Source organism: Bacillus spongiae (genome assembly GCF_037120725.1).
Taxonomy (GTDB): domain Bacteria; phylum Bacillota; class Bacilli; order Bacillales; family Bacillaceae_K; genus Bacillus_CI; species Bacillus_CI spongiae.
On sequence record NZ_JBBAXC010000001.1, the window covers coordinates 403,701 to 448,775 of the forward strand.

At 37.5% G+C, this 45,075-nt stretch carries 39 protein-coding genes, 1 tRNA gene and 1 pseudogene (1 of these 41 cut by a window edge); 33 read left to right on the plus strand and 8 right to left on the minus strand.

Going from position 1 to position 45,075, the window contains the following annotated elements; genetic code table 11:
- The 12 genes from WAK64_RS01955 to phoU all read left to right on the plus strand — a co-directional run.
- Window positions 1-1,583: the 3' portion of a Na/Pi cotransporter family protein gene (locus tag WAK64_RS01955; RefSeq protein WP_419465880.1), read on the plus strand. The gene continues 28 nt to the left of window position 1, outside the view; the window shows 1,583 of its 1,611 coding nt (coding positions 29-1,611); its start codon lies off the left edge, out of view; the stop codon is at window positions 1,581-1,583.
- A gap of 118 nt (window positions 1,584-1,701) precedes the next feature.
- Window positions 1,702-2,184: a DUF456 domain-containing protein gene (locus tag WAK64_RS01960; protein ID WP_336585234.1), complete on the plus strand. Its 483-nt coding sequence runs from the start codon at window positions 1,702-1,704 to the stop codon at window positions 2,182-2,184.
- Between the two features lie 136 nt (window positions 2,185-2,320).
- Window positions 2,321-2,929, plus strand: coding sequence for a superoxide dismutase (locus WAK64_RS01965; protein ID WP_336585235.1), 609 nt, complete (start codon window positions 2,321-2,323; stop codon window positions 2,927-2,929).
- 145 nt (window positions 2,930-3,074) lie between these two features.
- Window positions 3,075-4,286 carry an MFS transporter gene (locus tag WAK64_RS01970; protein ID WP_336585236.1) on the plus strand — a complete coding sequence of 404 codons (1,212 nt, stop codon included), beginning with the start codon at window positions 3,075-3,077 and terminating at the stop codon, window positions 4,284-4,286.
- Window positions 4,287-4,369: 83 nt separating this feature from the next.
- A complete protein-coding gene (locus tag WAK64_RS01975; RefSeq protein WP_336585237.1) occupies window positions 4,370-6,511 on the plus strand; it encodes a peptidoglycan D,D-transpeptidase FtsI family protein in 2,142 nt (713 codons plus the stop codon).
- A gap of 190 nt (window positions 6,512-6,701) precedes the next feature.
- Window positions 6,702-8,825, plus strand: a complete 2,124-nt coding sequence (locus tag WAK64_RS01980) for a penicillin-binding transpeptidase domain-containing protein (RefSeq protein ID WP_336585238.1) — start codon at window positions 6,702-6,704, stop codon at window positions 8,823-8,825.
- Window positions 8,826-9,061: 236 nt separating this feature from the next.
- Window positions 9,062-11,251, plus strand: coding sequence for a peptidoglycan D,D-transpeptidase FtsI family protein (locus WAK64_RS01985; RefSeq protein ID WP_336585239.1), 2,190 nt, complete (start codon window positions 9,062-9,064; stop codon window positions 11,249-11,251).
- A gap of 280 nt (window positions 11,252-11,531) precedes the next feature.
- A complete protein-coding gene (locus WAK64_RS01990; protein WP_336585240.1) occupies window positions 11,532-12,485 on the plus strand; it encodes a PstS family phosphate ABC transporter substrate-binding protein in 954 nt (317 codons plus the stop codon).
- Window positions 12,486-12,565: 80 nt separating this feature from the next.
- Window positions 12,566-13,507 carry a phosphate ABC transporter permease subunit PstC gene (gene pstC, locus WAK64_RS01995; RefSeq protein WP_336585241.1) on the plus strand — a complete coding sequence of 314 codons (942 nt, stop codon included), beginning with the start codon at window positions 12,566-12,568 and terminating at the stop codon, window positions 13,505-13,507.
- Window positions 13,507-14,385 carry a phosphate ABC transporter permease PstA gene (gene pstA, locus WAK64_RS02000; RefSeq protein ID WP_336585242.1) on the plus strand — a complete coding sequence of 293 codons (879 nt, stop codon included), beginning with the start codon at window positions 13,507-13,509 and terminating at the stop codon, window positions 14,383-14,385. Before pstC ends, pstA begins: the two co-directional genes overlap by 1 nt.
- 41 nt (window positions 14,386-14,426) lie before the next feature.
- On the plus strand, window positions 14,427-15,239 hold the full coding sequence (gene pstB / locus WAK64_RS02005; protein WP_336585243.1) for a phosphate ABC transporter ATP-binding protein PstB: 813 nt from the start codon (window positions 14,427-14,429) through the stop codon (window positions 15,237-15,239).
- A gap of 105 nt (window positions 15,240-15,344) precedes the next feature.
- On the plus strand, window positions 15,345-16,004 hold the full coding sequence (gene phoU, locus WAK64_RS02010) for a phosphate signaling complex protein PhoU (protein ID WP_336585244.1): 660 nt from the start codon (window positions 15,345-15,347) through the stop codon (window positions 16,002-16,004).
- Window positions 16,005-16,230: 226 nt separating this feature from the next.
- Here phoU and WAK64_RS02015 read toward each other — a convergent pair whose 3' ends face one another.
- Complete coding sequence (locus WAK64_RS02015) at window positions 16,231-16,806, minus strand: hypothetical protein (RefSeq protein ID WP_336585245.1); 576 nt, start codon at window positions 16,804-16,806, stop codon at window positions 16,231-16,233.
- An 11-nt stretch (window positions 16,807-16,817) separates the two neighbouring features.
- Entirely contained in the window at window positions 16,818-17,171 is a 354-nt protein-coding gene (locus tag WAK64_RS02020; RefSeq protein WP_336585246.1) for a hypothetical protein, read from the minus strand.
- 283 nt (window positions 17,172-17,454) lie between these two features.
- Here WAK64_RS02020 and WAK64_RS02025 point away from each other — a divergent pair, with 283 nt between their 5' ends.
- The 9 genes from WAK64_RS02025 (at window position 17,455) to WAK64_RS02065 (ending at window position 26,378) form a co-directional block, all read left to right on the plus strand.
- Window positions 17,455-18,144, plus strand: a complete 690-nt coding sequence (locus WAK64_RS02025) for a DUF4912 domain-containing protein (RefSeq protein ID WP_336585247.1) — start codon at window positions 17,455-17,457, stop codon at window positions 18,142-18,144.
- Window positions 18,137-20,455 (plus strand): glycosyltransferase, encoded by a 2,319-nt coding sequence (locus tag WAK64_RS02030; RefSeq protein ID WP_336585248.1) that lies wholly within the window; start codon window positions 18,137-18,139, stop codon window positions 20,453-20,455. The genes WAK64_RS02025 and WAK64_RS02030 overlap by 8 nt, the downstream gene beginning before the upstream one ends.
- Complete coding sequence (locus WAK64_RS02035; RefSeq protein WP_336585249.1) at window positions 20,452-21,462, plus strand: nucleotidyltransferase family protein; 1,011 nt, start codon at window positions 20,452-20,454, stop codon at window positions 21,460-21,462. The genes WAK64_RS02030 and WAK64_RS02035 overlap by 4 nt, the downstream gene beginning before the upstream one ends.
- 205 nt (window positions 21,463-21,667) lie before the next feature.
- A complete protein-coding gene (gene rpmG / locus WAK64_RS02040; RefSeq protein WP_336585250.1) occupies window positions 21,668-21,817 on the plus strand; it encodes a 50S ribosomal protein L33 in 150 nt (49 codons plus the stop codon).
- A gap of 140 nt (window positions 21,818-21,957) precedes the next feature.
- On the plus strand, window positions 21,958-22,533 hold the full coding sequence (locus tag WAK64_RS02045) for a 5-formyltetrahydrofolate cyclo-ligase (protein ID WP_336585251.1): 576 nt from the start codon (window positions 21,958-21,960) through the stop codon (window positions 22,531-22,533).
- Window positions 22,517-23,308, plus strand: a complete 792-nt coding sequence (locus tag WAK64_RS02050; RefSeq protein WP_336585252.1) for a DUF92 domain-containing protein — start codon at window positions 22,517-22,519, stop codon at window positions 23,306-23,308. The genes WAK64_RS02045 and WAK64_RS02050 overlap by 17 nt, the downstream gene beginning before the upstream one ends.
- Window positions 23,309-23,348: 40 nt before the next feature.
- The gene (locus WAK64_RS02055) at window positions 23,349-24,308 is read left to right on the plus strand and encodes an L-lactate dehydrogenase (RefSeq protein ID WP_336585253.1); all 960 of its coding nucleotides are present in this window, start codon (window positions 23,349-23,351) and stop codon (window positions 24,306-24,308) included.
- A 560-nt stretch (window positions 24,309-24,868) separates the two neighbouring features.
- Entirely contained in the window at window positions 24,869-25,045 is a 177-nt protein-coding gene (locus tag WAK64_RS02060; RefSeq protein WP_336585254.1) for a hypothetical protein, read from the plus strand.
- 175 nt (window positions 25,046-25,220) lie between these two features.
- Window positions 25,221-26,378: a rhomboid family intramembrane serine protease gene (locus tag WAK64_RS02065; protein WP_336585255.1), complete on the plus strand. Its 1,158-nt coding sequence runs from the start codon at window positions 25,221-25,223 to the stop codon at window positions 26,376-26,378.
- Window positions 26,379-26,383: 5 nt separating this feature from the next.
- On the opposite strand, the gene WAK64_RS02070 is transcribed toward WAK64_RS02065, so the two are convergent.
- On the minus strand, window positions 26,384-27,262 hold the full coding sequence (locus tag WAK64_RS02070) for a hypothetical protein (RefSeq protein ID WP_336585256.1): 879 nt from the start codon (window positions 27,260-27,262) through the stop codon (window positions 26,384-26,386).
- A gap of 132 nt (window positions 27,263-27,394) precedes the next feature.
- On the opposite strand from WAK64_RS02070, the gene WAK64_RS02075 reads away from it, so the two are divergent.
- The 7 genes from WAK64_RS02075 to WAK64_RS02105 all read left to right on the plus strand — a co-directional run bounded on the left by WAK64_RS02075 (window position 27,395) and on the right by WAK64_RS02105 (window position 35,481).
- Window positions 27,395-28,855 (plus strand): spore germination protein, encoded by a 1,461-nt coding sequence (locus WAK64_RS02075; protein ID WP_419465877.1) that lies wholly within the window; start codon window positions 27,395-27,397, stop codon window positions 28,853-28,855.
- Between the two features lie 120 nt (window positions 28,856-28,975).
- The gene (locus WAK64_RS02080; protein WP_336585258.1) at window positions 28,976-29,179 is read left to right on the plus strand and encodes a YqgQ family protein; all 204 of its coding nucleotides are present in this window, start codon (window positions 28,976-28,978) and stop codon (window positions 29,177-29,179) included.
- A gap of 10 nt (window positions 29,180-29,189) precedes the next feature.
- On the plus strand, window positions 29,190-30,158 hold the full coding sequence (locus WAK64_RS02085) for an ROK family glucokinase (RefSeq protein ID WP_336585259.1): 969 nt from the start codon (window positions 29,190-29,192) through the stop codon (window positions 30,156-30,158).
- Window positions 30,159-30,500: 342 nt separating this feature from the next.
- Window positions 30,501-32,375: an LTA synthase family protein gene (locus tag WAK64_RS02090; protein ID WP_336585260.1), complete on the plus strand. Its 1,875-nt coding sequence runs from the start codon at window positions 30,501-30,503 to the stop codon at window positions 32,373-32,375.
- 101 nt (window positions 32,376-32,476) lie between these two features.
- Complete coding sequence (locus WAK64_RS02095) at window positions 32,477-33,664, plus strand: M14 family metallopeptidase (RefSeq protein ID WP_336585261.1); 1,188 nt, start codon at window positions 32,477-32,479, stop codon at window positions 33,662-33,664.
- Between the two features lie 375 nt (window positions 33,665-34,039).
- Window positions 34,040-35,173: a YqgU-like beta propeller domain-containing protein gene (locus WAK64_RS02100; protein WP_336585262.1), complete on the plus strand. Its 1,134-nt coding sequence runs from the start codon at window positions 34,040-34,042 to the stop codon at window positions 35,171-35,173.
- Entirely contained in the window at window positions 35,173-35,481 is a 309-nt protein-coding gene (locus WAK64_RS02105) for an MTH1187 family thiamine-binding protein (RefSeq protein WP_336585263.1), read from the plus strand. Before WAK64_RS02100 ends, WAK64_RS02105 begins: the two co-directional genes overlap by 1 nt.
- 134 nt (window positions 35,482-35,615) lie before the next feature.
- On the opposite strand, the gene WAK64_RS02110 is transcribed toward WAK64_RS02105, so the two are convergent.
- Window positions 35,616-35,792, minus strand: a complete 177-nt coding sequence (locus WAK64_RS02110) for a DUF2759 domain-containing protein (protein ID WP_336585264.1) — start codon at window positions 35,790-35,792, stop codon at window positions 35,616-35,618.
- A 197-nt stretch (window positions 35,793-35,989) separates the two neighbouring features.
- Between WAK64_RS02110 and WAK64_RS02115 the strand changes: the two genes are divergently transcribed.
- Window positions 35,990-36,625, plus strand: coding sequence for an MBL fold metallo-hydrolase (locus WAK64_RS02115; RefSeq protein ID WP_336585265.1), 636 nt, complete (start codon window positions 35,990-35,992; stop codon window positions 36,623-36,625).
- 69 nt (window positions 36,626-36,694) lie between these two features.
- Here WAK64_RS02115 and WAK64_RS02120 read toward each other — a convergent pair whose 3' ends face one another.
- From WAK64_RS02120 to WAK64_RS02130, 3 genes are all read right to left on the minus strand, one after another.
- Window positions 36,695-36,937, minus strand: a complete 243-nt coding sequence (locus tag WAK64_RS02120; RefSeq protein WP_336585266.1) for a DUF2626 domain-containing protein — start codon at window positions 36,935-36,937, stop codon at window positions 36,695-36,697.
- A 79-nt stretch (window positions 36,938-37,016) separates the two neighbouring features.
- A complete protein-coding gene (locus tag WAK64_RS02125; RefSeq protein ID WP_336585267.1) occupies window positions 37,017-37,718 on the minus strand; it encodes a helix-turn-helix transcriptional regulator in 702 nt (233 codons plus the stop codon).
- 229 nt (window positions 37,719-37,947) lie between these two features.
- Window positions 37,948-38,019: transfer RNA gene (locus tag WAK64_RS02130), tRNA-Gln, on the minus strand.
- Window positions 38,020-38,210: 191 nt separating this feature from the next.
- Between WAK64_RS02130 and WAK64_RS02135 the strand changes: the two genes are divergently transcribed.
- The 4 genes from WAK64_RS02135 to WAK64_RS02150 all read left to right on the plus strand — a co-directional run bounded on the left by WAK64_RS02135 (window position 38,211) and on the right by WAK64_RS02150 (window position 44,338).
- Entirely contained in the window at window positions 38,211-38,669 is a 459-nt protein-coding gene (locus WAK64_RS02135; RefSeq protein ID WP_336585268.1) for a GNAT family N-acetyltransferase, read from the plus strand.
- Between the two features lie 1,020 nt (window positions 38,670-39,689).
- The gene (locus WAK64_RS02140) at window positions 39,690-43,289 is read left to right on the plus strand and encodes an AAA family ATPase (RefSeq protein WP_336585269.1); all 3,600 of its coding nucleotides are present in this window, start codon (window positions 39,690-39,692) and stop codon (window positions 43,287-43,289) included.
- The gene (locus WAK64_RS02145; protein WP_336585270.1) at window positions 43,286-43,729 is read left to right on the plus strand and encodes a hypothetical protein; all 444 of its coding nucleotides are present in this window, start codon (window positions 43,286-43,288) and stop codon (window positions 43,727-43,729) included. The genes WAK64_RS02140 and WAK64_RS02145 overlap by 4 nt, the downstream gene beginning before the upstream one ends.
- A 12-nt stretch (window positions 43,730-43,741) precedes the next feature.
- Window positions 43,742-44,338: a hypothetical protein gene (locus tag WAK64_RS02150; RefSeq protein WP_336585271.1), complete on the plus strand. Its 597-nt coding sequence runs from the start codon at window positions 43,742-43,744 to the stop codon at window positions 44,336-44,338.
- Between the two features lie 118 nt (window positions 44,339-44,456).
- On the opposite strand, the pseudogene WAK64_RS02155 reads toward WAK64_RS02150, so the two are convergent.
- Window positions 44,457-45,075 (minus strand): annotated as a pseudogene (locus tag WAK64_RS02155) (transposase); the annotation flags it as partial.

A 45,075-nucleotide genomic window follows, 5' to 3' on the forward strand; every position in this document is an offset into this window, starting at 1 on the left:
GTATTTTCTTATATGGTATTAAATTTATGGGGGACGGTCTCCAAAAATCAGCTGGTGATCGCCTTAGAGATATTCTAGATCGCTTTACAACAAATCCAATTATGGGTGTACTTGCAGGGATTATTGTCACAATATTAGTGCAAAGTTCCTCTGCAACAACAGTTATTACAGTAGGTCTTGTTAGTGCAGGCTTTATGACGCTTCGTCAAGCAATCGGGGTTATCATGGGAGCAAATATCGGGACAACTGTAACGGCCTTTATTATTGGAATTGATATTGGTGAATATGCGTTACCAATTATTGCTATCGGTTCAATGCTACTATTTTTCTTTAAAAGTAAAAAGGTTCATAATGCTGGACAAATTGTCTTTGGGTTCGGTGCGTTATTCTATGGTTTAGAGCTGATGAGCGGTGGGATGAAACCACTTCGTTCACTTGAAGCCTTTAGTGACCTTACGCTTAGTATGAGTGACAATCCGATACTTGGAGTGGTAGTAGGGACGTTATTTACGGTTATAGTACAAAGTTCTAGTGCAACGATTGGAATTCTTCAAGAGTTATTTACAGAAGATCTAATCAGTTTAACAGCTGCACTTCCAGTCTTGTTTGGAGACAATATAGGAACGACGATTACAGCGGTATTAGCGGCTATTGGAACGTCAGTAGCAGCAAGAAGAGCAGCTGCAACGCACGTCCTGTTTAACATTGTTGGTACAACGCTATTTTTGATTTTATTAACGCCTTTTCAATTGTTTGTTGAGTTCTTACAAACAACATTTTCATTAAATCCAAAAATGACGATTGCTTTTGCACACGGATCGTTTAATATTACGAATACGCTCATTCAATTACCATTTGTAGGCGTGTTAGCAATGATCGTTACGAAGTTAATTCCTGGAGAAGATTCAATCATCGAGTATAAATCTAAGCATTTAGATCCAATGTTCATTGAACAATCCCCTTCGATTGCTTTAGGGCAAGCGAAAGAGGAAGTACTTCGCATGGGACAATTTGCGGTTAAAGGACTTGAAGAAACGAACGAGTTTTTACGAACTAAAACGAGTAAACACGCAGATTCAGCTTATCAAATTGAAGGTGCGATTAATAACTTAGATAAAAAAATTACCGATTATTTAATTCAGTTATCATCGTCTTCCTTATCAGAGGTAGAATCTGAACGTCATTCTATCCTTATGGATACAGTTCGCGACATTGAGCGCATTGGGGATCATTTCGAGAATATTGTTGAGCTCGTTGAGTATCAGCAAACGAATAAAGTGAAGGTTACAGATCAAGCAATGTCTGATTTAGAAGGCATGTTCAAATTAACGATCGATACTGTTCAAAAAGCCATTACTTGTCTTGATCAGAATGACCAATCGATTGCACGTGAGGTAGCTGAAAAAGAAGATTTAATTGATAAGATGGAACGTAAATTACGTAAACAACATATTTTACGTTTAAATGAAGGGTTATGTACAGGGCAAGCTGGAATTGTGTTTGTCGATATTATAAGTAATCTTGAACGAATTGGCGACCATGCAGTCAATATTGCAGAAGCCGTTTTAGGAGAAGAGGAGTAATACTTCCTATTTTATTCTAAAGCTTATACAATAAAAGCAAGGGATTCTCTCCTTGCTTTTTTTCTTGGCTTTCCATCATAGGAAAGCTTTGTATCCCAATTTAGTGGAGGTGATTTTTTTGGAATGGATCTATTGGGCAATTGTCATCATACTCATCATTATTGCGTTTGTAGGCCTCTTATACCCTATTATTCCTAGTGTATTGTTTTTAGCAGCAAGTTTTATATTATATGGTGTGTTCTTTTCTTTTGAGCCTTTTAACTGGCTATTTTGGGTCATTCAAGGTTTATTTGTCCTTTTATTGTTCGGTGCTGATTACGTAGCCAATACAATTGGATTGAAAAGATTTGGTGCTACGAAAGCTGGTATAGTAGGAAGTACGATTGGAATATTAATCGGACCATTTGTTATTCCTGTTTTAGGTATTATAGTAGGCCCTTTTCTAGGAGCAGTAATCGGAGAACTTATCGTTCATAAAACAGATATAAAACAAGCACTGAAAGTTGGCGTGGGCTCGCTTGTCGGGTTTATAAGCTCAATTTTTACAAAAGGAATCATTCAAACCATTATGGTGGTCTATTTCTTATGGATGGTTTTATAATGCATAATTTCTTAGGAAAGAGGAAAAATACGATGGTAATTTCGAGCTAATTGTTTGATACCACCGTTAAATTTTGTTAATCTAAAGCTGTGAATCCATTGTCGATTCAAAAATAATACATAGGGGGAATCCTACCATGGCATTTGAATTACCTCAATTACCTTACGCTATTGATGCGCTTGAGCCACACATTGACAAAGAAACAATGAATATTCATCACACAAAACACCATAACACATATGTGACAAAGTTAAATGATGCTTTAGCTGGTCATGATGGACTATTAAGTAAATCAATTGAAGAAGTTGTATCAAACCTTGATGCAATTCCAGAAGAAGCTCGTACTGCTGTTCGAAATAACGGTGGTGGCCATGCTAACCATAGCCTATTCTGGCAAATTTTATCACCAGCTGGTGGTGGAGAGCCTACAGGTGAATTGGCTGAAGCGATTTCTAATAAATTTGGTAGCTTTGAAAGCTTCCAAGCACAATTTGCTGCAGCTGGAGCAGGACGCTTTGGTTCAGGTTGGGCTTGGCTAGTTGTCAATAACGGTGAACTTGAAGTTACAAGCACGCCGAACCAAGACTCTCCATTGATGGAAGGAAAAACACCAATCTTAGGTTTAGACGTGTGGGAGCATGCTTATTACTTAAATTACCAAAACCGTCGTCCAGATTACATTAACGCTTTCTGGAATGTTGTAAATTGGGATGAAGTATCAAAACGCTATTCTGCAGCAAAATAATAGTATCGAATAAAACAGCCGGAGTTCCGGCTGTTTTTTTTATTCTCTCTTTTCACGGAAAGGTAGCCAGTATTTCGTGATTTTCTAGTATAACTTTACCCTCTTTTTCAAAAAATAGCAGTATGGAAAAAGGGGAGTTATGTTTATGAGTCATTTGAAGAAAGTGCTTGGTGATGTTGAATTAACAAAAGATTTAACCCTTCTATTATTAATTGGGGGAATTTACTCATTAAGTATTGCTTTGTCCAATACATTTGTAAATATTTATTTATGGAAGCAATCAGGTGAATATCTTGACTTAGGCATTTACAACTTAACGATTGTTATTTTTCAACCACTCACCTTTATTTTAGCAGGCAGATGGGCGAAGAAAATTGATCGTGTGATTGTGTTACGAATTGGTGTGATTTTTTTAGCTTTTTTCTTTATTACCGTATTGTTATTTGGAGAGTCAGCTGCCGGAAATTTAGTCGTTCTTGGCGCCTTATTAGGGATAGGGTATGGTTTTTACTGGCTTGCCTTTAATGTGTTAACATTTGAAATTACCGAGCCTGAAACAAGAGATTTTTTTAATGGGTTTTTAGGAATTTTAACTTCAGCCGGTGGGATGGTTGGTCCGATATTGGCTGGCTTTATAATCTCTAGATTTACTTCTTTTAAAGGCTATACGATTGTCTTTATCATTTCACTCGTATTATTTAGCTTGGCTGTGCTATTAAGTTTTTTTCTCAAGCGACGACCAGCTCAAGGGAAATATTGTTTTAGGCGGATTTTTCAAGAGAGGCGGCATAATGAAAATTGGCGGCTCATTACAAATGCTCATTTTTTTCAAGGACTTAGGGAAGGAACGTTTTTGTTTGTTATTTCTGTATTTGTCTTCATCACGACAGGTAGTGAATTTGCGATTGGCACGTTCGGTCTAATTAATTCCGCCATTGCTTTTGTAGCGTATTACATCGCCTCTCGTGTGATTAAAAAAAGCGAGCGGAAAAAGGCAATCTTTTTAGGGGGACTACTGTTATATGCGTCCATTTTTTTACTCGTATTTGATTTAACCTATACAAAACTTTTGATTTACGCTGCGTTAATTGCGGTCGCTTACCCTGTCATGCTCGTTCCATATGTTTCGATGACTTATGATGTAATCGGAAAAGGGTGGAAAGCTGCCGAAATGAGAATTGAATACATTGTCGTACGAGAGCTTTTTCTAAACGCTGGAAGAATCGTTTCGATCCTTTCTTTTTTAGTATCTGTCCAATTCTTTCAACAAGAAAAAAGCTTACCTATATTGTTATTGATTTTAGGAGCAGGCCATTTTTGTATTTACTTCGTTATTAGAAAAGTCCATTTAGTATAAAAGAAGCGTTCACGTAGGGATGGTTCAAATGCTTATTGCATTTGGTCAAATGATAGGAATATCAATAAGGAAGGATGTATACTTTGAATCGCCCAGCTCAAAAGCAAAAAAAGAAAGCGATAATCATTAGACAGATGAATAGATTATTTTTTGCTGTATTCTTATTATTTTCCTTACTTGTATTTCGCTTAGGCATTGTTCAAATAGTGAATGGAGAGGAATACTTACGACAAATCGAACGAACGGAAGAAGTAGTCATTAGTTTAAATGTTCCCCGTGGAAAGATGTTTGATCGTAATGGTAAGCTCCTTGTCGATAATTCGTCACGACTTGCTATTACGTTTACGAAAAGCCAATCTACGAATACAGACGATATGTTAGCGATTGCTCAGAAGCTAGCCACCTTGATAGAAAAAAATACGGACAATATAACGGAGCGAGATATAAAAGATTTTTTACTTGTAACGGAGAAAGTTTCGATAAAGGATAAAGTACCTATAGCAGAACAGAATGCTATTAGGGAAGATCAATCAATAGATTATCCCGATCAAGCTATTTATCAGTTAACACTAGAGAGAATCACAGAAGCAGAAGTGAGCTCTCTAACGGCGAATGAATTGGAACAATTGGCGATTTTCCGTGAAATGAATCGTGGTTATGCGCTAACCCCTCAAGTAATTAAAGTAGGAGATGGGGATGATAACACGACCTTTGTTACGGAGGAAGAATTTGCACTCGTTAGTGAAAACTTAGTCTCTTTACCAGGTATTAATACAATGACTGCATGGGAAAGGTCATATCCATTTGGCAATGTATTTAGGCCGATTTTTGGAAAAGTGACGACTGCACGTGAAGGGCTGCCAAATGAGAAGTTAGCTACCTATTTATCACGAGGCTATAGCCGAAATGATCGAGTCGGCAAAAGCTTTATTGAATTGCAGTATGAAGATGTGTTAAAAGGACAAAAGGAGAAAATCCTCAATATCACAGATAAAGCAGGAAATGTTTTGGAGACGAAAGTGATACAAGCAGGAAAGCGTGGCCAAGACTTAGTTTTATCAATTGATATAGAGTTACAGGAAGCCATTGATCAAATTGTAGAGAATGAATTAAGGAGAATAAAAAACGCAAATGTTCACCCGTTAATGGACCGAATTTTCTTTGTAATGATGGATCCGTTTACTGGCGAAATTCTCGCGATGTCTGGAAAACAGTGGGTAGATGGTGAAATCATTGATTATCCGATGGGAGCGTATACGTCTGCGCACGAGATTGGTTCAGCCGTGAAAGGCGCAACAGTATTGACAGGATATATGGAAGATGTGTTGAATCCAGGAGAATATTTGGTAGATGAGGCATTAAAGTTTAAAGGGACAGAGATAAAAAATTCTTGGTTTAATACATCGCTTGGAAAACGGATAACAATGACAGAAGGAAGGGCACTTGAACAGTCGTCAAATTCTTTTATGTATAAAATCGCTTTACGCCTAGCTGGTGAAACGTATCGTTATAACCGTCCTGTTGGGTTCACGCCAAATGATTTTGAAGCTTTACGAAGTAACCTTAGTCAGTTCGGTCTCGGCGTTCGCACAGGGATTGATTTACCAGGAGAGCAGCTTGGATATAAACAGGTAGACAAAGGTGCTTTAGCAGTTGAACCTGGAAAAATGCTAGACCTAGCTATTGGTCAATTTGATACGTATACGCCATTACAAATGCTTCAGTACGTTTCGACGATTGCGAATGGCGGCAATCGAATCGCTCCGAAAATTGTGAAAGACATTCGTGAGCCGTATGACAAGGCGGAAGGCTTAGGGCCATTAGCTTATGAACATTCTGCCAAAGTGCTAAATCATTTAGATGCGACGCGAACGGAGATTGAAGCTGTTCAAAAAGGGTTCTATCGAGTGTTCCACGGCCCACGTGGTACTTCAAGAGACGTTTTTGGGAACACGGACCCACACTATCAAACGGATTATGTTGCTGCGGGGAAAACGGGCACAGCTGAGGTTGTTTACTATGGTCCGAAAAGGTCTGAGTGGGGAACAAGTACTTATAATTACTCTTTAGTAGGCTATGCTCCGTATGACCGACCAGAAGTAGCGTTTTCAGTAATGACCCCTTGGGCGGATCCGAAGGTGAAAAAAATATATCATAACCCTAACGAAAGAGTTGCTTATTACGCCTTGAATAAATACTTTGAATTAAAAGAGAATCGTCAATAAAAATGCATTCCTTCCTAAACCTTATTGGATTTCACTGATAAGGTTTTTTTGTATAGCTTGGATATTATAATGTCTCGAAATTTTTCATAGACTGTACAAATGGTGAGTTTCATAAGTAAATTTTTACTAGATTATAAGTCCATAATTATATAAAATGGATATAGAATACTTAAAGGGAAGGATGTACTGATTGAACCAGCCAAAAGAAAAGAAAAAGAAAAATCACCTTTTTAATCGGATGAATTTATTGTTTTTTGTCGTATTCATGCTTTTTTCCGCACTCATTTTCAGATTAGGTATCGTCCAAATCGTGGAGGGAGAGGAATATAAACGAATAGTGGAACGAACCGAAGAAGTGATCGTCGGTACAAGTGTTCCACGGGGGAAAATGTATGACCGTAATGGTAGACTAGTTGTCGATAATAAGCCTTTAAAGGCGATTACTTATACGAAAAGCCAGGCCACAGATGCATCAGAAGTGTTAAGAGTTGCTAGAGTACTAGCGACAATTATTGAGAAAAACACAGACCGAATTACAGATCGGGACCGAGAAGATTTTTTATTACTAACTGAAAAGATTACAATTGGTGATAAAGTTCCACAAGAGGAACAGGACTCAATTATGGAAGATGAAAAAATTGAAAATCCGGATAAAGTAATCTATGATCTTGCAAGAGAACGGATGACGGAAGCGGAACTAAATTCAATTAGCACGAGCGAATTAGAGGTATTAGCGATTTTCCGTGAGATGAATAGCGGCTACGCGTTAACCCCACAAGCCATCAAGGTAGGTGAAGGGGATGATGAATCGACGTATGTTACGGACAAAGAATTTGCGGTCGTAAGTGAACATCTCTCATTACTACCTGGTGTTAACACAACGATGGACTGGGAAAGAGTGTACCCTTTTGAAGACATATTAAGCTCGATTCTAGGGAAGGTCACGACGTCTAAAGAAGGACTCCCTAGTGAAAAATTAGATTATTACACATCCCGTGGATATAGTCGAAATGACCGTGTCGGCAAAAGCTTTATTGAATTACAATACGAGGATGTGCTGTCAGGACAAAAAAAGCAGTATCGCAACATTACGGATAAAGAAGGGAATGTCCTGCGTACAGAGCCAGTTAATGAAGGGAAGCCAGGTCAAGACTTAGTTTTAACCTTCGATATGGAATTGGAAGAAGCCCTTGACAAGATGGTTGAGGATGAATTAAGAAAAATAAAAAAGGCGGGAGTACATCCGTTAACAGACCGCATTTTTCTTGCGATGATGGACCCAAATACAGGAGAAATTCTTGCGATGGTTGGGAAGCAGTGGGTTGACGGTGAAGTGATTGATTACGCAATGGGAACATTCACGTCAGCGCATGAGATTGGTTCTGCCGTGAAGGGGGCAACAGTGCTTGCGGGCTACATGGGGGATGTGCTGACCCCAGGAGAGAGGTTGTTAGATGAGCCTATAACATTTAAAGACACTCCTACTAAGAACTCTTGGTTTAACCCGTATGGTGGAATAGGAAATAAGTGGATGAATGAAAGGTATGCTCTCGAAAAATCGTCCAACTCCTTTATGTACAAAATAGCATTAAAATTAGCCGGGGAAGGCTATTATGGAGCTGGAAATCCACTTAACGTTATTCCAGACGATTATCTCACTTTACGATATCATTATAATCAATTCGGGCTTGGAGTCAAAACGGGAATCGATTTACCTGGCGAACAAACAGGTTTTAAAATATCAGATCCGAAGGCATTAGAGGATGTGCCGGGGGGGAAATTGCTTGATTTAGCGATTGGCCAATTTGATACGTACACCCCAATGCAAATGCTGCAATACGTTTCGACGATTGCGAATGGTGGGAACCGAATTGCTCCGAAGGTCGTTAAAGAAATTCGCGACCCTAATGTTACTTCAGAGGGGCTCGGTCCGGTTGCACATGAAAATTCACCAACGGTGTTAAATCGCTTGGATCTTACTGCAGCAGAACTTAATACTGTTCAAGAAGGGTTTTATCGCGTGTTCCATGGTACTGAGGGTACAGGGAGAAATTTCCTTAATCTGGACGCGGCCGGAAAAACGGGCACAGCCGAGGTAATATATTATGGACCGAATCGATCGGCATGGGGAACGGAAACGGAAAACCACTCTATCGTTGGGTATGCGCCTTTTGACCAGCCAGAAGTGGCGTTCGCCGTCATTTCTCCTTGGGGAAACATAAATGCTAGTAATGCTTGGAAACAATCCAATAAGAAATTAGCTCAGCGTGCTTTAGAAAAATATTTAGAACTGAAGGAAAAAAATAAGAAATAATCCTCAGACATAGAGTAAGGCGAGCCTCTTCAATAGTGAAGGAGCGAAACATACTATAATTAACTAAAAAAAGCTAATGACCTACTGACGTAGGTGGTTAGCTTTTTTAGTTAAAGGGAACTATCTTACAGGAGTGTGGGCATTCACTAAATTGGTAGATATACCTTATAGATTATTCGTCTTTTTTTTAATAGAATAGAAGAATACTGTGAAGGAAGGATGTACGGATATACTTGTTGAGACTCCCAAAACAAAAAAAGAGAAAAAAGAACAATCATATTTTTAATCGAATGAATTTATTGTTTTTTGTTGTCTTTATCCTATTTACTGCCCTCATTTTACGTTTAGGGGTTGTTCAGATTGTCAAAGGAGAAGGCTATGAACGAGAAGTGGAACGAACGGAGGAGGTTGTTGTAAGTACAAGTGTACCACGTGGTAAGATGTATGATCGCAATGGCAAGGTTATTGTTGATAATACACCACTTCTTGCGATTACGTACACTAAAAGCCAAACAACCAAAACGACTGATATCATAGAAATCGCTAGAAAGCTTGCGACGATGATCGAAAAGAATACAGACAAAGTGACGGATCGGGATCGAGAAGACTTTCTATTATTAACAGAACAGATTACGATTGATGAGAAAGTACCCGAAGAGGAACAGGCCAAAATCCTAACTAATGAAAAAATTGAAGATCCGGATAAGGAAATATACAATCTTGCACGGGAGCGAATGACGGAAGCGGAGTTGAACTCTATTTCTGCGAGCGAATTAGAGGTGTTAGCGATCTTCCGTGAGATGAATGGCGGATATGCCTTATCACCTCAAGTTATAAAGGTTGGAGAAGGGGATGACGAATCGACCTTTGTTACGGATGAAGAATTTGCAGTCGTGAGTGAAAATTTAGCTTCTTTACCTGGGGTTAACACAATGACCGATTGGGAAAGAGCCTATCCTTATGGGGAAACATTAAGCTCGATTCTTGGGAAAATTACAACCTCTCGTGAAGGGTTACCGAACGACAATTTAGATTACTATTTAGCTCGTGGCTATAGTCGAAATGATCGAGTTGGTAAGAGCTTTATTGAATACCAATATGAAGATGTGTTAAAAGGACAAAAGGAAAAATATAAAAGCATAACAGACAAAGAAGGAAATGTCCTGCAAACAGAACTAGTACAAGAAGGGCAACGTGGTCAAGACTTAGTATTATCGCTTGATATTGAATTACAGGAAGCGGTTGATCAAATTGTAGAGGACGAATTAATAAGAATTAAAGAGGCAGGGGTCCATCCATTAATGGATCGAATTTTCTTTACGATGATGGATCCGTTTACAGGTGAAATTCTCGCGATGTCAGGTAAGCAATGGGTAGATGGCGAGATTGTGGATTACGCGATGGGGACATATACGTCCGCTCATGAAATTGGTTCGGCAGTTAAAGGAGCGACCGTGTTATCAGGATATATGGCGGATGTGTTAATACCTGGTGAGACTTTATTTGATGAACCCTTAACGTTTAAAGACACCCCAACTAAGAACTCTTGGTTTAACCCGTATGGTGGGTATGAAAAAGCGTGGATGGATGAAAAATTCGCTCTCGAAAAATCATCCAACTCCTTTATGTACAAAATCGCCTTACGTCTTGCTGAGGAAACGTATGAGGGAAGTGGAACGTCACTCGGTTTTGTTCCAGATGATTTCTCTACGTTACGAAATTATTATAGTCAGTTTGGTCTCGGCGTCCGTACAGAAATCGATTTACCGGGCGAACAAATAGGCTATAAGCAGGTAGATCGGGATGTGTTAGAAGTTGAACCTGGTAAAATGCTGGACTTAGCCATTGGCCAATATGATACGTATACACCAATGCAAATGCTTCAATATGTTTCTTCAATTGCAAATGGAGGTTACCGAATCGCCCCTAAGGTTGTCAAAGAAATTCATGAACCGAATGAAACTTCAGACGAGCTAGGTCCATTAGCATATGAAAATGAACCTGAAGTATTAAACCATTTGGCGCTTTCCTCTAAGGAGTTAGAAGCTGTTCAAGAAGGGTTTTATCGTGTTTTCCAAGGGAGTGAAGGTACTTCAAGTGATGTGTTTGGACCTAATCCTACACGTTCTGAATATATAACAGATTATGAAGCGGCAGGGAAAACGGGGACAGCAGAAGTGGTTTACTACGGTCCTGACCGGTCGAAATGGGGTACGGAAACGTACAATTATTCCTTAATCGGCTACGCTCCGTACGATCAGCCAGAAGTGGCATTTTCTGTCATCACACCTTGGGCGAGTACAGGCTCTGTACCATCCACCTATACGAATCCAAATGAGCGTATTGCTAAGTTTGCTTTAGATAAGTATTTTGAATTGAAAGAAAAAGGGACAGAAGAAAACGAAGAACGAGAAATTGATCAATAAAGCGTTAAATCATGAAACCCACCGGTGAACTCCGGTGGGTTTTTTTGCCCTAAAGAAGAAGAATACAATCGCTTTCCTATACATAATCTTATGTTTTTATACACATACTTTTGTTAATTCCGTATTACGCTTTAGGATTACCTAGTGAATTGTTGGTTTTTAGCTACAAAGGTCGAATTTACAAAAGCTTTACAATCGATTAAAACGAAGTTAACAGTTCTCTATTATTCTATTACATGTAGGACAAAACAACATACATTTCTTAGGGGGAATTACCGTAATGAAAAGCTTAAAACAATTATTAGCTACTGCAGCCGTTGGTTCAGCTCTATTATTAGGTGCCTGTGGATCAGATGAAACTAAAAAAGATGCAGACAGTGATCAAGCAGCAGAACTTCAAGGTGAAGTGAACATCGACGGTTCTTCTACAGTATATCCAATCATGGAAGCCATCGCTGAGGAATATATGATGGAGCAACCAAAAGTGAATGTTACAGTCGGATTCTCTGGCACAGGTGGTGGATTTGAGAAATTCATCGCGGGTGACACAGTGATTTCTAATGCTTCTCGTCCGATTAAAGATAAAGAAGTGGAGAAATTAGAAGCTGAAGGAATTGACTTTACAGAATTTAAAATTGCAAACGACGGTCTTTCAATCGTCGTCAATACGGATAATGACTTTGTTGATTACTTGACGGTTGATGAACTCAAGAAAATGTGGGTCCAAGACGGAACAACAAAAACATGGGCTGACATCCGTGAAGGGTGGCCGAAGGAAGAAATCAAATTCTTTTCACCTGGAACAGATTCAGGGACATTTGATTATTTTAATGAAGTCATTCTTGAAGATGAGCCGATGGCAGAATCAGCAACACTTTCAGAAGATGATAATGTACTCGTTCAAGGGGTAACAGGAGACACAAACGCAGTTGGATATTTTGGTTATGCATACTATTTGGAAAATAAAGATAAGTTAAAGGTCGTTCCAATTGACAATGGTAACGGACCTGTTGAACCAACAAATGAAACAGTTGAAACTGGCGAATATGCTCCACTTTCTCGCCCGCTATACATTTATGTAAAGAATGATGCGGTTGCAGATGAAGAGTCAGTTTATGATTATATGAAATTTGCAGTTGAAAATGCGGGCGATTTAGCAGAAGAAGTGGGGTATGTCCGCTTACCACAAGAAGATTATGACGAAGCGTTCGAAACGGTTGAGGGTTTACGTTAGATAAGGATTGAACGAGTTGATAGGGTGGGAAGCGGCTCCTTGCTTCTCATCTTGTCATGTATAAGAAAGGGGTTTTCAACATGGCTGCTTCTACTAAAAAATTGACAGTTCAAGAAATGATTGAAGCGAAAAGTCAAAAGAGTTCATCGCAGACGATGGAAAAAATTGTCCCAGTAGTATTATTTCTGTTAACATCTGTTTCTGTATTAACAACACTGGGCATTTTATTTACATTATTATTTGAGACATTTACGTTTTTCTCCAAGGTTTCAATATGGGAGTTTATTACCGAGAAAAAATGGTATCCTTTCGTTGAAGCAAGCGCGTCATACGGGGTCATGCCGCTTATAATGGGGACATTAAAAATTACGGTCATTGCAACTGTTGTAGCTGTTCCGATTGGTCTAGGTGCAGCCATCTATTTGAGTGAATATGCTTCCGATAGAACTAGAAGAATTATTAAACCGGTACTTGAAGTGCTGGCGGGTGTACCGACGATTGTTTATGGTTTTTTCGCCTTAACATTTGTCACGCCAGTATTGCAAAAGATTATCCCAGATTTATCAATATTTAATGCTCTTAGCCCTGGTATCGTAGTGGGGATTATGATTATTCCGATGATTGCATCGTTATCGGAGGATGCGATGTCATCTGTTCCTAATACGATGCGAGAAGGTGCACTAGGACTAGGCTCCACGAAGTTAGAAGTGACGTTAAAAGTAGTGCTACCAGCAGCCATCTCCGGAATTGTGGCGTCAATCGTTCTCGCGATTTCCCGAGCAATTGGAGAAACGATGATAGTGACAGTTGCGGGTGGATCTACGCCAAACTTAGATTGGAACGTCACGGAATCGATTCAGACGATGACAGCATATATTGTTCAGGTAAGTACTGGGGATGCTGGTTATGGAACGACCATTTATTACAGTATTTATGCTGTAGGGTTTACATTGTTTTTATTCACCTTAATCATGAACATGCTAGCACAGTACATTTCCAAACGCTTTAGGGAGGAATATTAATGAAGCATATAGATCAGCAAGTCGTTACAGCTAAAATGTCTTCCCGACTTAGAAAAAATGCGTTGTTTAAAGGAATATTTATCGCAGCAACATCTTTCGGATTAATTGTTCTAGCTATATTAATCTTTCGGATATTGACTCAAGGAATTGGTTATTTAGATTGGGATTTCTTCACAAACTTTGCATCTCGCCGACCAGAAAATGCAGGAATAAAAGCGGCGATTATTGGATCAATTTGGTTGATGGCCGTTGTAACACCCGTTTCGATGATTTTAGGCGTGGCTACGGCTGTCTATTTAGAAGAATATGCTACTAAGAATCGAATTAATACGTTTATACAAATCAATATATCAAACCTAGCTGGGGTGCCTTCTGTTGTATTTGGGTTGTTAGGTTTAACAATTTTTGTACGGACATTAAATCTTCAAATTAGTATTTTAGCTGCAGGATTGACTATGAGTTTATTAATCTTGCCGGTGATTATAGTGGCCTCTCAGGAAGCGGTTCGTGCTGTTCCAGGTGAACTGCGTGAAGCTTCTTATGGGATGGGGGCGACAAAATGGCAAACGATACTACGTGTTGTTCTTCCGGCAGCGATTCCAGGAATTTTAACCGGTACGATTCTGGCGATTTCTCGAGCAATTGGAGAGACGGCGCCACTTGTTGTCATTGGAATCCCAACATTTATTGCTTTTCTGCCAACAGGTGTATTGGATAAATTCACGGCTTTACCGATGCAGATTTACAACTGGACCAGTCGCCCACAAGAAGAATTTCACGCATTGGCAGCGACAGGGATTATCGTGTTATTAGGACTTCTTATTGTCATGAACTCAATCGCCGTTCTTATTCGAAATAAATTTCAAAAACGTTATTAAGAAGGAAAAGGCTCAAATAGGATGAAGGAGGTTTTCCAACAATGGAAATCACTTTAGCAAGTAAGACGCTAGACAAAATGACAACAAATTCTGTAGAAAAAAAGCCAGTATATGAAACGAAACAACTTAATTTATGGTATGGAAGTAACCATGCTTTGAAAAATATTGACTTAAATATTATGGAAAATGAAGTGACAGCGATTATCGGTCCATCTGGCTGTGGAAAGTCAACTTATATTAAAACATTAAATCGCATGATTGAGCTTGTACCCATTGTCAAAACGTCAGGAGAAATTTTATATCGAGATCGAAATATTTTTGATCAAAATTATCGTGTTGAACAATTACGCACAAAAGTAGGAATGGTATTTCAAAAGCCAAATCCATTTCCGAAGTCAATCTATGAAAATATTGCATATGGTCCTAAAATACACGGAATTAGAAATAAGAAAGTGCTTGATGAAATTGTTGAGAAGAGTTTACGAGGAGCAGCTATTTGGGATGAAGTAAAGGATCGACTGAATGAAAATGCTTATGGCTTATCGGGTGGGCAACAACAGCGTATTTGTATTGCGAGGTGTCTTGCCATTGAACCTGATGTCATCCTAATGGATGAACCAACATCTGCTCTTGACCCAATTTCGACTTTGAAAGTAGAAGAGCTTGTTCAAGAGTTGAAGAGAGATTATAGCATTATCATCGTAACGCACAATATGCAGCAAGCAGCACGAATTTCTGATAAAACAGCTTTCTTCTTAAATGGAGAAGTAGTTGAATTTGACAAGACGGATAAAATATTTTCAAATCCTACTGATAAAAGAACAGAAGACTATATTTCAGGCCGCTTCGGTTAAGTTCTTTCACAGTTCAAAGGCAAGGAACGAATGGGTGAATGTCACTATTCGTTCCTTGTTATATCAATACGTTTTTTCGTGTCAGTTTAATAAGGAGGGAACCCGATGGTCTTACGAGAAATGTTTGAATCTCATTTAGAAGAATTAAAATCTAAGCTGATGGAGCTTGGATTGCTGTGTGAAAAAGCTCTTAAAGATGCTCTTAAAGCACTTGAAGAGCAAGATGTGGAGCGTGCACTTGAAATAATGGATGAAGATCGTATCGCCAATGTACTTGAAGAAGAGATTAATGATTTAGCGATTCTCTTAATTGCAAAGCAACAGCCTGTTGCCACGGATTTAAGAAGAATCATTGCAGCGATCAAAATAGCTTCTGATCTTGAAAGAATAGGAGATTTTGCCGTTAATATTGCTAAATCTACCATTCGAATTGGACAACAACAAACGCTGCCATGTCTCGATAAAATTAAAACAATGCATACCTACACATCTGAAATGATAGAGCTTGTCTTACAAGCGTATACGGAAGAAGATGTGGTGAAGGCAAAGAAAATTGCGGATCTTGATGATCAAATTGATGACCTTTACGGGGAAATTATTCGTGAGTTATTGTCCTTAAATGTTAATGATCCGAGTAAAACACCTCAAATTATGCAGCTTTCCTTTATTTGCCGTTATTTAGAACGCGCAGCAGATCATGTAACGAACATAGCTGAGCATACTTTCTATTTAGTAAAAGGCCGTCGGTACGATTTAAATGATTAATTAGTAAAGTAACAGTACGCAATAGTCGCTATTTATAAATGACTTATTGTGTACTGTTTTTTTAGATTTAAATCCAACACTTATACCCTGTATAAGAGAATAGAGATGGTACTACCAACTTATGGGGGTATGAAAAGATGATAGAGTGTTCATTGCTTGTAAAAACATACAAAAAAGAAGATGATTCAGTGTTTTACACAGTAATCATCTTCTTTTAATATTTCAATTACCTGTTTTTCGTTATAATTTTAGCGATTTCATTAAAACTCATTTCACTATTTACGGTAAACTCACCAAGTTGTATCTTTTCAGCAAATTTATTGTCATTCATATAGACTCTAAAATTTGTTTCATCTGCTTCTTTAATAATCTTTTGTTCAACTAACTTTTCTGCGATTTCAAATGAAGTCATACCCGTTTCGATTTTTAGCTTATAAGTGATTGGCGCTGGTTTAGGAGCTTCTGGTTTAGGCTCTTCTTGTTTAGGTTCTTCTGGTTTTGGTTCTTCTTGCTTAGGCTCCTCTGGTTTAGGCTCTTCTTGCTTAGGTTCTTCTGTTTTAGGTTCTTCTTGTTTAGGTTGCTCCCCTTGAGCCACGACTGTTTGACCTTTCAATTCTTTTTCAATGGATTGAACTTTATCAGTTAGTTCTTTATATTCAGCTTCAGTTAGTACTACATATCCTTCCTTTTTCAAATCTTTTACTTGTAAAGGTTGATCATTTGAGCTGAGTTGAAATCCAAATAGAAGGATTGCCGAGAGAAATAAGCCAATTGAAAGCGCTCTTGTCATTCTTTTATCCATGGGATTCTCCTTTAATTCGTTGTGGTTGTTGCAAGTAATTGTTGAACTTTTTCTAATGGTAGAGCCGATTGTTTTGCAATTTGCTCAATCGTAAGCCCTTGACTATGTAACGAAAATACTTGATTTTTTACAACTTCATGCACACTATCATTTTCGATTGATGAGACATTCCGAGGTTCAGAACTTAACATAAGCTCCTCTTCCAAAATGCTAATTCTTTTCTTTAATTTGTATTGTTCTTGTAATACATTAATTGATACTTCTTCTACATCTCTTTCCATTTGTTTTAAAGGGTCTTTTAAAAAGAAAGACAATGTAAATAACAAAATAGATAGAGAAAATAGGATTACAATAAGTGTTGTCATTAAATCACCTCAAAAAAAATTTGCAATCTTGTTTTTTTATAGTCTTTTACAACTATATATTCGATGCGACAATTGGATATATGGGGGTAGAATAGTAGAAAAATGTCGATATTTTTGAAAAAAATTTATCATTTCATGTCGCCTATTCCATACGTCATAATCCGACAATTTGCGTTTATTGTAGCAAAGTCATTAGGATGATACGATTACTATATACAAGAATGGCCGTATTGTTCGTCCGTTGTTCAGAAAATGAACTATTATAAAAGAGGTGCTGTTAAAGATGCTGGAAGATATTATTAAACTACGTGAAAAAGGATTATCTTTTCGTAAAATAGCTATTGAACTAAATACTACGGTTGGAAAAGTTCAATACCGATGGTTAAAATACCAAAAGTCAAATGAAAAAAAGGCAGTGAACAAACAGGATAATAATGTAGCCATCTCTAGAAAGAAACGAAAGGGTAAAGTGACTAAAATACCGACGCTGATGAAGAAAATATACCCGAAACGTCAAGCATCTATGGCACTCCTATTTAGTTCCCCAACTCGAGCCTATTGTTATTGGAACATAGACCCGACTATTTTATCTTTTAAAATGGATAAAAAGAACCCACGGACTCTTCAACCTATTCTAAAAATCTATGACATTACTTCTATCTCTTTTAATGGTCATAATGAACACCAATCTTTTACAATCTATTTAAAGGAAGGGCAAAGTGATTGGTTTATAAGCGGTTTAAAAGGAAATCGAACGTATTGTGCTGAATATGGATTTTTAATAGGGGATAGCTTCTTTCCACTCATCCGATCGAACAGTTTACATACTCCAAGGTTAGAGGATGATCAATTCTCTTTTAATATGACAGACTTACAACAATTTGAAAAAGATGGTTTGCAGGAACCGAATTGGGTTGAGCATGTGAGTACGTATTCTTATTATGAAGTGAAGGGATTGAAATCAAATGAATAGCCTTATCCTTCAACCAAATACAAATTATTATAGCACGTATTTGCTAAAGGAAGAAGAACGAGAAGAGTATTTGGAATCGATTGTAGGAGAATACTTTCCTCTATTAGAGTGGCTTCATTCTTACACAGGAAATGCGAAGATAGCTTTTATTGTTAAGCCGGTTTTATTCGAATGGTTTACGACAGAGGAATTTAAAGCACAAATCGATCAATTCTTTACAGTCAAAAGAGGAATGAATGCTCAATACCAAACATATTTTCAATTATGGTTAAAATGGGATAAAAACATAATTAAAGCGTTTCAGAACTTTTCAGATAAAGGGGTACTTCGGCTAATCCCTTCAACTCCTAGTGACTTTCCTCTTACGCATATACAAACTAAACAAGGAATGGAGTGGCAGCTAGAAACAACGGTTGCATACTTCCAAAAACATTTCTCGGTGAAGCCAAAAGGAATTTGGCTACCTCGTCAAGCTTATCAACCTGGGCTTGACAAGTATTTAGTAAACTTTGGTTTTCAATATACATTTATTCCGTATGCTGCTTTTGAATTTGCTGAAAAAGATTCTCCCGTTGAACAATACGCAAGAAGCCCTAGAGGATTGACTTTAATTCCAATACGTTCACAATTAGGCCAAGAACGGGCGAGGGATAGCGACGTATATTTATTTCCTATTCATGGGAAGGAAGTTTGGCGCCCATTCTTTGAGGAAACGATTACTACGTTTTTAACTTCTGGTCGTGATGATTGTATAGAGGTAGAGGGTTGGGAAAAGGTTGAGACGACCTTAAGCAGGATGAATTTTTGTTACAATGGAATGGACATAGGCAAACCTATTTTGTCAGACCAACAATTACAATTGTGCCGAAAGGGACAAGAAATAGAGCTTCAAATGCAACATATGGGTACCACTCTTCAACAGCATGACGTATTAGAGCATATCGTTTTAGAGTGGATGCATTTATTAACGACAATAAGTGATGGACGTCATGACCAAGGGACATGTCAAGCTACAGACCTTTTAGTAAAGAGCTTTCAGGAAGGGCAGGAGGAAAAGCATTTTTTGATACATCGAAAGGAAAAGCTGCTTATTTCTCTTCCGTTATCAAAGAAACCAAGAGTGGGGATTCAGTCAGCTTCTGTGCAAGTATTAATTCTAAGCTGGGAATACCCACCTAATATAGTGGGTGGCCTATCTCGCCATGTATATTCGTTAGCTAAGAATCTATCTAGAAAAGGTGTAGGGGTTGTTGTATTAACATCTAAATCCCCTGATACAAAGGAATATGAAAAAATGGATGGGGTTCACGTATATCGAACAGGCCCCTTACATCAACTTGAAGAGAATTTTCTAAAGTGGATTGAAGATTTAAATGTTTCGATGGTTCGAAAAGCAGATGAGCTTATCAATCGCCATCATATTAACATTGTTCATGCCCATGACTGGTTAGTTGGTCAAGCATCACAATCCATTAAGTCGTTTTATCATATTCCTTTAGTGACAACGATCCATGCAACTGAGCATGGTAGAAACGCAGGTATTTATACTGAAATGCAACAAAGGATTCATAATGAAGAGAGTAAATTAATCAATGATTCTAATCATGTTATTGTGTGTAGTGATTACATGAAGGATGAATTAAAACAACTGTTTGACGTTGAAAATAAAACGATCAGTATGATTCCTAATGGAATACATTTAGGAGAAGTTGAAGAAATGAATCATATGAGGTTTCATTTCTTAGAAAATAAACGGTTTATCTTTTCAGTAGGAAGAGTGGTTAGGGAAAAGGGGTTTGACACATTAATTGATGCGGCATCCTTATTACCGGGAGACCTTGAAATAGTGATTGCTGGAAAAGGACCTTTATTAAATAACTACAGACAAACAGTTAATGATCGTGGGCTTCAAGTAAAAATACATTTCATTGGGTTTGTAACAGATGAAGAAAGGAATCAGCTGTTGAACTCTTGTGAGATGGCGGTGTTTCCAAGTCTATATGAGCCATTTGGCATCGTTGCGCTAGAGGCAATGGCAGCGAAAAAGCCTGTCATTGCAGCAAGAATTGGCGGCTTAAAAGGGATTATTCAACATGAGTTTTCTGGATTACTGTATACTCCAGGAAGCGCTGATGAATTAATGATAGAAATGAATAAATTATATCAATCATCTAGTCTTCGAGAAAAAATTGGTCAACAAGGGTTTCAAGTTGCTAGAAAACTTTTTGGCTGGGAAAGGATTGCGGATCAAACGAAACAAGTATACGAAGAAGAAGCACTGCATAATAAATTGGAAGGAGCTTTCTTATGATCGGGATTATTTTGGCTGGTGGGGAAGGCAAAAGATTACAGCCTTACACTCATTCGTTACCTAAGCCATTAGTACCCATAGATGGAAAGCCAGTAATGGAATATATTATTGAGCAAATGAAAGAAGCAGATATTCGTGAAATTTACGTGACCACTTGTTATTTAGCTGAAAAAATTAAAGACTACTTTGAAGATGGAAGCAAGTGGGGAGTGAGAATTACTTATTTGAAGGAGTCGAATCCATTAGGGTCAGCCGGCCATCTGTTCCTTAGAAAAGACTTATTTTCTGAAACGATTGTGGTCATAAGTGGCGATGCTTTCTCTTCTATTTCATTAAAAAAAGCCGTTCTTTACCATCAGGAAAAAAAAGCGGCATTAACGATTATTACGAAACAGCTACCTTCTTCTAATCAATTTGGGATTTGTGAAGTAACCAATGAGGGGCGTGTTGCTTCGTTCGTCGAAAAGCCAGATTATGTTGACATTCGTTCTCCCCATATTAATACAGGAATGTACATTATTGAACCTGGAATTTTCAGGGAATATCCTCTTTACGGAAAATTGGATTTTGCAAAAGATGTTTTCCCTGTCTTAATAGAAGGAAAAGAAAAAATATATGCCTATCCTACATCGGAATATTGGCGAGATATCGGAACGGTTTCGCAGTACAAATTGGCCATGAAAGAAATAAACCGTATAAGGAGTTTTCCCTTTCGTACGTTAATAAAGAAGGACAAATATCAAAGACATTTCGTTTCAAGGGTTGTGACGACTTGTCCTGATAATAAAAAACATAAGGTGTTCCAATCCATTATTTCCGAAACTCCAAAAGAATCATTAGAATGGGATAACGGAATTAAAGTTCATCATGGTAAAGAGTGTTGGACTTTAATAAAAGAATATACCTCTTCTTCTGTTATTGTGTATTCTCAGGCAAGTCATCAAAATTTAGCAAAGGAATTTGCCAAATATTATAAGAGTAAAATTGAAAGATGGCAGAAGGTTTAGGTGGTCGGTGAATATATGTATAAATTGGTAATGAGTACCATGATTAAAGGTGATAAGGATCTTGAAATGAAGTGATAGGTCAATTTTTGAGCAGAGGAATTTTAATAAGGCATTTAAAAACATACTAGCTTTTCCCTCTGAAAAATGATATTATATAAAAGTCGTATGAATAGATGAATGTCATGAAGTTTGGAGGGAAATAAACATGCGTGTAAACATTACATTAGCTTGCACAGAATGCGGTGAGCGTAACTATATTTCTACAAAAAATAAACGTAATAACCCAGATCGTCTTGAGCTTAAAAAATATTGCCCAAGAGAAAAACGTTCAACTTTACACCGTGAAACAAAGTAAGCAGATGGAATTTTATTCCACTGCTTTTTTTTATACCATCCTGTCATTTTAATGAAAAGATCTATTTTTACTAAATGATTATATTATTTATTTGAGAAGAGTTTGAGTAATGTGTTGTAATAGAAGAAAGGAAGAGGATAATGGGGAAGAAGCAGGAACTAAGAGAGGATTTAAAGTGTAAGCTCCAATTATTAAAGAAAACCGAGTACGAACAAAAGTCTTTAGAAATTGCTCGGAATTTATTTCAATTAGAAGACTGGAGAAATGCACAATCCGTTGGCCTTACAATCTCGCAGTTTCCAGAAGTAGATACATGGCAAATCATTCGTCAGGCTTGGGCTGAAGAGAAAGAAGTTCTTGTTCCAAAATGCAAACATAAAAAACGTGAACTGGAATTTTATAAATTAACGAGCTTTGAACAACTAGAGAATGTATACATACACTTATTTGAACCCATGCCATCAAAAACAGTACTTGTAAAGAAAGAGCAGATAGAATTATTGATTGTGCCCGGAATAGCCTTTAATACACAAGGGTATCGTTTAGGGTTTGGGGGAGGATATTATGATCGGTTTTTAGTAGACTACACAGGAAGAACCCTTTCTTTAGCCTTCCCTGAACAATGGGTATCCGACCTTCCGGTTGATTCATTTGACCTTCCTGTCCAGAAAATTGTGACATCAAAAGAGGTGGTGATTTGTGATACTCGCAAATAGTTTATATCTTATGGCCATAGTCGTAATGTCTATTGGAGGGGTAGTAACGAAAACGTTGAAAATTTCCGGGGCTATTGCAGCCATCGTCATTGGATGCTTCGTATACTTGGCTTTTCAGTGGCAAGGCTTACTATTAATCGGAAGCTTTTTTATCACTTCTAGTTTTTGGTCAAAATATAAATCATCAAAAAAACAAATGCTAGAACAGAAATTAGCAAAATCTGCTCAACGAGATTGGCAACAAGTACTAGCGAACGGAGGAGCAGCCGCTTTCTTTTCACTTTGTTATCTTTTTGGAGCAACGGAAGTTTGGTTTTATGCCTTTTTAGCCTCAATCTGTGCTTCCAATTCCGATACATGGGCATCAGAGATTGGAACGTTAAGTAAAAAACAGCCATATTCTTTGCTCACCTTTAAACGCGTCGAGACTGGAACCTCTGGTGCCATCTCTATGCTGGGACTGTTTGCTGGTATTACTGGTTCGTTTGTGATCGTTCTTATAGCAATGCTTATCGGGGAAGTGAATGGTTGGGGGGTATTAATGCTCATTGGGATTGCCGGTTTCATTGGGAATTTTATTGATACGCTGCTTGGAGCGTATGTTCAAGCAGAATATAAATGTGATGTATGTGGAATAAAAACAGAACAAACCTTTCATTGTGGACAGAAAGCTACTTTGCAAAAAGGAGTGGCTTGGATGAATAATGAGATGGTGAATTTGATGTCTAGTCTTCTTCCTGGATTAGCTGTGGGTTTTATTTGTTTTTATTTTTAAGATAATATGAAGATTATAATGTTATGAAGGAGGATGTTTTATGGAACAAAGAGTTAACCGTGTTGTCCTTGTTGGTACTGGGTTTGTTGGGTCAAGTTACGCCTTTGCTTTATTAAATCAAAGTGTAACAGAGGAATTAGTACTGGTAGATTTAAATGCATCGAAAGCTGAAGGAGATGCAATGGATCTAAATCATGGACTTGCTTTTACCTCTTCTCCAACAAAGATTTGGTATGGAGGATATGAAGATTGTAAAGAGGCAGATGTTGTCGTTTTAACAGCCGGTGCGAATCAAAAACCTGGAGAAACTCGATTAGATTTGGTTGAAAAAAATACGAAGATTTTTAAAAGTATTGTCGAGAACGTGATGAAAAGTGGATTTGATGGTATTTTCATTATTGCAACAAATCCTGTAGACATTTTAACGTATATGACCTGGAAGTTTTCTGGTTTGCCTAAAGAACGAGTGATTGGATCTGGAACCATTCTCGATACGGCTCGATTTAGATATATGCTTGGTGACTATTTTGGAGTAGACACGAGAAATGTCCATGCTTATATCATTGGAGAGCATGGAGATACAGAACTACCGGTATGGAGTCATGCAGATATCGGTGGGAGAACGATCTTTGAATGGATGGATGATCAACCTGAATATCAAAAGAAAGACATTGAAGAGTTATTTATTAATGTCCGAGATGCTGCTTATCATATTATTGAAAGAAAAGGTGCGACCTATTATGGTATCGCTATGGGTCTCGTTCGTTTAACAAAAGCCATCTTGAATAATGAAAATAGCATTTTAACGGTTTCAAGTTACTTATCTGGAGAGTATGGTGAAGAGGATATTTTTGTTGGAGTTCCAGCGATTGTAAATCGTAATGGAATCAAAAAGGTCATTGAATTAGAATTGATTGATGATGAAAAACAACAATTTTCTCATTCTGTTGCTACATTAAAATCAACGATTCAACCTGTTTTAGAAAAACTGGACAAATAAAACATTCGCGTATTAAACAGAAGAAATAAATCGTTATTATACTGGTTCCGTTATGGGAGGAAAAACTAAATTTCTCCACACAGTTGAAATAGCACAAAAAACATAGGACTTAACTTGGTGCAAAAAAATAAACACAAATGAAAAAGGGATATGGAATCACAATAGATTTCATATCCTTTTTTATTGTTTTTAGTCTTTTCCTGTTTTAAGATATTCTTTTTCACATTTACGTTATTGTAATAAAAAGTAGTTCATGGGAGTGCTTTTGCTTTTATGCTGTACTCAATAATTGAACTACTTCTTTCATGACCATTTTGATTATCTCCAATTATCACCTTATAAATAAGTTATCTTCAAACTTAAATTCTGTATCTGTGATATCCAATCTAGACCTTTAAATGTCTCATAGTAAGTAATTGTAAACGGAACCCCTTATTTTTTATAGAGGTGTTTTTATTTTGCGGTGGGCCGCATCGATTTATCCTCTCTTATTTGTGCCATTCCGTATTTATTGCATAATAATAAGGACTTTTAACAAACTAGAAATAGGAGGGATTGTAATGAAATTTATTTACAAATGGTTCATATTGTCTATGCTTATTACTTCTATTTATAAATATCGGTATAAGATTGCAAATTCCCTATTAGGAAATGCTTATATTAGGAGGTATGCTGTAAATTTGTCTATGAAAATTCCTTATTTACGGTCAATCTTTATCCAAAGTACATTTAAATAATGAAACCGGCTGTCTCTAAAAGGTTTTCACCTTTATCTAGTAAGCCTATTCTAAAAACAGTTGTAATGTATGTAAAAAATGCGCCAATAGATAATTCCTTCTTTACTTTGTTTGCTTATTTTCGCTATAGTTAAAGCAATTAGTTAACTCTGATGAAAGTAGAGGATACACAAGTTTGAAAGAAGATTATTTGTTTTGGAAATTAGCTGAAGTTTTTTTGCGAAATCACGATTACCGAGTGGTTAGTTTATCTAATAGTCAAAATGAACTTTGGTTAGAGAATATGTCTAATAAGAATGCTCCAATTATTCGATTGCTTCGATATGATATTGATTGGAGCAATTGGATAAGAAGGGATTTACAACGAACGGGAACAAATGGAGAAAGAATTCGGCGGAAATTTATGTCTAGAAAGATAAAGGTTCTCACTATTTATTTATCAGCCTTTCCGCCTGTAGATGATTACACTTGGATAAATGAAACATTTTATTTTTCTTCAAGAGGTCGAGTAACCGTTGATACTATATTAATTGATAAAAATGATACTCATACTGCTTTCGCAAAATTACATAAATATGTGGAAAATTTTACTTTAGTCCCAATGAAAGATGTCTTCACACTGGAGGACGTGAAGGATGCGAGAGTAAGGGCATTACAGGAAGCTGAAATAAAACAAAAAGAAGTGAAGCAACTATTACAAGTGTCTAAACCTTTCTTTACATATTTGCTTGTTATTACTCAATGTTTACTGTTCCTTTGGTTAGAGCTTCAAGGAGGATCGACAAACCCTTCCGTACTACAAAAATACGGGGCTAAAGATAATCTCCTCATTTTAGATGGAGAATGGTGGAGGTTCTTTACACCAACCTTTCTTCACATAGGACTCCTTCACCTATTAATGAACACGATTGCCCTATATTTTATTGGTTCAGAGGTGGAAAGGATATTTGGGAAAGTACGCTTTCTATTTATATATTTACTCTCAGGAATGTTTGGTTCTATGGCTAGTTTTCTCTTTACAGATAGCTTATCTGCGGGTGCAAGCGGAGCGATTTTCGGATGCTTTGGAGCGCTCTTGTATTTTGGTTACACGTATCCTCAAATATTCTTTAGAACGATGGGGATGAATGTTCTCTTGATTATTGGGATCAATCTATTGTTTGGGTTTTCGATACAGGGCATTGATAATGCAGCTCATATAGGCGGGCTTCTAGGTGGTTTTGTCGCTACGGGAATCGTTCATTTTCCAAACCAGAAAAGCTTGAAATCTCAGGGGTATTTCATAACAGGAAGTCTAGTCATCCTTAGTGCTATTTTCCTCATAGGTTTTTAACTATACTAAATGGAGATAATTTGTTTTAATGTAATGGCTTCGTTACTATGTGTTATGATTAATACGTATAAATGGGACTGATCTTTACTAACTAAAATGAGAGGAATGGTACTTCCAAGTGCATTGACATTTGTACCATCCTCTTTTTTTAATCCTAAAAAATAGTTTTTGTATAACCCTTCCCATAAATTACCTATAATTTTAGCAGTTTGTTCAATTGTAAAAGGAGGAATAGGTTTATCATTAAATTGAGTCATTTCTGTTAAAAGATAAGTATCGTATTGGTCTAGGTTAAGTCCACTTTGTTGAAGGCCTTTCTCTAATGCGAAATCCATCTGTTGATTCGTCACTTTATCTAAGATGATTTTCCATTCTTTTTCCGAAGCATTTTCTGGCTCTCTGAATGAATTTAACTGACTAAAGTTTGAATCGATTACGTATAGTGAATCTGATGACATTCTTTGTGCACTTGTGATTTCATCCTCATTTTGGTGTATTTCTGCATAATGGAAAGAAATCCCTTGTAATAAGGAGCTCTCTTTCCCTTTTAAACCTTTCTCCTCTACTATTTGGTCTGTTTTTTGCGTCCATTCATTCATCATTCCGTGCAATCTTCCATTAATATAGAGAAAGCCGATATCTTGCCGTAAATAGGCTTCTTGATCTAATTTAGAGGTAATCTTCCAATCTGTTTGATAATGGTTCTTCTTTTTTTTCCCTTCAAATGTCAAAAGTGTATCTGCAGATAGAAAACGAGCGTTTTCATCTATTGGAAAAAAGATAATACTTTCTTTAGCTTTAGGCTGATAAATCATTAAGTATAAAATAATTAGAATGAACGTGGCAAGAACGACGAAAAGAACCTTCTTTGTTTTAGACTTCAATTATCCTTCCTCCTTTGTTTGTCCATTCTAGACCCATCATATGAAAAGAAAGGAAAGTTTATGAAAAATAGTATGATTTTTTTTTTGAGTGTCTATGATGAATGATAATGATGGATGAGAGGAGTGGGGTGCTTGACAAGTCAGCAGAAACAAAGGATCTCCACGAATATAGAAGAGAATGTATCTTATTTACATGAAGCATTAGCTGTTGACGAAAGCTTTGACGTCTTACAACTCGATTTATATTATGCTGATCGGAAAATGGCGATGTATATGGTCGACGGCTTTGTGAAAGATGATATTCTTCATTATTTAATGAAGATTTTATCCGGTTTAGATAAAAAACAATTAGAAGAAAATACTATTGATAAGCTTATTAAAACCTACATACCGTATGTTGAAGTAGAGACTGTAGATGAATTTGAAGCAGTCATCGACGGAATACTAGCGGGACCGACTGCACTTGTAGTCGATGGGGTTGATCAAATCATTCTAATTGATGCGAGGACGTACCCTGTTCGTGGTCCAGAAGAACCAGATATTGAGCGGGTCGTTCGTGGTGCGAGAGATGGATTTGTTGAAACCATTGTATTTAACACTGCACTTACTCGAAGACGAATTCGTGACAGGTCATTACGTATGGAATATATGCAAATCGGGAGAAGGTCGAAGACGGATGTTGTTGTCTGTTATTTGGAGGATATTGCCGACCTGGAACTTGTGAAACAAATTAAGCAGTCTCTTGAATTAATCGATACGGACGGGTTGCCAATGGGTGAGAAAACCGTAGAAGAATTTATTTCAGGTCGTCATTGGAATCCGTATCCGATGGTGAGATACACGGAAAGACCAGATACCGCAGCGTCACATTTATATGAGGGTCATGTATGTATTATTGTTGATGGTTCACCGAGCGTGATCATTACACCGACTACCTTCTGGCATCACTTACAGCACGCTGAAGAATACCGCAATAAGCCAATGGTGGGCACTTATTTACGATTTGTTCGTTTATTAGCCGTTTGGGGGTCTGTGTTTTTACTTCCATTTTGGTATTTATTATCAATGAACGCTGAATTATTACCAGATGCCTTATCTTTTGTTGGTCCCAATGACATTGGGAGCATTCCATTAATCTTTCAATTGCTACTAATTGAAATAGGGATTGATATGCTAAGGATGGCTTCGATACACACACCCTCTTCGTTGGCAACGGCTCTTGGACTAGTAGCCGCCTTAATGATTGGACAAGTTGCTGTTGAAGTAGGGTTGTTTATTAATGAAGTAATTTTATATTTTTCAATTGTGGCAATTGGTACATTTGCCACACCAAGTTATGAGATGAGCTTAGCCAATCGTCTAGTTAGAATAGCCCTTTTAATTGGAACGGCATTGTTCGGGTTGTATGGCTTTATCATTGGAGTAGCGATATGGATTATCGGCTTGGCGAGGATGAAGTCATTTGGTGTTCCTTATTTATGGCCGTTTATTCCCTTTAACTATCGTGCCTTTCGAGATGTGTTTTTGCGATCCCCCATGCCACTGAAAAATCGACGTCCACGTTTTTTACATCCACAGGATCCAGACAGGTAATTGAAAAAGTCTTATTGATTCGCACGAGAATTCAATAAGACTTTTTTGTGAACAATCTTGTTTGATTGACTTTTTTCCTCTATACTTTATAAGGAAATAAAAAAATGCTGGTGATAAAAAATGAAAACGATTTATGAAATTCAACAGCTGTTGAAAAATTATGGAACGATTATTTATGTTGGTGAACGTATAGCTGATCTCGAACTAATGGAAGCAGAGTTAAATGAACTTTGGCGTTCTCAGCTCATTGAACCGAAGGACTATCAAATGGGACTATTATTATTACGGACAGAAATGCAAAAATTAAAGGATAAAAAGAAGTAAGGTGATGGACATGAGTGAAAAATGGATTGCTGCTGTTGATTTAGGTGGTACTACGACAAAACTAGCCTTTTTAAACTTATATGGAGAATTTATAAAGAAGTGGGAAATACCAACAGATACATCGAATAACGGAAAGAATATTATTATAAATATAGCCAAATCGATAGACGATAAGATTGAGGAGTTAGGACAATCGAAATCAAAGCTGATGGGTGTTGGCATGGGAGCACCGGGCCCTGTCGACATGAGCAAAGGAATCATTTATGAGGCTGTCAATTTAGGTTGGGAGAAAAACACTCCATTGCGAGATATGTTGGAAGTTGAGACTGGTTTGCCTGCTGTCATCGATAACGATGCAAACTGTGCTGCGCTTGGGGAAATGTGGAAAGGTGCAGGGAACGGCGCGAAAGACCTCGTATGTGTAACACTTGGAACGGGTGTCGGTGGCGGAGTAATTGCCAATGGAGAAATTGTTCATGGTACGAAAGGCGCAGGTGGGGAGATAGGTCACATTACGGTGATGCCAACAAATGGTTTTCAGTGCAATTGTGGTAAGAAAGGTTGCTTGGAAACGGTTGCATCAGCGACAGGAGTGGTTCGCTTGGCCAAAGAAGTGCTTCAGAAGACAAAAGAAGAAACAGTATTAGCGACAATAATGTCTAGAAAAGGAACCGTTTCGGCAAAAGATGTCTTTGATGCAGCGAGAGCAGAAGATGAGGTAGCTAAGCAGATTGTCGATCAGGTAGCTTTCTATTTAGGTCTGGCATTAGCTAATTTAGGAAATGCTTTAAACCCAGAAAAAATCGTACTTGGCGGAGGCGTATCAAAAGCAGGCAAAATTTTATTAGACCCTGTTGTCATGTATTTTAAGAAGTTTGCTTTTCCAACTGTAGCGAATTCTACAGCTCTGGCCATTGCTACGCTAGAAAACGATGCTGGCGTGATTGGAGCAGGCTGGTTAGTAAAAAATCAAAAGTAATGAAATGCATCTAAGAGAAAGAGTTTTTCTTCCTTGTTTTATGAAGAAAAATTCTTTTTTCCATTTAAAAGTGCACATAAAACAATCAAGTGAAAGGGTTACAGGTGCAAGAAAATTTTAACAAGAAAAAAATGAAACTTTTTTATAAGTTTATACGTCTAATAGTACAGAGTATAAAATAGAATTAAAACTATAATTCTATCCAAAATTTATAAAAGAGAGGTTTGCTTTTTATTGTAAAAAGTATTAAGATAGTTCATAGTTATTTCATTGAAATCCTTAAAATGTAAAAGATAGTTAAAAAATCCCAATATATAAAGGTAATTTAGGAGGTATGACTATATGAGGAAGTGGAAATGGCCTACTGTGTCACTTGTGCTTCTAGCAACAGTGTTAGTATGGTTAAAAACGTATTTAGTCTATAAAACTAGCTTTGATATTAATATTGAAAATTCTATGCAAGAATTTATTTTGTTTATCAATCCAATAAGCTTCTTGTTATTTATGTTTGGTATAGGGTTATTTATGAAAAGCGATAAAAAGCGAAATCGATTTATTTTCATTGTAACCACTATTCTTGCCATTATTCTTTATGGAAACGTCGCATTTTATCGTTTCTTTACTGACTTCTTAACGTTACCTGTGTTATTCCAAACGAGTAACTTCGGTGATCTAGGAAACAGTGCTGGTGAATTAGTGCAATGGACAGATATATTTTTCTTTACAGATGTAATTATTCTTGCGGTCATTATGAAAATTAGACCGAAAATGATTAAATTTGATTCATTCACATCGCCGCAACGAAGAGCCTATTTTTTAGTCGCTTTAGCGATGATGTTCTTTAATTTAGGTTTAGCTGAAACGGAAAGACCACAATTATTAACACGTACATTTGACCGTGAGATGCTTGTGAAAAATATCGGCACATATAACTATCATTTATATGATATGTTCTTACAATCGAAATCGTCTGCACAGCGTGCACTTGCAGATGGTAGTGAATTAACAGAAATTGAAAACTACGTGAAGGCAAATTATGTTGAACCAGATGATGAAATGTTTGGAATTGCGAAAGATAAAAACTTAATTGTTATTTCATTAGAATCGCTGCAAAGCTTTGTAATTAACAATGAGATGAATGGAGAGGTTGTTACTCCATTTTTGAACGAGTTTATCGGTGAAAGTATTTATTTTGACAATTTTTATCACCAAACCCAACAAGGGAAAACGTCTGATTCAGAATTTCTTCTAGATAACTCAATGTATCCTTCAAATCGAGGGGCCGTATTTTTTACGGGTGCAGTTAATGAATATAATTCCTTAACGGAACGATTAAACGAGAATGATTATTTTACGTCTGTCATGCATGCTAATAGAAAAAGCTTCTGGAATCGAGATATCATGTATGATTCTTTAGGATACGACCGATTTTATTCTGTGACAGATTATGAAGTGACAGAAGAAAATAAGGTAGGTTGGGGATTAAAGGATAAACCATTTTTTGATCAATCGATTGAGCACATACAAGAAATGCCACAACCTTTCTTTACGAAGATGATTACGTTAACGAATCACCATCCATTTGATTTAGAAGACGAAGAGGATATTCTAATTGAGCAATATGACTCAAACTCAAATACGTTAAATAAATATTTCCAAACGGTTCGTTATATGGATGAAGCTGTGGAAGAATTTGTTAATGATTTGAAAGAGTCGGGTATTTACGATGATTCTATTATTGTCATGTATGGGGATCACTACGGTATTTCAGAACTCCATAACCCATCTATGGCGCAATATCTTGGAAAAGAAGTCACACCTTTAGTTTCGACACAATTGCAAAGAGTACCTTTAATTATTCATATTCCTGGTATGGAAGGAAAAGTAATGTCTGAAGTAAGTGGCCAACTTGACCTTCGTCCGACTTTATTGCACTTATTAGGAATGGATACGTCGGATGATATTCAATTTGGATCAGATTTATTCTCCGAGGATTTTGAAGAATTTACTATCTTACGTGATGGACGATTCATAACGGAGGATATAGTGTACGCTGGTGAAAAATGTTGGGATAAAAATACGGAACAGGAGCTGGATATGAGTGTTTGTGAACCGTATTTAGATCGTGTAGAAGAAGAACTTAGCTTCTCAGAAAGAATTATTACAGGAGACCTCCTTCGTTTTTACGGAAAAGAGGATGAACTTGAAACACCATAAAAAGTTGGAAATGCCTGCATTCATTGCAGGCATTTTTTTGTCATGTTCTCATTTCCACGACATACAAGTAATAAGAGAAGGAGTTGAAGGGGAGGAAAAATATGAAGGTTTCAGTTCGACGCGGTGATTCCTTATGGTATTATAGTCAGCTTTTTTTCATTCCGTTACAGCTCATTATCGATTCCAACCCAGCGATTGATCCAGAAGATTTACAAATTGGTCAAACGGTTGAAATTCCGGGCTTCTTACTTCAAGAGTACAAAGTAAAAACAGGAGACACATTTTGGAAATTGGCTTCTACACGAAACGTAAATGTGGACGCTCTTTTACTTATTAATCCTGATAAACAGCCAAACTCCTTGGTGGTAGGAGAGGAGATATTGCTTCCACAACGCGTAGTCTCCCCCATTGTGAATGGGAAGATGGCCTACGGTTTCCAAGTTCTCAAAAATGACCTTGAGAACCTCCAGACGATTTACCCTTTCGTTACATTTCAGGAAATTGGTACTAGTGTTCAAGGCTTACCATTATATGAATTAGTTATTGGAAGAGGGAATAAAAAAGTCAATTTTAATGGTTCATTTCATGCAAATGAGTGGATTACCTCTCCCATTATTATGACCTTTATAAATGAGTATTTATTGGCGTTAACAAATGGCAATAATATCCGTGGAATTTCACCACAATCACTTTATTTTTCTGTTTCCTTTTCGATAGTCCCAATGGTTAATCCTGATGGTGTTAACCTTGTGATTAATGGTCCGTCTGAAGAAAACCGAGAAGAATTAGTAAAAATAAATAAAGGAAGTGAGGATTTTTCGAACTGGAAGGCAAATATAAGGGGAGTTGATTTAAACAATCAGTATCCAGCTAAGTGGGAGGTTGAAAAAGAAAGAAAAAAAGAAAAAGCCCCAGCACCTAGAGATTTCCCGGGTTATAAACCTCTGTCTGAGCCAGAAGCAATTGCCATGGCGGAACTGGCGAGAGAAGAAGAATTCGATCGAATGTTGGCTTTTCATACTCAAGGGAGAGAATTTTATTGGGGATATGAAGGACTAGAGCCTGAGGAATCTGTTGAGCTTGCTGCTGACTTTGAACGTGTAAGTGGCTATGAGTCGATACGATATGTAGATAGCTACGCTGGCTATAAAGATTGGTTCATACAGGAATTTCGAAAAGCGGGCTTTACATTGGAATTAGGGAAGGGTATCAATCCATTGCCTCTCTCTCAATTTGATGAAATATATCAGGATGTTCTCGGTATCATGCTTGTTGCATTATACAAATAATAATATAAGATTGCCTTTCTCTGCTCACGAAATCGATTAATGAAAGGATTAAGGGGGATCATAGCCGTGGAGGGCGATATGATCCCCTTTTTTAATTGTTTCAGAATACAAGTTATGACAGTAGCAGCGTATTTTGATAAGACACTATTATTGTGGTAATCGATAAAATAAAACGAAGTATTAAATTTTGTTAGCCTATGGATAATGGCGTGTAGTCACCAGTTTACATTGAAGCTCGTTGCTCTTTAGAAAGAGTAGTGAAAAACATGAAAAAAGTGAGTCAAAAAGTTAATGAAAATGTAAAAAAAATGAAACCTTCATGAACTAATAATCGTCATATAGGTTAAAGATACTTTTAGGAGGTGGAAGGAAAGGGTGAAACGCCTGCATTTTTGCTTATTGATATTGTTATGTATGATCCTTATTGGTTGTCGAAACGAAAAAATTGTGAAAGAACCTGATCCTTCGCCTACAAATAATGAATTGTCAGAAACAGCTGAAAATAGCACACTTGATGAGAAAACAGTTGAACCATTACATATTCAAAAACAAGCATTTGTTCGTAGTATCGGTTGGGTGAATGGAGAAGAAATGGTATATGTTCAGTTCATTGATGGAATGTATCAATTCATACGCTATCACATACATACAGGGGAACAATCTGTCTTTTATGAAACTGACAAACCGTTTGTCACAGCAGAAATTAGTAGCTCAAACCAATGGATCATGATTCATACAGCACCTATTACATCCTCAGCAAATATTGTGGTAATCGACTTAAGTGGTACGGTCATGATTGAAAAGGAGATCCCTTCATATGAATTAATGATAGAATGGAACCCTTATGATGAAAACCTTGTATTTCTGACGGCATTTAATGAAGAGTGGACTCATGAATTGTATCTTCTTAATATTTCTACAAATAAGATGCAGTTGATGGAAGGCGCCGAAGCCTTTTTAACATGGAGTAATGAAGATACATGGTTGTACCAAAAATGGAATCAGGATGAAATTCAGTTAGTCTCCCCACTTTATGAGAAGGGATTTCAGAAGGATGAAAAAATGATAGGAGAAAGTGTTTTTCAATTTGATAAATTGGAAGAGTATCTTCTTGAAATTATTGTGGACGAAAATGATGTACATTCAGCTCATTATCAGTTTACGGAAAGGGCGAATAGCGAGAACCCTCTTCGATTTACTGTTCCTCAATTGGATCAATATTCTAGTTGGCTCGTTCCGTTTTATACAATAGACCGTCATCATTTTTTTGTGTTTACTCCGTATAAGAGTGGCCCATTTGATGCTTACCAAGATAATTTTCAACTTATATCATGGAATTTAAAGACGGGAGAGGAAGAAGTATTGTTTGAAAATATCAAGAATGAGCCATTACAATGTACTAGTCAAGGAACGTATTGCTTGTATGGCTATAAAGGTGAAAAACTGATAAACTTAAAGGAACAAGAAATTAATAATTTTGTTGAAATGGAGAATGAGGTGATAGAGTAATGGCAATTGTAGACATAACCGTAATTCCAATTGGTACAGAAACACCTAGTGTAAGCAATTATGTAGCCGATATTCAAAAGCTACTGCTGAAATTAGAAGAAGAAGGACAGATATCTTTCAAATTAACTCCTATGAGCACTCTTATAGAAGGTGACTTACCAATATTATTAGACGTAGTTCAAAAGATTCACGAAGTTCCATTTGAAAAGGGTATTCAGCGAGTGGCAACAAATATTCGAATTGATGATCGAAGAGATAAAAAACGAAAAATGGAAGATAAGCTAGCTTCTGTAAAAGCCAAAATGTAGTCAAGGCTTATGCCTTCATACGAAAATAAGTTATAATCCTAGCATCAAAAAGAGGAATGATCTACATAAGATCATTCCTCTTTTTTAGTATGGCACTAGGCACTAAATTAGCGTGCTTCTATCTGTTCCCCTTATTAATGGGCAACAGCTGGATAAGCAGAATTGATGACTGTTGCAATCGTAAACCAACCAAAAACTCCAAGAGTTCCTAAACCGAAAACGATCCCTAATAAATTTTTGTTTTTAATTGCAGAAATACTAGCGAATAGGGCTAATATTGTCACTAAAGCAGTAATAATTGCTAATCCCATCTTACATGCTCCTTTCTTTTACGAAACCATTCCAATGAATGATTGTATGTAGCTATATATACTCAATCCATATTTTATCGGTTTTTGTGTCATTTGTCGAGGTCTAATCCTCTTTAGTAATGACTTATTTAAAAATAAAGTAAAGAAAACGGGTCATAAGCGTGGTATGATAAGCTTGAGATAGGAGGTTGAAAAAAATGATTTGGGAAAGGTTACCATTAGGTCCACTTCAAACGAACTGCTATATTATAAAGAATGAAAGAAAAGAATGTTTAATTTTTGATCCAGGTGGTGATGGTGATAGGTTGCTGAAGCTATTACGTTCAAGGCAATATACACCATTAGCAATACTATTAACTCATGCTCACTTTGATCATATTGGAGCTGTTGACGTTATTCGGGAGGCATACAAGATACCGTTATATATTCACAAAAATGAAGAAAAATGGTTAGAAGATCCTTCTTTAAATGGATCACAGTTTTTTATGATGGGAAGCTTAACAAAGGTAAAATCAGCTGATAGGATTCTAACCGATGAATCCTCGTTAACAATTGGAAGTTTTAATCTGGAAGTAATGAGGACCCCAGGACATTCACCTGGAAGTCTTTCCTTTTACATAAAAGACAACGACATTGTTATTGCGGGCGATACTTTATTTCAAGGAAGTATTGGTAGAACAGATTTGCCTGGTGGAAATCATGAAGAGTTACTTAATAGTATTCACACTCATCTATTAAGTCTACCGGAGAATACTCTTGTGTTGCCTGGACACGGCCATGAAACATCTGTAGAGGAAGAGATGGATCAGAACCCCTTTTTAAATGGATTTTAGTTTTCATAGGAAAGAAAAGAACCATCTCATAAGAGATGGTTCTTTTGGAAAGCTCTCTATATATTTAGATTAATGCCCGCCTCCAGGAGTCATCATAAAGGTCGTCCAATAAGTGAATCCTGCAAAGAACACTGTTAAGTAAGCGCCAAAAATATAAATATACATACGTTCAGATAATTTCAAATAACTTAATAGGATAAAAAATCCAGTTTGTCCTAGGAAAATGAGTGAAGTCGTATTCATATCGCCTAAATAGAACATCACAGCGAAAATTCCTGTCCAGAATCCAAGAACTCTGTACATACGTTCCATATGTATCCCTCCTTTACGCCACAATCCATCATTCATTATTATAAGGAACAAATGATGAATTGTAAATATATCATTGCTTTTAGTTTGTTACATTTATTCGATATCTACATTTATCACAGTGAGCATCCATACTTTGTACTTGACTAAATTCATCAACATTAAACAGAGCGTGAAAAGCCCCGTGTAAATAGGCGTTATGCATTGTACAAATTTGCTCTGGTTGCTTGAGAGCTTTTTCTTTAAAAGGGCAATTAAATATTTCAAAGAGTAACGAATAACCATTATTTTCTTTTTGGATTCGTGGAAAATATCCAACGGAAGAAGAAATCTCACGGAAAAGCTCTATTTTATCATCAAACGATAATTCATGAAGTTCTTTATTTTGATGTGTAAGCTTTTCCTCAATCATTTCATACCCTTTCTTTTTCCCCTCTTGTTGTAATAGTATAACCCCTTTCTCTCCTAATGCATCAAGAGCCTTTAAGGCAATATCTGATAACAGTTGAAAATCGCGATGAGGAAAAGTAAGTTGTACAACTTGCTTTGACAGTCTGTATACTTTTCCAGGACGTCCGCCTTTCCCTGTTTTATGCAACTCTGATAAGATTACCTTAACATCTTCAAGCTTTGAAAGATGAAGCCTAGCTACGTTTGGATGAATTTGAAATTGAGTAGCAATTTCTTGAACAGTTACGTCAGTTTGTTTTTGAAGTATATATTGATAGATCGAGTAACGTGTTGGATCTGCTAATGTATTTGTAATACGTAATGTTTGGTCCATCCTTTACACCTCACTACAAGGATAATACTTATATTATAACGCTATAAAAGCAAGAAGATATGAAAAAAATAAAGATTTTCCAAAAGTTTGGTTTTTGTTCACAATCATAATTGGAATGAATGAGAAAAATAGTTGAACTAGTAGAGGGAATTCTGGTAGGTAGAGTATTAAATAATGGTAGAGCTTTAATGAAAAAAAGAACAGCTATTAGTAGCTGTTCTAATAATGACTGGGCTAGCTGGATTCGAACCAACGCATGACGGAGTCAAAGTCCGTTGCCTTACCGCTTGGCTATAGCCCATCGTTAATACTTATTTTCGACATTTAATATTATAGCAAGAAACATTAGAAATATACAAGTGATTTCTTAATGTTTTTTTAAAATTGTTTTATAAAATATTAAAAGAAAAGATGATTTGTTTTTAAGAGGGTTTTACGTAAATAAAGAAGAATGACTATAATGATGTATACTAAACTTCTAAGGAGGAAAATATGGTTAATTTAAAGCCGATGACGTCACAGGAGTTTGATCTATATCTAAAAAAGTCTGTTGTTCAATATGCCGAACAAAAAGTTCTATCTGGAAATTGGCGTAAAGAGGAAGCGGTAGAGAGAGCAAAAAATCAATTTAATGAGCTTCTTCCAAATGGGTTAAACACGAACGATCATTTCTTATTTACAATCTTTGACGTTCATCAACCAGTGGGTATTTTATGGTTAGCAAAACAATCAAAAGACTCAGGGTATGTTTATGACATTCGTATTGAGGATGAATGTCAAGGAAAGGGTTATGGTAAAGCTGCTATGCAAGCGATGGAACAAATCGCAAAAGAAACGTTAAAGGTTAAAAAGATAGGCCTTCATGTATTTGGACATAATCAAATAGCGAGGGAGCTATATGGAAAATTAGGCTATCAGATTACAAATGTTGTGATGGAAAAAAACATTTGATAATTATATGAAAGTGGAAGGAAGCTAGGATTAAAGGCCCAGCTCCTTTTTTATGATATCTGTTATGTTTCATTTTGTAAGATCACTCCCTATAGTGAGGATGGTCTCCGATGTCGTCATTTGCTTTAGTAGGAAGCAATCGGACTAAATAGTAATTTAAGGTTCGGAGACGAACGGTTATATTAATTGAAATAAATTTTATGACTTGAAGTTAACCTTAGTGTAAGCGAAAATGAATGAATCATATTAAGCGCATGTATATATGTCCAACGTATAAAAGGATGGAAGTTTTCTAAGAAGCAAAATATTATTTTTAAAGGCGGGAAATTTTACGTAAATGACACACTTCAATACGGTCATTTAAAAATTCATTGATTTACTAAATGTTTCATTAATTCCACTCTAGTATCTCCACTACATGTTTTGTTTTTTAAAGTAGTAAGGGAGGACAATAAACATTACAATTATTCCGGAAAATCAGAAACGCCTATTCTTTTATTCTAAAAAACCAAATCTTCCAGAACTATTGTCTCTAGAAAACTCAATATAGTTAATTTTTTCTTTCTATCTTCGTTCGGCTCTTTATTTTTAAGTATAATTTTTTGCATTTCATTTTCGATTGAGCAAAGAGAGCTATTAAGTTGGTTAAGACCAAGTTTTTAAAAGTTGGAAACGATTTCTTGTTTACCAAGAAGAATGTAGGTTACGCTAAGTTAAAATTGCAAATATTTTTCATAAAAGTAAGTTTTCACAGGCTATCAAACCTATTTAAGCGGGAGATTTTTCTTCCGCTTTTTATTAATTACTATGGATGAAATTCTATACCGTTAGGCAACTAATGGGTAACTTTATAAACAAAAGAATAAGTAATAAAACTGAAGTGTTAGAAGGATTTTGAAAATAGTTGAGCAAGCGGAATCATCCTGCTTGGTCTTTCGGTGTTTTTTGGAAAATTTAATTGTAATTGTTAGATTTTAGTTTAAAATTATATGTAAATCATATGTAAGGTGAGGTTAGTTCATGGGTTTTCAAAAATGGCTTCGGATTTTACTGCCAGAGCTTCAATTGGTCGATTATGTATGGGCAAATGGGTTCAGGAGCAAGAAACAGCGAATGGGTGGACAGGCTCAGGCAATGGCTCATTCCGGAGCGCAAAGGACAGAATCGAGCAGTGGTAATCCGCAGCATGTTCCCCATTCTGCTAGTGGTGTCGGGGAAGTGGTCAAGGATGCGAAGTATGGGTTAATGCAGATGGGCTTGAATCGTTCAAATGAAGAATTGGATACGATTTTTGTCGAAATCAAGAAGGGACTTAATAGAAGGATTCTGCGCCAGGATGCGTTCATTGATGAGCTGCTAGTTTCCTATAAAAAAGCTTTTTTTAATAGGGAAAAAGGTAAGGTACAAAATATCATCTTGCTGGCTGGTCCCGCTGGAACGGGCAAGTTTACGACCTTGCAGCTGCTGGTTGATCAGCTCTATAAGAAAAAGCTAGTTCCCTATAAGCAGGCTGTAACGATTGATTTACGGAATTACACAGAGAAGGATATACACAGCAATTTCATCCTCGATTGTTCCGCTGCATTTGAGCATGGAATTGGAACAGTTTGCTTTTCGGGGATTGAGAAGGCTGACGCTGAGGTTCTTAAGTATGTTTCAAGGCTTGTACAGCAGGGCTATTTCCGAACGGAAAGCAGCATGATGGTCGATGCCTCCGATTATTTTCTCGTCTTCTACAGTGATGTGGATTTGAAAGAGGAAGTGCATGGAAAGCTGCCAACTGAAGTAGTAAATAAAATACCTGCTCCAATTTTAAAAGGGATTCAATCCTATGCGCTTTCCGCACCGCTCTTGTCTCAGGATGTTGAGGCTATTTTAAGGAGCAAGCTCCATGCTGCTGCCCGTAGGCTCGAAAGCCAAACGCAGCTAATGGTAAAGTTTGAAGAAGGATTGTTTACTGGTTTAGTAGAGCGGATTTTGGCAACGAAGAAATATGGAGAGGCAATTGAGAGTTTAGCAGAAAAGGATTTTTATCAGGCGCTTGTTGATTTTAGGGCAAGAGGTACTTTCATGGCGCATGACCGAATTTCGATTCAGCTCGAGAAGGATGTTTTGCTGGCCGTTAAGGGGGAGAAAAGCTTCCTATTAAAGTCCATTCCACTGGTAGAAGAGGAAAAGATTGAAGACCTGATCGACGAACTGAATCGCCTGACTGGTTTGCATTCTGTAAAAACAGCGATTCATGAACTGCTTGAAACGGTGAAGGCTGAAAAAATGAGGCAGGAGGCCGGATATAAAGCTGCTGGTAAAATGGCGATTCATATGGTGTTTACCGGGAATCCCGGTACTGGAAAAACAACCGTAGCAAGGCTAGTTTCACGGATTTTAAAAGCTATGGGATTGCTTTCCCAGGGACAATTGGTAGAGGCAGCAAGGCAGGATCTGGTCGGAGAATATCTGGGATCAACTGCGCCAAAAACCAATTCTGTTATTGAACGATCCCTTGGTGGCGTATTATTCATTGATGAAGCGTATGCCTTGTCGAGAAATAAGCAGGATCCGTTTGGGCTGGAAGCCATTGATACACTGGTTAAGGGAATGGAGGACCATCGTAACAACCTAGTCATGGTCCTTGCCGGTTACACGAATGAGATGGATGATTTCATGAAAGTGAATCCAGGCCTTCAATCACGGTTCCCTTATTTTATTGAGTTTCCGGATTATACGTCCGAAGAGATGTTTGAGATTCTGACTGAAATGGCTTCATCGAAGGACTTTACGATTGATTTTGGCATCAAGGAACAGCTGCTTGGACTGTTTGATTCCAAGCAGATTTCAGGGCGGAATGATGCGGGGAACGGCCGTCTTGTGCGTAATATGCTGGAGGATGCCATACGGAAACAGTCTGTAAGACTAAGTGGGGAAACAGGTGTACGGAATTATAAGCTTTTGACAGCCGAAGATTTCGGGATTGCTGAGCGTCCGAGGTTCGAGCTGGAACGAGCGTTTGAAAAAGTCATCGGTCTGGATAATGTGAAGGATTTTATCAGGAGTCTGGAAAAGCAGATTCTCGCGAATGAAAAGCGGAAAAAGGCTGGGATCCTGACAGAACAATCGCAGACTCTAAATATCGTATTTTCCGGAAATCCGGGTACAGGTAAGACGACAATGGCAAGAATGATAGCTGAGATGCTTAAATCAATGGGACTGTTGAAAAGAGGCCATCTCATCGAAGTGGACCGTAGCGATTTGGTGGCAGAATATATGGGGCAGACAGCAATGAAAACAACTCAGGTCGTCCAATCAGCTTTAGGGGGAGTCTTATTTATTGACGAAGCTTACAGTCTGATAGAGGAAGGTGTCCAAGGAGGTGGCTTTGGCAAAGAGGCGATTGATACGTTTGTTCGGCTAATCGAAAACCACCGGGACGACCTTGTGGTAATTCTCGCTGGCTACACCGATGAAATGGAGAAATTTTTGCGGAGCAATCCAGGCCTGAGGTCCCGCTTCCCATTAAATATTGAGTTCCCTGATTATACATCGGAACAGCTTACACAGATTACTGAGTTACAGGCCAAATCCAAAGGCTTCAACGTAGATATGGATGTGCAGCATTCATTGGCTGAGTTTTATAAGAAAAAACAGATTCCTGGTAAAAACGACAGCGGCAATGGTCGGTTGGTGAGGAATACGCTGGAGGCAGCAATTCGTAACCAGGCAAAAAGGATTGTTGAGATTGACCATGCAGGGCCAGATCAATTGAACAGGCTGACCTTGGCTGATTTTGGACTGCTGGAGGATCAGCCGAAGGAAAACGCTCTGCAAGAGCTGGATTCGGTTATCGGACTAGAAGAAGTAAAAACATTTGTACGGGCGTTATCAGCTCAGATCGAAGTGGCGAATAAAAGGAAAGCAATAGGACTGCCGGATATGGGTGTCCAATCTCTGCACATGGTTTTTAAAGGCAACCCAGGGACAGGAAAGACGACCATTGCGCGGATTTTGGCAAGAAGGCTGAAGGAGCTTGGAGTGATCAAGCTCGATCATATCGTAGAAACAGATCGTTCTGGACTTGTGGCTGGATATGTTGGCCAAACTGCCCTAAAAACTCGTGAGCTTCTCGAGAAGGCGCTCGGTGGTATATTATTCGTCGACGAAGCGTATGCTCTTTTCGGCGATGGCCAGGATTTTGGTCAGGAAGCGATTGATACGATCGTTAAGTTCATGGATGATCATCGTGAAAATATTATTGTGATTTTAGCAGGTTATGAGGCTGATATGGAACAGCTTCTCGATTCGAACGCAGGCTTGCGCTCAAGATTTCCGAATGTGATAAGCTTCCCTGATTATTCATTACATGAACTTGTGGAAATCAGCACACGTCTGCTGAAGCCGATGGGGTACGAATTGAGCACTGATGGAGCAAATGTGCTTCAAGAAATATATGCTAGAACTGAGGGGAATGCTTCGGCTGGTAATGGCCGTCTGGCAAGGAATATTTGTGAAGCTGCCATCCGAGCGCATGCATTGAGGCTGAGCAAAATCGACCAACCAACATTAGAAGATTTGACCCTGCTTACGCATGAGGATGTTTTAAAGGCCGGAGGTGTTGTTAGATGAAAAAAATCTTTTTATTCTTTGCTGGGTTATTTTTATTCGGCCTCATTCTCTACATTGTTGTCGCCCTCGTTTTTGGGCCTCTGATTACATTCCTGGATCTCCTTGACGTTTATAAACTGGAAGCCCCAAGGCTTGGGATGGGGATGGGCTTAGAAGGAATCGCTTTTTTCGGTTTCATTCTCTTTATTTCGATGAAGAGCCGAGAACTAAAATTGGAGATATATGGCAAAATCCCTGTGCTGCTACCGTTTTTCCAGATGTGCTTTGTTAGCTTAATCGTCATGGAGCTCAGTCTGACCTTTGCCAATCTTTGGGCAGACCGAATGGTTATCGGAAAGGCTGTTGCGATAGGCTTATCTGTACTAACAATCTTGCTGGGAAGAGCGTTTTTATCGTATTGGTACTATAAGTACCCGATTAGTTATAAGATGATGCGTTAAGGAGGAACTGCAATGCAGAAAAGAGTTAAGGAAGACTCTGTTAATAATTTGGACAATCTAACAGAGTTCGATGAGGAAGAACAACATCCCGAGGTCATCTACCATGAACATAGCCATAGAAAGCCGGTTTTATTTGGAGCTATTTTAGCGGTGTTATTGGCTATTGGCTTAAGTATGATTCTAGGCAGCCTCAGTTACACCTCAGAAGGTAGTGCGAAGGAAGTGGTCGCCAATAGAATTAGCAAGTCCACCATGGCCGGAGAAACCCCATTTACAGGTGAAACCAACGCAGGAATTACCGCGATGGATTTCGAAGTGACTGTAGGGGATTCAGGTGGGGATGCGAAAATGCTGATATGGGATTTTAATAGTGAAGATAGTGATGAAGTCCAAATCCTTGTAAACGGGCAGATGTTGAAAGAGAAGCTCATTCTCGCCAACAATCCGGCAGCTTTCTCGATTCCGGTTCCAAGTACGGTGACAATCAAGGGGCTGAAGGACAATGGAGGTGGCATATCATACGCTGTCAAATTTCCGAATGATAAAATAACTTATTATAATGTTGTAAGTGTGAAAGCGGGGAATACATATACTGTTAAACCGCTATAGAGGACAAGAGGAGGCTGGGACATAACTAGCTTCAAAAATAAAAAAGGTGAATTTGAGAGTATTCAAATTCACCTTTCTTTATTTTTTTGTTTAAATCCTATTCTTCCCCCGCATTAATGGCAGTGAATTTTCTTAAATTCACTGCCATTAATGCGAGGCCCATTTCGTTTTCTACCTTCGATTTTCCACGTACAGAAAATCGGGAGAAACACAAATTCGCTTTCAAGAATCCAAAAACTGGTTCCACAGCGATTTTCCTTTTTCGATAAATGGCCCTCGTTTTTTCTTCTGAAAGCTTCGCTCTTACATATTCTTTTTGATGTTCCCAATTTTCATTCACCATTAGTTTTCGATTATTGCCTTCTTTTGCTTTTGTGCATGATGAACGAAATGGGCATGAGGAACAGTCTTCACACTCATAGATTTTGAACTTCCGTTCAAATCCTGTACGATCATGGCGAATAGAATGATATTGAAATGGAAGTCGCTTTTGATTAGGGCATGTATAGGTATCTGTTTCCTCATTATACTCCCAGTTGTCTGGGTTAAATGCGTTTTGTCGGTATTTTTTCTTCTGTTCCTTTAAATACCGATTATACGTAATAAGCGCTTCTCGTTTTCTATTAGAAAGGATATCATTATAGTTCTGTTCACTACCATAACCTGCATCTGCAACAATGTGGTTCGGTAACTCAAAATAATGTTGCTCAATGTCATCTAGAAATGGAATTAACGTA

Bases quoted from the DNA above. Each gene is read 5' to 3' on its own strand.
- WAK64_RS01965 (WP_336585235.1), top strand. From the start codon at position 2,321: ATGGCATTTGAATTACCTCAATTACCTTACGCTATTGATGCGCTTGAG.
- WAK64_RS01970 (WP_336585236.1), top strand. From the start codon at position 3,075: ATGAGTCATTTGAAGAAAGTGCTTGGTGATGTTGAATTAACAAAAGAT.
- WAK64_RS01990 (WP_336585240.1), top strand. From the start codon at position 11,532: ATGAAAAGCTTAAAACAATTATTAGCTACTGCAGCCGTTGGTTCAGCT.
- pstC (WP_336585241.1), top strand. From the start codon at position 12,566: ATGGCTGCTTCTACTAAAAAATTGACAGTTCAAGAAATGATTGAAGCG.
- pstA (WP_336585242.1), top strand. From the start codon at position 13,507: ATGAAGCATATAGATCAGCAAGTCGTTACAGCTAAAATGTCTTCCCGA.
- pstB (WP_336585243.1), top strand. From the start codon at position 14,427: ATGGAAATCACTTTAGCAAGTAAGACGCTAGACAAAATGACAACAAAT.
- phoU (WP_336585244.1), top strand. From the start codon at position 15,345: ATGGTCTTACGAGAAATGTTTGAATCTCATTTAGAAGAATTAAAATCT.
- WAK64_RS02015 (WP_336585245.1), bottom strand. From the start codon at position 16,806: ATGGATAAAAGAATGACAAGAGCGCTTTCAATTGGCTTATTTCTCTCG.
- WAK64_RS02020 (WP_336585246.1), bottom strand. From the start codon at position 17,171: ATGACAACACTTATTGTAATCCTATTTTCTCTATCTATTTTGTTATTT.
- WAK64_RS02025 (WP_336585247.1), top strand. From the start codon at position 17,455: ATGCTGGAAGATATTATTAAACTACGTGAAAAAGGATTATCTTTTCGT.
- WAK64_RS02030 (WP_336585248.1), top strand. From the start codon at position 18,137: ATGAATAGCCTTATCCTTCAACCAAATACAAATTATTATAGCACGTAT.
- WAK64_RS02035 (WP_336585249.1), top strand. From the start codon at position 20,452: ATGATCGGGATTATTTTGGCTGGTGGGGAAGGCAAAAGATTACAGCCT.
- rpmG (WP_336585250.1), top strand. From the start codon at position 21,668: ATGCGTGTAAACATTACATTAGCTTGCACAGAATGCGGTGAGCGTAAC.
- WAK64_RS02045 (WP_336585251.1), top strand. From the start codon at position 21,958: ATGGGGAAGAAGCAGGAACTAAGAGAGGATTTAAAGTGTAAGCTCCAA.
- WAK64_RS02055 (WP_336585253.1), top strand. From the start codon at position 23,349: ATGGAACAAAGAGTTAACCGTGTTGTCCTTGTTGGTACTGGGTTTGTT.
- WAK64_RS02060 (WP_336585254.1), top strand. From the start codon at position 24,869: ATGAAATTTATTTACAAATGGTTCATATTGTCTATGCTTATTACTTCT.
- WAK64_RS02080 (WP_336585258.1), top strand. From the start codon at position 28,976: ATGAAAACGATTTATGAAATTCAACAGCTGTTGAAAAATTATGGAACG.
- WAK64_RS02085 (WP_336585259.1), top strand. From the start codon at position 29,190: ATGAGTGAAAAATGGATTGCTGCTGTTGATTTAGGTGGTACTACGACA.
- WAK64_RS02090 (WP_336585260.1), top strand. From the start codon at position 30,501: ATGAGGAAGTGGAAATGGCCTACTGTGTCACTTGTGCTTCTAGCAACA.
- WAK64_RS02095 (WP_336585261.1), top strand. From the start codon at position 32,477: ATGAAGGTTTCAGTTCGACGCGGTGATTCCTTATGGTATTATAGTCAG.
- WAK64_RS02105 (WP_336585263.1), top strand. From the start codon at position 35,173: ATGGCAATTGTAGACATAACCGTAATTCCAATTGGTACAGAAACACCT.
- WAK64_RS02110 (WP_336585264.1), bottom strand. From the start codon at position 35,792: ATGGGATTAGCAATTATTACTGCTTTAGTGACAATATTAGCCCTATTC.
- WAK64_RS02115 (WP_336585265.1), top strand. From the start codon at position 35,990: ATGATTTGGGAAAGGTTACCATTAGGTCCACTTCAAACGAACTGCTAT.
- WAK64_RS02120 (WP_336585266.1), bottom strand. From the start codon at position 36,937: ATGGAACGTATGTACAGAGTTCTTGGATTCTGGACAGGAATTTTCGCT.
- WAK64_RS02125 (WP_336585267.1), bottom strand. From the start codon at position 37,718: ATGGACCAAACATTACGTATTACAAATACATTAGCAGATCCAACACGT.
- WAK64_RS02135 (WP_336585268.1), top strand. From the start codon at position 38,211: ATGGTTAATTTAAAGCCGATGACGTCACAGGAGTTTGATCTATATCTA.
- WAK64_RS02140 (WP_336585269.1), top strand. From the start codon at position 39,690: ATGGGTTTTCAAAAATGGCTTCGGATTTTACTGCCAGAGCTTCAATTG.
- WAK64_RS02145 (WP_336585270.1), top strand. From the start codon at position 43,286: ATGAAAAAAATCTTTTTATTCTTTGCTGGGTTATTTTTATTCGGCCTC.
- WAK64_RS02150 (WP_336585271.1), top strand. From the start codon at position 43,742: ATGCAGAAAAGAGTTAAGGAAGACTCTGTTAATAATTTGGACAATCTA.